Origin of the sequence: Sphingomonas sp. PAMC 26617, assembly GCF_000242835.1 — a bacterium.
In the GTDB taxonomy this organism is placed as follows: Bacteria; Pseudomonadota; Alphaproteobacteria; order Sphingomonadales; family Sphingomonadaceae; genus Sphingomonas.
In genome coordinates, this window is the sequence record NZ_JH594425.1 from 1,191,137 (window position 1) to 1,245,109 (window position 53,973).

Annotated in this window: 60 protein-coding genes and 2 tRNA genes (2 of these 62 only partly in view); 26 read left to right on the forward strand and 36 right to left on the reverse strand. The window is 66.8% G+C overall.

Translation table 11 applies throughout. The features are described from left to right. Both RH91_RS05140 and metX read right to left on the reverse strand, forming a co-directional pair. Positions 1–11, reverse strand: the start of a protein-coding gene (locus RH91_RS05140; RefSeq protein ID WP_010161515.1) for a GNAT family N-acetyltransferase. 427 nt of this gene lie to the left of the window's left edge; only the first 11 of its 438 coding nucleotides appear in the window; its start codon is at positions 9–11; its stop codon lies beyond the left edge, outside the window. After that, positions 8–1,123 (reverse strand): homoserine O-acetyltransferase MetX, encoded by a 1,116-nt coding sequence (gene metX, locus RH91_RS05145; protein WP_010161516.1) that lies wholly within the window; start codon positions 1,121–1,123, stop codon positions 8–10. The genes RH91_RS05140 and metX overlap by 4 nt, the downstream gene beginning before the upstream one ends. Positions 1,124–1,219: 96 nt before the next feature. Between metX and RH91_RS05150 the strand changes: the two genes are divergently transcribed. Continuing rightward, positions 1,220–2,128, forward strand: a complete 909-nt coding sequence (locus tag RH91_RS05150; protein ID WP_029623620.1) for a prephenate/arogenate dehydrogenase family protein — start codon at positions 1,220–1,222, stop codon at positions 2,126–2,128. Between the two features lie 15 nt (positions 2,129–2,143). On the opposite strand, the gene RH91_RS05155 is transcribed toward RH91_RS05150, so the two are convergent. From RH91_RS05155 to ftsE, 4 genes are read right to left on the reverse strand one after another with little or no spacing between them, the layout of a single operon-like run. Then, on the reverse strand, positions 2,144–2,872 hold the full coding sequence (locus RH91_RS05155; RefSeq protein ID WP_010161518.1) for a lysophospholipid acyltransferase family protein: 729 nt from the start codon (positions 2,870–2,872) through the stop codon (positions 2,144–2,146). After that, complete coding sequence (locus RH91_RS05160) at positions 2,869–3,405, reverse strand: YdcF family protein (protein ID WP_010161519.1); 537 nt, start codon at positions 3,403–3,405, stop codon at positions 2,869–2,871. Before RH91_RS05160 ends, RH91_RS05155 begins: the two co-directional genes overlap by 4 nt. Further along, the gene (locus RH91_RS05165; protein ID WP_010161520.1) at positions 3,402–4,295 is read right to left on the reverse strand and encodes a cell division protein FtsX; all 894 of its coding nucleotides are present in this window, start codon (positions 4,293–4,295) and stop codon (positions 3,402–3,404) included. Before RH91_RS05165 ends, RH91_RS05160 begins: the two co-directional genes overlap by 4 nt. Continuing rightward, positions 4,292–4,999, reverse strand: a complete 708-nt coding sequence (ftsE, locus tag RH91_RS05170; RefSeq protein WP_010161521.1) for a cell division ATP-binding protein FtsE — start codon at positions 4,997–4,999, stop codon at positions 4,292–4,294. Before ftsE ends, RH91_RS05165 begins: the two co-directional genes overlap by 4 nt. A 208-nt stretch (positions 5,000–5,207) precedes the next feature. On the opposite strand from ftsE, the gene RH91_RS05175 reads away from it, so the two are divergent. After that, positions 5,208–5,948: a zinc-ribbon domain-containing protein gene (locus RH91_RS05175; RefSeq protein ID WP_010161522.1), complete on the forward strand. Its 741-nt coding sequence runs from the start codon at positions 5,208–5,210 to the stop codon at positions 5,946–5,948. Here the strand turns inward: RH91_RS05175 and RH91_RS05180 are convergent. Beyond that, the gene (locus RH91_RS05180; protein WP_010161524.1) at positions 5,899–7,281 is read right to left on the reverse strand and encodes an MATE family efflux transporter; all 1,383 of its coding nucleotides are present in this window, start codon (positions 7,279–7,281) and stop codon (positions 5,899–5,901) included. The two genes, RH91_RS05175 and RH91_RS05180, sit on opposite strands and share 50 nt — an antisense overlap. Positions 7,282–7,404: 123 nt before the next feature. Between RH91_RS05180 and RH91_RS05185 the strand changes: the two genes are divergently transcribed. The 3 genes from RH91_RS05185 (at position 7,405) to htpG (ending at position 10,312) form a co-directional block, all read left to right on the forward strand. Then, positions 7,405–7,491 (forward strand) — tRNA-Leu (locus RH91_RS05185). A 157-nt stretch (positions 7,492–7,648) separates the two neighbouring features. Then, complete coding sequence (locus RH91_RS05190; RefSeq protein ID WP_010161525.1) at positions 7,649–8,296, forward strand: DsbA family protein; 648 nt, start codon at positions 7,649–7,651, stop codon at positions 8,294–8,296. A 117-nt stretch (positions 8,297–8,413) separates the two neighbouring features. Next, positions 8,414–10,312, forward strand: coding sequence for a molecular chaperone HtpG (gene htpG / locus RH91_RS05195; protein ID WP_010161526.1), 1,899 nt, complete (start codon positions 8,414–8,416; stop codon positions 10,310–10,312). A 52-nt stretch (positions 10,313–10,364) separates the two neighbouring features. On the opposite strand, the gene RH91_RS05200 is transcribed toward htpG, so the two are convergent. Then, complete coding sequence (locus RH91_RS05200) at positions 10,365–11,081, reverse strand: phosphatase PAP2 family protein (protein WP_010161527.1); 717 nt, start codon at positions 11,079–11,081, stop codon at positions 10,365–10,367. Positions 11,082–11,233: 152 nt separating this feature from the next. Here RH91_RS05200 and RH91_RS05205 point away from each other — a divergent pair, with 152 nt between their 5' ends. From RH91_RS05205 to RH91_RS05225, 5 genes are all read left to right on the forward strand, one after another. Further along, complete coding sequence (locus RH91_RS05205; protein ID WP_010161528.1) at positions 11,234–12,307, forward strand: type III polyketide synthase; 1,074 nt, start codon at positions 11,234–11,236, stop codon at positions 12,305–12,307. Further along, positions 12,304–12,990, forward strand: a complete 687-nt coding sequence (locus RH91_RS05210; RefSeq protein ID WP_010161529.1) for a methyltransferase domain-containing protein — start codon at positions 12,304–12,306, stop codon at positions 12,988–12,990. Before RH91_RS05205 ends, RH91_RS05210 begins: the two co-directional genes overlap by 4 nt. Continuing rightward, positions 12,969–14,099, forward strand: coding sequence for an NAD(P)/FAD-dependent oxidoreductase (locus RH91_RS05215; protein ID WP_010161530.1), 1,131 nt, complete (start codon positions 12,969–12,971; stop codon positions 14,097–14,099). Before RH91_RS05210 ends, RH91_RS05215 begins: the two co-directional genes overlap by 22 nt. Positions 14,100–14,103: 4 nt before the next feature. Next, on the forward strand, positions 14,104–14,523 hold the full coding sequence (gene msrB / locus RH91_RS05220) for a peptide-methionine (R)-S-oxide reductase MsrB (protein ID WP_010161531.1): 420 nt from the start codon (positions 14,104–14,106) through the stop codon (positions 14,521–14,523). Positions 14,524–14,609: 86 nt separating this feature from the next. Beyond that, positions 14,610–16,796 (forward strand): transglycosylase domain-containing protein, encoded by a 2,187-nt coding sequence (locus tag RH91_RS05225; RefSeq protein ID WP_029623622.1) that lies wholly within the window; start codon positions 14,610–14,612, stop codon positions 16,794–16,796. On the opposite strand, the gene RH91_RS05230 is transcribed toward RH91_RS05225, so the two are convergent. The 3 genes from RH91_RS05230 to RH91_RS05240 are packed head-to-tail and all read right to left on the reverse strand — an operon-like array spanning position 16,772 to position 18,479. Then, positions 16,772–17,446 carry a M48 family metallopeptidase gene (locus tag RH91_RS05230; protein WP_010161534.1) on the reverse strand — a complete coding sequence of 225 codons (675 nt, stop codon included), beginning with the start codon at positions 17,444–17,446 and terminating at the stop codon, positions 16,772–16,774. The genes RH91_RS05225 and RH91_RS05230 overlap by 25 nt on opposite strands. After that, positions 17,443–17,874 carry a YcgN family cysteine cluster protein gene (locus RH91_RS05235; protein WP_010161535.1) on the reverse strand — a complete coding sequence of 144 codons (432 nt, stop codon included), beginning with the start codon at positions 17,872–17,874 and terminating at the stop codon, positions 17,443–17,445. The genes RH91_RS05230 and RH91_RS05235 overlap by 4 nt, the downstream gene beginning before the upstream one ends. Further along, positions 17,871–18,479 carry an SCO family protein gene (locus tag RH91_RS05240; protein WP_010161536.1) on the reverse strand — a complete coding sequence of 203 codons (609 nt, stop codon included), beginning with the start codon at positions 18,477–18,479 and terminating at the stop codon, positions 17,871–17,873. Before RH91_RS05240 ends, RH91_RS05235 begins: the two co-directional genes overlap by 4 nt. A gap of 64 nt (positions 18,480–18,543) precedes the next feature. On the opposite strand from RH91_RS05240, the gene RH91_RS05245 reads away from it, so the two are divergent. After that, complete coding sequence (locus RH91_RS05245) at positions 18,544–19,158, forward strand: ankyrin repeat domain-containing protein (RefSeq protein ID WP_010161537.1); 615 nt, start codon at positions 18,544–18,546, stop codon at positions 19,156–19,158. 61 nt (positions 19,159–19,219) lie between these two features. On the opposite strand, the gene RH91_RS05250 is transcribed toward RH91_RS05245, so the two are convergent. From RH91_RS05250 to RH91_RS05300, 11 genes are all read right to left on the reverse strand, one after another. Continuing rightward, the gene (locus RH91_RS05250; RefSeq protein ID WP_026046342.1) at positions 19,220–19,735 is read right to left on the reverse strand and encodes an MmcB family DNA repair protein; all 516 of its coding nucleotides are present in this window, start codon (positions 19,733–19,735) and stop codon (positions 19,220–19,222) included. A gap of 53 nt (positions 19,736–19,788) precedes the next feature. Then, on the reverse strand, positions 19,789–20,412 hold the full coding sequence (locus RH91_RS05255) for a cell wall hydrolase (RefSeq protein ID WP_010161539.1): 624 nt from the start codon (positions 20,410–20,412) through the stop codon (positions 19,789–19,791). 155 nt (positions 20,413–20,567) lie between these two features. Beyond that, positions 20,568–20,909: a DUF1491 family protein gene (locus tag RH91_RS05260; RefSeq protein ID WP_029623624.1), complete on the reverse strand. Its 342-nt coding sequence runs from the start codon at positions 20,907–20,909 to the stop codon at positions 20,568–20,570. Then, positions 20,906–21,373 carry a PaaI family thioesterase gene (locus RH91_RS05265; protein ID WP_010214512.1) on the reverse strand — a complete coding sequence of 156 codons (468 nt, stop codon included), beginning with the start codon at positions 21,371–21,373 and terminating at the stop codon, positions 20,906–20,908. Before RH91_RS05265 ends, RH91_RS05260 begins: the two co-directional genes overlap by 4 nt. Then, positions 21,363–21,830 carry a PTS sugar transporter subunit IIA gene (locus tag RH91_RS05270; protein ID WP_010161542.1) on the reverse strand — a complete coding sequence of 156 codons (468 nt, stop codon included), beginning with the start codon at positions 21,828–21,830 and terminating at the stop codon, positions 21,363–21,365. The genes RH91_RS05265 and RH91_RS05270 overlap by 11 nt, the downstream gene beginning before the upstream one ends. 84 nt (positions 21,831–21,914) lie before the next feature. After that, on the reverse strand, positions 21,915–22,508 hold the full coding sequence (gene hpf / locus RH91_RS05275) for a ribosome hibernation-promoting factor, HPF/YfiA family (protein WP_010161543.1): 594 nt from the start codon (positions 22,506–22,508) through the stop codon (positions 21,915–21,917). A 95-nt stretch (positions 22,509–22,603) separates the two neighbouring features. After that, on the reverse strand, positions 22,604–23,293 hold the full coding sequence (dnaQ, locus tag RH91_RS05280; RefSeq protein ID WP_010161544.1) for a DNA polymerase III subunit epsilon: 690 nt from the start codon (positions 23,291–23,293) through the stop codon (positions 22,604–22,606). 4 nt (positions 23,294–23,297) lie between these two features. Beyond that, a complete protein-coding gene (gene coaE / locus RH91_RS05285; RefSeq protein ID WP_010161545.1) occupies positions 23,298–23,897 on the reverse strand; it encodes a dephospho-CoA kinase in 600 nt (199 codons plus the stop codon). Then, positions 23,894–24,706, reverse strand: coding sequence for a shikimate dehydrogenase family protein (locus RH91_RS05290; RefSeq protein WP_010161546.1), 813 nt, complete (start codon positions 24,704–24,706; stop codon positions 23,894–23,896). The genes coaE and RH91_RS05290 overlap by 4 nt, the downstream gene beginning before the upstream one ends. After that, entirely contained in the window at positions 24,703–25,257 is a 555-nt protein-coding gene (locus RH91_RS05295) for a nucleoside triphosphate pyrophosphatase (RefSeq protein ID WP_010161547.1), read from the reverse strand. Before RH91_RS05295 ends, RH91_RS05290 begins: the two co-directional genes overlap by 4 nt. Positions 25,258–25,295: 38 nt before the next feature. Next, positions 25,296–26,123: a pyruvate, water dikinase regulatory protein gene (locus RH91_RS05300; RefSeq protein ID WP_010161548.1), complete on the reverse strand. Its 828-nt coding sequence runs from the start codon at positions 26,121–26,123 to the stop codon at positions 25,296–25,298. Between the two features lie 294 nt (positions 26,124–26,417). On the opposite strand from RH91_RS05300, the gene hemE reads away from it, so the two are divergent. The 3 genes from hemE to rho all read left to right on the forward strand — a co-directional run bounded on the left by hemE (position 26,418) and on the right by rho (position 29,381). Further along, a complete protein-coding gene (gene hemE, locus RH91_RS05305; protein ID WP_010161549.1) occupies positions 26,418–27,491 on the forward strand; it encodes a uroporphyrinogen decarboxylase in 1,074 nt (357 codons plus the stop codon). Beyond that, positions 27,491–27,949, forward strand: coding sequence for a CopD family protein (locus RH91_RS05310; protein ID WP_029623627.1), 459 nt, complete (start codon positions 27,491–27,493; stop codon positions 27,947–27,949). The genes hemE and RH91_RS05310 overlap by 1 nt, the downstream gene beginning before the upstream one ends. Positions 27,950–28,124: 175 nt before the next feature. After that, entirely contained in the window at positions 28,125–29,381 is a 1,257-nt protein-coding gene (gene rho, locus RH91_RS05315) for a transcription termination factor Rho (RefSeq protein ID WP_010161551.1), read from the forward strand. A gap of 26 nt (positions 29,382–29,407) precedes the next feature. Here the strand turns inward: rho and RH91_RS05320 are convergent, their stop codons facing one another. Then, complete coding sequence (locus RH91_RS05320) at positions 29,408–29,887, reverse strand: methylated-DNA--[protein]-cysteine S-methyltransferase (RefSeq protein ID WP_010161552.1); 480 nt, start codon at positions 29,885–29,887, stop codon at positions 29,408–29,410. Positions 29,888–29,936: 49 nt separating this feature from the next. Here RH91_RS05320 and RH91_RS05325 point away from each other — a divergent pair, with 49 nt between their 5' ends. From RH91_RS05325 to RH91_RS05350, 6 genes are read left to right on the forward strand one after another with little or no spacing between them, the layout of a single operon-like run. After that, positions 29,937–30,161 carry a DUF6489 family protein gene (locus RH91_RS05325; RefSeq protein WP_010161553.1) on the forward strand — a complete coding sequence of 75 codons (225 nt, stop codon included), beginning with the start codon at positions 29,937–29,939 and terminating at the stop codon, positions 30,159–30,161. A 3-nt stretch (positions 30,162–30,164) separates the two neighbouring features. After that, positions 30,165–31,454 (forward strand): tRNA uridine-5-carboxymethylaminomethyl(34) synthesis GTPase MnmE, encoded by a 1,290-nt coding sequence (gene mnmE, locus RH91_RS05330; RefSeq protein WP_010161554.1) that lies wholly within the window; start codon positions 30,165–30,167, stop codon positions 31,452–31,454. A gap of 55 nt (positions 31,455–31,509) precedes the next feature. After that, a complete protein-coding gene (gene mnmG, locus RH91_RS05335; RefSeq protein WP_010161556.1) occupies positions 31,510–33,354 on the forward strand; it encodes a tRNA uridine-5-carboxymethylaminomethyl(34) synthesis enzyme MnmG in 1,845 nt (614 codons plus the stop codon). Then, a complete protein-coding gene (gene rsmG, locus RH91_RS05340; RefSeq protein WP_010161557.1) occupies positions 33,351–33,962 on the forward strand; it encodes a 16S rRNA (guanine(527)-N(7))-methyltransferase RsmG in 612 nt (203 codons plus the stop codon). Before mnmG ends, rsmG begins: the two co-directional genes overlap by 4 nt. Next, positions 33,959–34,765, forward strand: coding sequence for a ParA family protein (locus RH91_RS05345; RefSeq protein ID WP_010161558.1), 807 nt, complete (start codon positions 33,959–33,961; stop codon positions 34,763–34,765). Before rsmG ends, RH91_RS05345 begins: the two co-directional genes overlap by 4 nt. After that, positions 34,762–35,661: a ParB/RepB/Spo0J family partition protein gene (locus tag RH91_RS05350; protein WP_029623628.1), complete on the forward strand. Its 900-nt coding sequence runs from the start codon at positions 34,762–34,764 to the stop codon at positions 35,659–35,661. Before RH91_RS05345 ends, RH91_RS05350 begins: the two co-directional genes overlap by 4 nt. A gap of 36 nt (positions 35,662–35,697) precedes the next feature. On the opposite strand, the gene RH91_RS05355 is transcribed toward RH91_RS05350, so the two are convergent. From RH91_RS05355 to RH91_RS05370, 4 genes are read right to left on the reverse strand one after another with little or no spacing between them, the layout of a single operon-like run. Further along, complete coding sequence (locus RH91_RS05355) at positions 35,698–36,714, reverse strand: DNA polymerase III subunit delta (RefSeq protein ID WP_010161560.1); 1,017 nt, start codon at positions 36,712–36,714, stop codon at positions 35,698–35,700. Between the two features lie 21 nt (positions 36,715–36,735). Next, positions 36,736–37,239 carry an LPS assembly lipoprotein LptE gene (lptE, locus tag RH91_RS05360; RefSeq protein ID WP_010161561.1) on the reverse strand — a complete coding sequence of 168 codons (504 nt, stop codon included), beginning with the start codon at positions 37,237–37,239 and terminating at the stop codon, positions 36,736–36,738. Then, positions 37,236–39,788 carry a leucine--tRNA ligase gene (gene leuS, locus RH91_RS05365; protein ID WP_010161562.1) on the reverse strand — a complete coding sequence of 851 codons (2,553 nt, stop codon included), beginning with the start codon at positions 39,786–39,788 and terminating at the stop codon, positions 37,236–37,238. Before leuS ends, lptE begins: the two co-directional genes overlap by 4 nt. Before the next feature lie 13 nt (positions 39,789–39,801). Then, on the reverse strand, positions 39,802–40,251 hold the full coding sequence (locus tag RH91_RS05370) for a DUF3576 domain-containing protein (RefSeq protein WP_010161564.1): 450 nt from the start codon (positions 40,249–40,251) through the stop codon (positions 39,802–39,804). A 255-nt stretch (positions 40,252–40,506) separates the two neighbouring features. Between RH91_RS05370 and RH91_RS05375 the strand changes: the two genes are divergently transcribed. Next, complete coding sequence (locus RH91_RS05375; RefSeq protein ID WP_010161565.1) at positions 40,507–41,217, forward strand: hypothetical protein; 711 nt, start codon at positions 40,507–40,509, stop codon at positions 41,215–41,217. Between the two features lie 109 nt (positions 41,218–41,326). Here the strand turns inward: RH91_RS05375 and RH91_RS05380 are convergent, their stop codons facing one another. Then, complete coding sequence (locus RH91_RS05380; RefSeq protein WP_198283228.1) at positions 41,327–41,932, reverse strand: thiamine phosphate synthase; 606 nt, start codon at positions 41,930–41,932, stop codon at positions 41,327–41,329. 22 nt (positions 41,933–41,954) lie between these two features. On the opposite strand from RH91_RS05380, the gene RH91_RS05385 reads away from it, so the two are divergent. Together RH91_RS05385 and RH91_RS05390 are read left to right on the forward strand one after the other, a co-directional pair. Next, on the forward strand, positions 41,955–42,623 hold the full coding sequence (locus tag RH91_RS05385) for a YggS family pyridoxal phosphate-dependent enzyme (RefSeq protein WP_010161567.1): 669 nt from the start codon (positions 41,955–41,957) through the stop codon (positions 42,621–42,623). After that, complete coding sequence (locus RH91_RS05390; protein WP_010161568.1) at positions 42,620–43,282, forward strand: HAD family hydrolase; 663 nt, start codon at positions 42,620–42,622, stop codon at positions 43,280–43,282. Before RH91_RS05385 ends, RH91_RS05390 begins: the two co-directional genes overlap by 4 nt. A gap of 142 nt (positions 43,283–43,424) precedes the next feature. On the opposite strand, the gene ribA is transcribed toward RH91_RS05390, so the two are convergent. The 4 genes from ribA to RH91_RS05410 form a co-directional block, all read right to left on the reverse strand. Then, positions 43,425–44,498: a GTP cyclohydrolase II gene (gene ribA / locus RH91_RS05395; RefSeq protein WP_010161569.1), complete on the reverse strand. Its 1,074-nt coding sequence runs from the start codon at positions 44,496–44,498 to the stop codon at positions 43,425–43,427. Then, positions 44,495–45,286: an exodeoxyribonuclease III gene (locus RH91_RS05400; protein ID WP_010161570.1), complete on the reverse strand. Its 792-nt coding sequence runs from the start codon at positions 45,284–45,286 to the stop codon at positions 44,495–44,497. Before RH91_RS05400 ends, ribA begins: the two co-directional genes overlap by 4 nt. A 215-nt stretch (positions 45,287–45,501) precedes the next feature. Further along, on the reverse strand, positions 45,502–46,065 hold the full coding sequence (locus RH91_RS05405) for a LolA family protein (protein ID WP_010161571.1): 564 nt from the start codon (positions 46,063–46,065) through the stop codon (positions 45,502–45,504). Positions 46,066–46,762: 697 nt separating this feature from the next. Further along, positions 46,763–49,096, reverse strand: a complete 2,334-nt coding sequence (locus tag RH91_RS05410) for an FtsK/SpoIIIE family DNA translocase (protein ID WP_010161572.1) — start codon at positions 49,094–49,096, stop codon at positions 46,763–46,765. 116 nt (positions 49,097–49,212) lie between these two features. On the opposite strand from RH91_RS05410, the gene RH91_RS05415 reads away from it, so the two are divergent. Beyond that, positions 49,213–50,430 carry a UbiH/UbiF/VisC/COQ6 family ubiquinone biosynthesis hydroxylase gene (locus RH91_RS05415; RefSeq protein ID WP_010161573.1) on the forward strand — a complete coding sequence of 406 codons (1,218 nt, stop codon included), beginning with the start codon at positions 49,213–49,215 and terminating at the stop codon, positions 50,428–50,430. A 31-nt stretch (positions 50,431–50,461) separates the two neighbouring features. Further along, positions 50,462–50,632: a type II toxin-antitoxin system HicA family toxin gene (locus tag RH91_RS21435; protein WP_269724687.1), complete on the forward strand. Its 171-nt coding sequence runs from the start codon at positions 50,462–50,464 to the stop codon at positions 50,630–50,632. Positions 50,633–50,648: 16 nt separating this feature from the next. Here the strand turns inward: RH91_RS21435 and RH91_RS05420 are convergent, their stop codons facing one another. The 3 genes from RH91_RS05420 to RH91_RS05430 form a co-directional block, all read right to left on the reverse strand. Next, complete coding sequence (locus RH91_RS05420) at positions 50,649–51,047, reverse strand: type II toxin-antitoxin system HicB family antitoxin (protein WP_010161574.1); 399 nt, start codon at positions 51,045–51,047, stop codon at positions 50,649–50,651. A gap of 72 nt (positions 51,048–51,119) precedes the next feature. Next, the gene (locus RH91_RS05425) at positions 51,120–51,746 is read right to left on the reverse strand and encodes an LON peptidase substrate-binding domain-containing protein (protein WP_010161575.1); all 627 of its coding nucleotides are present in this window, start codon (positions 51,744–51,746) and stop codon (positions 51,120–51,122) included. Next, entirely contained in the window at positions 51,743–52,639 is an 897-nt protein-coding gene (locus tag RH91_RS05430) for a tetratricopeptide repeat protein (RefSeq protein ID WP_010161576.1), read from the reverse strand. The genes RH91_RS05425 and RH91_RS05430 overlap by 4 nt, the downstream gene beginning before the upstream one ends. A 179-nt stretch (positions 52,640–52,818) precedes the next feature. On the opposite strand from RH91_RS05430, the gene RH91_RS05435 reads away from it, so the two are divergent. Further along, positions 52,819–52,893, forward strand: a tRNA-Gly gene (locus RH91_RS05435). Positions 52,894–52,959: 66 nt separating this feature from the next. Here RH91_RS05435 and RH91_RS05440 read toward each other — a convergent pair. Then, on the reverse strand, positions 52,960–53,973 hold the 3' portion of the coding sequence (locus tag RH91_RS05440) for an SPL family radical SAM protein (protein ID WP_029623631.1). Its footprint extends 60 nt past the window's final position; only the last 1,014 of its 1,074 coding nucleotides appear in the window; its start codon lies beyond the right edge, outside the window; it ends in the stop codon at positions 52,960–52,962.

Sequence of the window (53,973 nt, forward strand, 5' to 3'; positions counted from 1 at the left end):
ATTTCGGTCATGCCCCAGCCTTCAGGAAGCCATCGACGACGCGGTTCAACTCGGGCGCCTCCAGCAGGAACGCGTCGTGCCCGAACGGGCTCGACAACTCGACGAAGCTGACCGGCGCGCCCGCTGCGTTGAGCGCATGGACGATCGCGCGCGATTCCGCGGTCGGGTACAGCCAGTCGGTATCGAAGCTGACGAGGCAGAAGCGCGCCCTGGTGGCACGGAAGGCGTTGGCGAGATGCCCGCCATGTTCCTCCGCCAGATCGAAATAATCCATCGCGCGGGTAATGTAGAGATAGGAATTGGCGTCGAACCGGTCGACGAAGCTGATCGCCTGGTGGCGTAGATAGCTTTCGATCTGGAAATCCGCATCGAACCCGAAGCTCTTGGCGTCGCGCGCCTGCAAGCGCCGCCCGAACTTGGCGGTCAGGCCAGCTTCGGACAAATAGGTGATATGCGCCGCCATCCGCGCGACCGCGAGCCCCGCGGCGGGCGGATCGGCCTCGGCATAATAGGCCCCCTCGCGCCATTTCGGGTCGGCCATCACCGCCTGCCGCCCGACTTCGTGGAACGCGATGTTCTGCGCGGTGTGCCGTGCGGTGGAGGCGATGATGACGACCGCGCGCACCCGGTCCGGGAAGGTCGCGGGCCAGCTCAGCGTCTGCATCCCGCCCATCGACCCGCCGACCACTGCCGCGAGCGTCCCGATCCCGAGATGGTCGAGCAGCATCGCCTGCGCGCGCACCATGTCGCGGATCGTGATGACCGGGAAGCTCATCCCCCACGGAACGCCCGTCGCGGGGTTGACGGTCGCGGGGCCGGACGACCCCATGCAACTGCCCAGCACGTTCGAACAGATGATGAAATGCCGCGTCGGATCGACCGGCTTGCCCGGGCCGACCATCCGCTCCCACCAGCCCGGCTTGCCGGTGACGGGGTGCCGCGAGGCGACGTGCTGGTCACCGGTCAGTGCGTGGCAGATCAGGATCGCGTTCGAGCGATCGGCGTTGAGCGTGCCATAGGTTTCGTACGCGATCTCGACCGGCGACAGCAGCGCGCCACCGTCGAGACGCAACGGCCCCGGCAACGTGACGTGGCGGGCAAGCCCAAGGCGCGTGTCGTCCATATCGGAGCGGATAAGCGCGTGGCGACGCGGGTTCAAGCACCGCGCGAAGCGGGGTGCTGCTTGCCATCGCCAAATCGATCCGCCATGCCGCGCGCCATGTTGCCTTTCGCCCGCGTCACCATCATCGGCATCGGTTTGATCGGGTCGTCGATCGCGCGCGCGGTCCGCGCGACGATGCCGACGGTGCGGCTCACCGGATATGACGCCGATCCCGACGTGCGGGCGATCGCGGAGCGGATCGACCTGTTCGACGATGTCGCGGACAGCGGCGGCGCGGCGGTGATCGACGCCGATCTCGTCATCCTGTGCGTGCCGGTCGGTGCGATGGGCACCGCCGCCGCGGAGTTCGCCGCCGACTTGCCCGCGGAGGCGATCATCAGCGACGTCGGCAGTTGCAAGGCCGAGGTCGTCCGGGCGCTCGGCGCGGCGCTCCCGGGCGCGACGGTGGTGCCCGCGCATCCCGTCGCCGGGACCGAGCGGAGCGGCCCCGAAGCCGGGTTCGCGACGCTGTTCCAAAAGCGCTGGTGCATCATCACCCCACCCGAGGGGACCGATCCGCTCGCCGTCGAACGCGTTGCCGAGTTCTGGCGGCGGCTCGGCGCGGAGATCGAGATGATGGCCCCCGATCATCACGACCGCGTGCTCGCGATCACCAGCCATCTGCCGCATCTGATCGCCTACACCATCGTCGGAACCGCATCCGACATGGAGGAAGTGACCCAGTCCGAGGTGATCAAATATTCGGCAGGCGGCTTCCGCGATTTTACGCGGATCGCGGCGTCCGATCCCACGATGTGGCGCGACGTGTTCCTCGCGAACCGCGAGGCGGTGCTCGACATGCTGCAACGCTTCTCGGAGGACCTCACCGCGCTCCAGCGCGCGATCCGCTGGGGGAAGGGGGACGAGCTGTTCGACCTGTTCTCCAAGACGCGCGACGTGCGACGTGGGATCATCGAACAGGGGCAGGACGATCCCGCGCCCGATTTCGGGCGGACGCACGAGTAACGGCCGCGCGCGGGATCAGCAGAGGGCAGGACCCACTGGCCTTACCCCCGCGCCGCCCTCCCGCTCCAGCGCGTTGATCTCCGCATGGACCCGCGCCTCGGCTTCGCCGCGGGGCAGGCCCGGCGGGATCGGCGTGCCGAAGCGGAACGTCACCGTGCCCGGCAGATGCGGACCCTGCCGCGGCCACACCAGCCCGCTGTCGATTGCGATCGGCACGACGGGGATCTTGAGCATCTGGTACAGCCCCGCGAACCCCGCCTTGAGCGGCGGCTGCTCGCCCGGGGCGACGCGCGTTCCTTCCGGAAAGATCAGGATCGAGCGCCCCGCCGCCAGCGCTACGCGCGCTTCGCGCAGCATTCGCCGGAGCGCGCCCGCCGACGCCTCGCGATCGACCACGATCACGCCGTAGCGTTTCGCCGCCCAGCCCCACACCGGTATGTCGGCGAGCTCCTGCTTCATCACGATCGCGGGATGCCGCAGCATCCGCCCGAGCTCGAGCGTCTCGTACATCGCCTGGTGCTTGGCGACGTACAGGACCGGGCTGTCATAGAACCGCTCGCCCTCGATCCGCTTGAAGATCCGCAGGAACGTTCGCGTCGTCAGGCCGTGATACTGCGTCCAGAAATGCGTGTGCGCGATCATCGCCTTAGTGCCGAACGCCGCGGAAATCACCGAGGTCAGCACGATCGGCACCGATCCGGCGTAGAAGACGATCTTGAACATCAGGTTGCGCATTGCGATCATGTAGCCTGCCCGATCAGCAGCGCCACGCGGCGCAAAATGAGTTTGTTATATTCGCCGACCAGCACCGCATAGCTCGGCGTGCCCGGAACGCCATCGCCGATCACCGTCGCATCCGACCCGAGCGCGTTGACCAGTTCGAGCCGCGCGCGCGCCAGATGCCAGTCGGAGGTCACCAGCCGCACCGAATGGTAGCCGTGCTCGCGCACCCAGTCCGCGGTTTCCTCGGCGTTGGAGCGCGTGTCGACCGCTTCGTGGCCAAGATCGATGCAGCAGGCGAACACCTGCGGGCTGACCTTATATTCGTGCGCCAGTTCACGCGGGCGGACCTGCGGCGCGACCCCGCTGATCAGCATGCGCTTCGCCGCATGCGCCTCGAGCATCTCGAGGCCGCGCGTGATCCGGCCCGACGTGCCGGTCAGCACGACGATCGCGTCCGTGCGCGTGTTCTCGAGCGGTGGGGGCCGCGTGGCGAGGAAGATCCCGAACCCGCCGATCCAGCACAAGCCCGCAAGGACGATCAACCGGAAGATCACAACACCCGCCTCAACGCCGCCAGCACCGCGACCCGCGCGGACAGCGTCGCCAGCACCGCGAAGGCGACCGGAAGGCAGGCGAGCAGCACCCAGTCGCGCATCCCGAGCGTCAGGCCCGCGATCAGATCGGACCCCAGCGCATCGAGCTGCACCCCGACCAGCACCACCGCGCCGAGCGCGACCGCCATGCCGAGGATGCCGCCGACCAGCGTGTCGAGCGCGATCCGCCGCTGGAAGAGCCGTGCGACCTGCACATCGGTCGACCCCAGCATGTGGAGCACCGCGATCGTGTCGCGGTGCGTGTCGAGCCCGGCGCGCGCGGCAAGGATCACCACCGCCGCGGTCGCCGCCGCCATCAGCAGCACCAGCGCGCCCGCCAGCCCGGTCAGCATCGCCATCACGTTGCGCACCGGAGCCATCCAGCTTTCCTGCCGGTCGATCCGCGCGCTCGGCGCGGCGGCGCGGACCGCGCGCGCGACGCTGGCCGCTGCGGAGGCGCTCGCCGCGGTCAGGTCGACGTCGATCATTGCGGGGATTGGCAGGTCGGGGTCCGCGCCGTCCGCGCCCAGCCACGGGCTCAGCATCTCGGCCAGCCGTGCGCGATCGACCGCGACCGCGCGGCGCACCTCGGGCTGGCGTCGGAGCGCCGCCAGCACCGCACGCGTCTCCCGCGTCCGCACACGTTCCGCGGGGGCGACGATCTGCACCGTCAGCCGCCCCGCGAGTTGCCGGTCGAGCACTGCCGCCGCGCCGAGCGTCGCGAGCCCAAGCGCTGCGGCAAGCACCGTCAGGAACAGCATGATCGCCATCACCCACAGCATCACCCGCGTGCCACGCCGATCATCGAGCAGCCCCCGGTCCGCCTTCGACGCCAGAATCCCGATACTCATGAAGGCCCGCCGGGGGGCGGGAAGCGCAGCGACCCGGTCGGATCGAGCAGCCGGCCCTTGTCGAGCCGCATCATCTGCGCATGCGGAATCCGCCCCATCGTCTGCAGGTCGTGCGTCGCCACGACGACGGTCGTCCCGAGCCGGTTGAGCGAGTCGAAGAGATGCAACAGCCGCTCCGCCATTTCGGGGTCGACGTTGCCGGTCGGTTCGTCCGCGACGAGGATCTCGGGCCGGCCGATCACCGCGCGCGCGATCGCGACGCGTTGCTGCTCGCCGCCCGAGAGCGTTGGCGGGCGCGCCGCGATCTTCTCCGACAGTCCGACCCAAGCGAGCATCTCGCGCACCGGATCCGCGACGTCGCGCTCGGGCACTCCCGAGACGCGCAGCGGCAGCGCGATATTGTCATAGGCCGACAGATGCGGGACCAGCCGGAAATCCTGGAACACGACGCCGATCCGCCGCCGGAACCCGGGCAGCCGCGCGCGCGGCAGCGTCACCGCATCCTCGCCGAACAGCCGGATGCTCCCGCGGGTCGGACGCTGCGACAGGTACAGCAGTTTGAGCAGCGACGTCTTCCCCGCGCCCGATGCGCCGGTCAGGAAGTAGAACGCGCCGCTCGACAGCGTGAAGCTGACGTCGCTCAGCGTCTCTTGCCCCGTGCCGTAGCGAAGCCCCACCTTTTCGAATTGAACGATATTCGCCATGCGGCGTGCGCTACTCGCTACTTGTCCATGCCCCGCCCCTGCATCGCACGATCCCTTGCACCGCGACAAGCGCGCAGGCGCAATTCCACGGCTCTTGCCACCGGGCCGGTGGACAGCGTAGATTCCCCGGACAGCGCGGACGCCCCGGTTGGTGTATCCCCCGCTGTGCTGGCTTGCCCCGTCTGCCCTTAATGTCTGAAATGCCCCGATGATCCTCGAATGTACCGAGTGCGAGACCCGTTATGTGATCCCCGATACCGCGGTCGGGCCGGAGGGGCGGACCGTGCGTTGCGCCAATTGCAAGCACAGCTGGTTCCAGGAACCTGTGCCCGTGCTGGTGCTCGACGAACAGGACGAAGCGGAGGGTGAGGCGGGTGCTGCGGACGAAGTGCCGGAACCGCCACGCGCGCCGGTCGCCGCACCGATCCGCGAAACCCCGCCGGTGATCGACGCCGGTGCCATTCCCGACACGACCCGCGCGCCGGTCGCTTTCGACGCCTTCGCCCACCAGCCGCCGTTCCGCCCGCGCCGCAACCCCGCGCGCCGCTGGACGATCGCGGCCGTGGTCGCAGGCGTGGCGATGCTCGGGGCGACCGCCGCGATCGTTTCGACGAGCACGCCGCGTACCGCGACCACGCTGTTCCGCCCGGCGGTCGAGACGCCGCTCCGGATCGTCAACCGGCCGGTCGATCGCCACGATTACAACGGCAACGAGATTTTCGCGATCAGCGGGACCGTGCTCAACCCGACCGACACGCGCCAGCCCGTCCCCGATATCCGCGCCGACCTGCGCGACGCACAGCACCGCATCGTCTACAGCTGGACGATCCGCCCTGAGGCGACCGCGCTGCCGCCCAAGGGACGGGTCGAGTTCAACAGCGCCAAGCTCGATGTGCCGGTCAACGCGAAGGATCTGGTGCTGAGCTTCTCGGGCGAGCCGAACCACTGACCCAGAGGAACCGCGCGCCGTTCAGCAGCGTCGCCGCCACCATCCCCAGCCCCGAGGCATAGACGAGCCCGAGCGGCCCGACCCCGTGCGTCACGAACAGCCAGCCCAGCCCGCCCGTTACCCCGAAGAAGGCGATGATGCCGTTGACCCCGGCGACGATCTGATCGCCGAGCGAGCGCAACGCATAGACAAAGACGAGCTGCACACCGTCGAACAGGATGAACGGCACCCATAGCGGCACCATCGCCAGCGCCGCCGCATGCACCCCCGCCGCCGCGGGAAAAGCGGCGACGATCGGCGCGCGCGCCAGCAGCATCACACCGCCGAGCGCGCCCGTGATCGCGGCGGCCAGCCCCGCTGCGATCAGCGCGCGCGCGCGCACCTGCTCTGGCATCCCTTCGCCGACCGCATTGCCGACTCGCACCCCCGCCGCCGATGCCAGCCCGACCGCGGCACCGAAGGTGACATTGTGAAGCGCGAACACGATCTGGAAGGCATGCGCGGTCACCGGGCCGAGATCGGTCGACAGCGCGATCAGGATCGAAAAGCCCGCTAGTTCCAGTCCCGAGGCGACCGCCGGCACCGCGCCGAACCGCGAGAGCTTTACCGCCCCGGGCAGCGCCGCGCGCCATTCGGCTGGCGTCATGACGTGCACCCCCCGTTCGCGCGCATCCGGGATGGTCCACGCCGCCGCCAGCATTCCCGCCGCGCCCAGCAACGACGCGATCGTCGTTGCGGCGGCAGCGCCAACCGCCCCCAGCGCGGGGGCGCCGAAATGGCCGTCCGCAAGCACCCAGGCAAGCAGCGCATTGATCGGTAGCGTCGCCAGATTGACCACCGTCACCCGCCGCGGTCGCGAAATTCCCTCGAGGAAGAAACTCGCCGCCAGGCTTACCAACTGCGCGGGGTACGCAAGCGCCATCGTCCGCACCACCGCCGCCGCCGGATCGACCAGCGCGGGCGCGACCCCGATCCCCGCGAGCAGCGGCGCGGCGAACAGCCCGAACGCGAGCGCGCCGACCAGCCCGAGCATCCCCGCCAGCACCAGCCCCTCGCGCATGCGGGCGCCCGTTGCGGGAAGATCGCGCGCGCCGTCCGCGCGGGACGTGAAGACCAGCACCCCCGACAGCCACGCCAGCCCAGCGACGATCGTGACGAAGGTGAGCGCGCGACTCGCGCCGAACGCGGCGACCTGATCGGTTCCGGTCAGCCCGACGACGACGATGTCGGTAACGCTGAGGATCGTCCAGTTGAGGCTGGTGAGCATCACCGGCCACGCCAGCGCGAGGATCTTGCGCGTCTCCGTCACGGTTTGTCGGTGCGCGTTGGTCATGCCGTGCTGCTACGGGAAGCGCACAAAATGCGAAAGGCTTGTACGTCGGCCATTGCGTCCCCCGATTAGCTTTGCTAGGGGCGCTCGCCTACCAGCTGCCGGGCTTGCCCGGTGATGTTACGTGCGGCCGTGGCGGAACTGGTAGACGCGCAACGTTGAGGTCGTTGTGGGCGAAAGCCCGTGGAAGTTCGAGTCTTCTCGGCCGCACCATTTTTTCAAGATGCAGATGTGAAATACACCCTTTCGGGGGCCCGTCGTCTTGCCATGGGCATCGTACCCCGGTCACGGTAGAAAGCGGGATGGACGACCGACCCGCCAAGCATCGCGCCGTCACGATGCCACGCCCCACACCGGGACCGCACTGATCATGCCGACACATTTCAGCAGGCGGCAGGCCGTTCAGCTCGGCGCGGTGGTTGTCGGCGGTTGGGCGATCGGCCAGGCATTGCGCCGCACAGCTCCGATCGGACGCGACATCGGCGCACGTGCTGATGCGATCCTGAATCGCGGCGTGTCGCCGGAAGCCGGCCCCGCCGATGCCACGGTTAAGCTCGCTGTGTTCAGCGACTATCGATGTCCCGCCTGTCGCGGAGCGTTTGCAGCGATGGAGGATGCTATCCGGCGCGACGGCAAGGTGCGGATCCTCTACAAGGACTGGCCGATCTTCGGGCCGCCGTCCGAACGCGCCGCCAGCGTCGCACTCGCGACTGCCGAGCAAGGAATCTACCCCGCCGTCCATCGCCGACTGATGACCGACGATCGCACGATCGACGACGCCATGCTGCGCGACATCGTCGTACAGGCGGGCGGCGACTGGACGCGCGCAACGGCCTGGCTGGCGGCGCACGCGGAGGGCGTCGCGGTACGTCTGCGCGCGAACGGTCGGGAAGCGAATGCGATCGGGCTGGCAGGAACCCCGGGCTATATGGCCGGGCCAATACTGGTGACGGGCGCGATCGACGCAACTGATTTCGGGCGACTGTTCGCCAGGGCACGGACGGCGGGACCGTCGTGAACAGCTGATCGGAAGGCCGCCGCGCCGCGCCCGAGACTTGCGACAAACCCTTGACCCCGCCCCCGCCCCAACCCAACTCCCGCGTAACGATCACCGCATAGGGGCTGCGACCACATCATGACGACCACCACCGCTCTGGAACCCACCACCCCACAGACCCACGCCTTCGAGGCCGATGTCGCCAAGCTGCTCCACATGATGGTGCACTCGGTCTATTCGGACAAAAGCGTGTTCCTGCGCGAGCTTGTCTCGAACGCGGCGGATGCGTGCGAGAAGCTGCGCTACGAGGGGATCGCCAATCCCGCGCTGCTCGGCAACGATGCGAATCCGCGGATCACGGTCACGCTGGATCCGGAGGCGCACACGCTGACGATCGAGGACAATGGCATCGGCATGAGCGCGGCTGAAATGACCGATGCGCTGGGCACGATCGCGCGGTCCGGCACCAAGAGCTTCATGGACACGCTCGCCGCAGCGCAAGGGTCCGACGATCCACAGCTGATCGGCCAGTTCGGCGTCGGTTTCTATTCGGCGTTCATGGTCGCGAGCAAGGTCGACGTCGTCTCGCATCGCGCCGGGAGCGGGGAGGCGTCGCTCTGGTCGTCGGACGGGCTCGGCAGCTACACGATCGCGCCGGTCGACCTCGCGCAGGCGCCCGCGCGCGGCACCCGCGTGACGCTCCACTTGCTCGAGGATGCGCAGGATTATGCGCAGCGCTACACCGTCGAACAGACGATCAAGGCGCAGTCGGGGCATGTCCCCGTGCCGATCTTCCTGCGCGAAAAGCCCGATGCAGAGGCGGTCGAGCTGACCGATGGCGCTGCGTTGTGGACCAAGCCCAAATCCGCGATCAGTGCGGCGGACTACACCGATTTCTACCGCAGCGTGTCGGGCCAGTTCGACGAACCCGCACTGACGCTCCACTATCGCGCGGAGGGTCGCCACGAATATTCGGTGCTCGCGTTCGTGCCGTCGTCCAAGCCGTTCGACCTGTTCGATCCCGATCGCGCCGGGCGGATCAAGCTGTACGTGAACCGCGTCTTCATCACCGATGAAGCCGAATTGCTTCCGCGCTATCTGCGCTTCGTGCGCGGACTGGTCGATTCGTCGGACGTGCCGCTCAACATGTCGCGCGAGATGATCCAGCAGAGCCCGGTGCTTGCTGCGATCAAGAAGGGCGTGACCGCAAAGGTCCTGTCCGAACTGGAGAAGCGCGCGTCGTCCGACACCGAGGCCTACCTCAAGATCTGGGACACGTTCGGTCCCGTGCTCAAGGAAGGGCTGTACGAGGATTTCGAGCGCCGCGCCGCGCTGCTCGACCTCGCGCGCTTCCATACGACGAGCTCCGACGGCGGCTGGCGCTCGCTCGCGGACTATAGCGCGAACCTGAAGGAAAATCAGACCGCTATCTATTACGTGACGGGTACCGATCTCGACCGGATCGCGACCGCGCCGCAGCTCGAGGGCTTCCGCGCGCGTGGCGTAGAGGTGCTGCTGCTGTCCGATCCGATCGACAATTTCTGGGTGACGGCGGGCGTCGATTATCAGGGCAAGCCGTTCCGCTCGGTAACGCAAGGGTCCGCCGATCTCGCGCTGGTCCCGCTGCTCGAAGGGACCACGCCCCCGTCGACCGAAGCAAGCGGCGAAGTGATTGACTTCCTGGCGTTCGTGAAGACGACACTCGCGGATGCGGTGTCGGACGTGCGGGCGTCCGATCGGCTCACCGACAGCGCGGTCTGCCTGGTCGCGACCGAGAGCGGCATGGACCGCCAGCTCGAACGGATGCTCGCGAGCGCAGGCCAGGCCCCGCCCAAGGCCAAGCCGGTACTCGAGATCAATCCGCAGCACGCGCTGATCGTCAAGCTCGCCGCGCTGGGGGAGGGGGACACGACGCTACGGGAAGATGCGGCGCATCTCCTGTTCGACGAGGCGCAAATTGCGGACGGCGAGCAACCGCTCGACCCGCGCGCGTTCGCGGCGCGCCTCGCGCGAGTCCTGACCCGCGCCGTGGCGTAAACGTCCAGCGGCCCCCTGTCCTCAGCCGGGGACGGGGGGTCGGTTGGCCGGGTCAGTCTTCCGGCCGTTCGAGCGTATGGCGTGTTTGCAGCCACCAGGCGATCGTCGCCGCCAGGAAGGCCCAGCCCGCGCCAAGGATCCAGCCGGCCAGCACATCGGTCGGCCAATGAACCCCGAGATACAGGCGCGATACCCCGATCAACAGCGTCAGCAGCATCGCGGCGAGCACGACATAGACGCGCAAGCCGCGCGACTTGACGCTGCGTGCGACGAGCGCTGCCAGCGTAAGGTAGACGATCGCCGAATCCGCCGCATGCCCGCTGGGGAAGCTCGTGTGGGAGAAGGTCGCCCAATGGGCGACGACATTGGGGCGGGGGCGGTCGAACGCCGATTTGAGCAGCTCGACCGCAAGCGTACCGATCACCGATGCGCCGATGAGGAACCCCGCCATCGCGACCTTGCGCACGATCAGCAGCGCGCCAGACACCAGCAGGACGACGATCGTCAGCGTGGTCGAGTCGCCGAGCGCAGTAAAATCCTGCATCGCGAAGCGCAGCGCGTGCAGTCCCGCACCCGGCCGATCCGTCGCGGATCGGATCCCGACGAGGATCGCACTGTCGAGCCTGTTGGTATCGCCGGCGCCGACTTCGGAGGCGATGTGGAGCACGAACAGCACGAGCGCCGCCACGATCCCGAACGCCGCAAGCAGAACCCGATCGGGTCGCTGGCGGACTGCTTGCAGTATTGCTGGGATTCCCGTCGACCGCATCTTACCACCCTGTAGCGCCGTACCTGGCACGGCCTTGACCGCATTCGCTCTGAATTCCGGCCTCGCGCGACAGGCTGGTCGGATCGGAACGGGCAGGGTAGCGTTCTGGTTGCGGCTCTGCATTTTTTGCCCGGCCGGACCGAAAGCATAGTGTGTCGATCATCCCCCATATCGTTGCCATCGGGACCGCCGTTCCTAGCCATGACATTCACGCCGCGTTTATCGCCTGGGCGCGAGCACGGCTGCCGGAGGCGCGGAGCGCGCGCGTGTTCGACCGGATGGCCAGCCGTGCGGCGATCAACCATCGCTGGTCGGTGCTGCCGGTCAGCGACGATGGGGGCTCTCCGGTCGACCCCGGTGGCTTTTACGCGCGCGATATCCTGCCCGGGACTGCGGAGCGGATGAAGCTTTATGCCGCCGCCGCCCCCGCGCTCGCGATCGAGGCGATCACGGCACTCGGCGAAAAGGTGTCGCTCGAGGGTATTACGCATCTCGTCGTCGCGAGCTGCACCGGGTTTGTCGCGCCCGGCATCGACCAGATCATCGCCGCGCGGCTTGGCCTCGCGCCGACGGTCGAACGGCTGCTGGTGGGGTTCATGGGCTGTTACGCGGCGGTTGCCGCGTTGCGCAGCGCGCGCCACATCGTCCGCTCGGCGCCCGCCGCGCGCGTTCTGGTCGTATGCGTCGAGCTGTCGACCTTGCACCTTCAGGACACCCCTGCGCTCGAGCCGCTGCTGGCGATGCTCCAGTTCGGCGACGGCGCCGCTGCTGCGCTTGTCACCGCCGACCCCGCCGGCCTCGCGCTTGGCGAACCCTTTGCCACGACATTGCCGGATTCGGCCGAGTTGATCCGCTGGGACATCACAGACCAGGGGTTCGCGATGCATCTGTCGGGCGAAGTCCCCGCGCGGATCGCCGCAGGGCTCGCCGATCCGGTCTTTGCGGCGGCCGCGACGGGGGGACGCGACCCGCAGGAGATCGACGGCTGGGCGGTCCATGCCGGCGGGCGCTCGATCCTCGATGCGGTGGAGACCGCGCTATCGCTGCCGCATGACGCGCTCGCAACCTCGCGCGGGGTGCTGGCGGATGTCGGCAACATGTCCTCGGCAACGCTGATGTTCGTGCTCGCACGGCTGCTCGACGGGCCGCCGATCCGAAACGGCGTCGCACTAGCGTTCGGCCCGGGGCTTGCCGCCGAGGGTTTCGGTTTCCGGAGCGCAGGATGACCCTCCGGCGCCGCGCCATTGCCAAGGAACTGATGGACGCGGACGACCTGTCCGCGGAGACCTATGCAGCGGTCGTCGGCGATTTGGCCAAGGTCAACGCGGTCACTATGGCCCCGCGCCCGACGCTCGATTTCCTGCGGCGCGGGACGGCGGGGACGACCCGGTTCAAACTGCTCGACGTCGGCTTTGGCGATGGCGACATGCTGCGACGGATCGCGCGCTGGGCCGACCGGCGCGGTCTGGAGGCGGAACTGGTCGGGGTCGATCTCAATCCCCGCAGCGCGCTCGCGGCCGCGGCGCATACCCCGGCAGGGATGCCGATCCGCTATGCTACCGGTGATTACGCCGATCACGCCGGGGAAGGCTGGGATTTCGTCGTCAGCAGTCTCGTCGCGCATCACATGACGCATGCGCAACTCGTCGCGTTCCTGCGGTTCATGGACCGGGAGAGCGCGCGCGGCTGGCTCGTCAACGACCTGCACCGTCACGTCGTCGCGCATCGCGGCTTTCCGGTTCTCGCCACGCTCGCGCGCTGGCACCCGATCGTGCGGCATGACGGGACACTGTCGGTCGCGCGGTCGTACCGCCCGGACGAATGGCAGCCGATCCTCGCCGAAGCTGGCGTCACGGCACGCGTGTATCGCTCCTTTCCGTACCGATTATGCGTCGAACACCTGCGCTGATCGTCGGCGGCGGCCCGGCGGGCGCGAGCGCCGCGATCGTGCTTGCGCGCGCGGGAGCACCGCACCTGCTGGTCGAGCGCAGCCGCGATACCGGCGACGCGATTTGCGGCGGCTTCCTGAGCTGGCGGACGCTCGAGTCGCTCGGACGGCTGGGAATCGCGCCCGAGGCGTTGGGACCGGCGCGGGTCCTGCGAACCCGGGTCATCCTCGGGGACCGGGTGGTCGAGGCGCCGCTTCCGAGACCCGCGCACGGCGTCTCGCGACACCTGCTCGATACGGTGATGATACGCCATGCGATCGCACACGGGGCAGCGGTCGAGCGCGGCATTACGGTGCGCAGTCTGGTCGATACCGCCGCAACGCTCGACGATGGCGCGGTGCTGGCGGGCGACACGCTGTTCCTCGCCAGCGGCAAGCATGACGTGCGCGGTGCGGCGCGCCCGGCCGATGCGCGCGGCGCGGATCCTGTGCTCGGCCTGCGCGTCCGCATCGCCAGCGCGCCCGGCCTGACCCGGCTGATCGGCGATGCGATCGAACTGTTTCCGTTCGATCGTGGCTATGTCGGAATCGTGCTGCAGGAGGATGGCAGCGCCAACATCTGCATGGCGGTCCACCGCTCCAAGATGCTCGCAGCCGGCTCGCCTGCCGCGCTGCTCGATACACTGGCGCGGGAATGTCCACGGCTTGGCGATCGGCTGGCATTCCGAAGCGGCGACGAACCGATCGATGCGATCGCCAACGTGCCGTACGGCTGGCGTGCGCGGCAGACCGAAGGCGCGGTGTTCCGGCTGGGCGACCAGGCCGGGGTCATCCCGTCGCTTGCGGGGGAGGGAATGGGAATCGCGATCGCGAGTGGCATCCGCGCGGGCCATGCCTATATCACTGGCGGTGCGGCGGCGGCACCGCGCTTCCAGCGTGATTTCGCCGCTGCCACTGCCCGGCCGATCCGGCTGGCGGGACTGGTGCGCGACGCAGCCGAACGGCCGTGGCTCGGCGCGGCCTTGCTTCCGCTGGTGGGCCACGTCCCGGGCCTGATCCAGATCATCGCAAGCGCGACCCGTATCGGCCATTCGCCGCTTGACCACGCTGCCCCCCAACAGGAAAACTAGGTCCATGGAGCACATCACCCTGTCCGAAACCGAATGGCGCAAGAAATTGAGCCCGGAATCCTATCACGTATTGCGCGAGGCGGGGACGGAGCGGGCGTTTTCCGGACGCTATAACAACAACAAGGCCGATGGCGTGTATCGCTGCGGCGGGTGTGCGCTGCCGCTGTTCGACTCCGCCGACAAATACGACTCGGGCTCGGGGTGGCCCAGCTTCACCCAGCCGATCGACGCGGAGAATGTCACAGATCACCGCGACACCAGCCACGGCATGACGCGGATCGAAGCGCGTTGCTCGCGCTGCGACGGACATCTCGGGCATGTCTTCCCCGACGGCCCGCCGCCGACCGGCCTGCGCTATTGCATGAATTCGCTGAGCCTCGAATTCAAGCCGCGCGGGACCAATGGCGACGAGGCGCGCGGCTGATCAGTCGTATCGGCGTGGCCGTGGCAGGGATTGCCGGGGCATGGCTTGTCGGATCGTCCGGCAAGTCCTAACGCTGGTAACCGCGCATGGCCCGCTTTCCCGCTTCTTCCCCCCGTTCTGCGCGCGCGCCCTTGTGGCGGCGGCGCGTCGTTCTGGCGTTTCAGGTGCTCGCGGGGCTGGTCGTGCTGGCTTGCGCGGTGCTGGCGATCACCGTCTATGTCTCGGAAGGGCAGCTTCCGAGCTATGACGAGCTGAAATCGTCCCCCAACGGCCAGATGATCCGGGTCCATGCCGCCGACGGCACGGTGATCGTCTCGCTCGGGCCGAGCTATGGCGAATGGCTCCCCTACGGCAGGATTCCGCTCGCGATGCGCGAGGCGATGGTCTCGGTCGAGGATCGCCGCTTCCGCTCGCATTTCGGCGTGGACCCGATCGGCCTCGCGCGTTCGATCCGCTTCGCGATCGACAATCGCGGCAATGGCCGGCGGTTGCAGGGCGCGTCGACCATTACGCAGCAGGTCGCGCGGACGATCTTCCTGTCGAACAAATATACTTTCGGCCGCAAGGGCCGCGAGATGCTCCTCGCGCTCGCGCTCGAACGCAAGTTCACCAAGGATCAGATCCTCGAACTGTACCTCAACAAGGTCTATTTCGGTGGCGGTGCCTACGGGATCGACGCGGCGTCACGCCGGTTCTTCGGCCATGGCGCGGATACGCTGAGCCTGTCCGAGGCGGCGATCGTCGCGGGGCTGGTGAAGGCGCCTTCGGTCTATTCGCCGACCGCCGATGCGCAGGCCGCGGTCGACCGCGCGGGCGTCGTCATCAGGCTGATGCAGGAAACCGGCGCGATCACCGCGGAACAGGCGGCCGAGGCAAACCCCAAGGACGTCAAGCTCGCCCCCGAGCCGAAGCAGAACAGCGTCCGTTATTTCACAGACTGGGCGCTCCCGCAGCTCGAGGTACTGATCGACGAGACGCAGCGCCCGCTCGAGGTATGGACTACGCTCGACCTCGGGATGCAGCGCGCCGCCGATGCCGCGATCCGCGCGAATGCCCCGTCGGGCGCGCAGGGCGCGCTCGTCGCGATCGACCGTGACGGCGCGGTGCGCGCGATGGTCGGCGGGACCGACTACGTCACCTCGATCTACAATCGCGCGACTCAGGCACAGCGCCAGCCGGGGTCTGCGTTCAAGCTGTTCGTGTATCTCGCGGCGCTCGAAGCGGGGCACAAGCCCGAGGATTCGATTGTCGACGAACCGATCACGATCGATGGCTGGAGCCCGCGCAACGACAGCCGCCACAACAGCGGCGCGGTGTCGCTGCGGACCGCCTTCGCCTATTCGCTCAACACGATCGCCGCCAAGCTCGGACAGGAAGTCGGTTTCGCGACCGTCGCGGACATGGCGAAGCGCTTCGGGATTACGACCAAGGTCAACACGCATCCGTCGATGGTGCTCGGCACGTCCGACGTCCGGCTGATCGACATGACACGGGCTTTCGCAAGCGTCGGCAATAAGGGCGTCGCGGTGACGCCGTACGGCATCACCAAGGTCACCGCGTCGGGCGAGACGATCTATGCCCAGACGGTGGATACCAGCCATGTGCTGGTGGCACCGTTCGTCGCCGCCCAGATGACCGACCTGCTCCAGACCACCGTCAACACCGGCACCGGGCGCGCCGCGCAGATCGGCCGTCCGGTCGCCGGCAAGACCGGCACGACGTCGTCGAACAAGGATGGCTGGTTCCTCGGCTTCTCGAGCGGGCTGACGACGGGCGTGTGGATGGGGCGCGACGACGCCAAGCCGATCGCGGGGCTCCATGGGGGTACCGCGCCAGCCAAGGCGTTCGCCGATTTCATGAAGGTCGCGGTCGCCAGCCGTCCGGTCGAACAGTTCGACACCAAGGTCACACTCCCAGAATATCAGCTCGAGCCCGATCAGGAATCCTATTTCGGCGAGGCGGACAACGGCCTGTTCGTCGATGCGGATGGCAATCCGGTCGAACCGGGCACTCCCCCGCAGCCAGCGCCCGAGAGCGGCCAGCAAGTCGACCCAGACGGCAATCCGATCGTCCGCCAGCCACCGCGTGCGCCCGAGACCCAGGGCGACGGCGCACAACCTGCCGAGCGTCCCGCGGACGGGGAAAAGCTCGATCAGGCGTGGCTGGACCATGTGCTTGGCCGGGACGGCCAGCGCCAGCCACCGCGCACCGTGCCACGGGACCGCGTTCAGGCGGTGCCGTCAGACCGTCAGGATCCGCGCCCGACCCAGTGAAGCGCGGCGCCGTTCGCGCGCAGCCAGGCGTGCGAGCGCGCCGGATCGTTCTCGTCGAGCAAGGCGACGACACGGTGGAATTGCGGCCCGTGGTTCATGTGGAGCCGATGCGCCACCTCATGCGCTACGGTCGAGCGGCGGACGTAGTCGGGCATCAGGATGAGCCGCCAGCTATAGCGGATCGTCCCACTCGACGCGCAACTGCCCCAACGACTTCGGGCATCGCCGACGGCGACCTTCGTGACGGTGACCCCGGCGCGCTCGGCGAACTCGGCGGTCTCCGCGCTCAGTACGCGAAGCGCCTCACGCTTCAGCCACAATTCGATCCGCCGCGACAGGCCGTCGCGCGACCCGCCACAGCGCAGGACATCCCCGTCGCGCGTGATCCGCCGGGTCGAGGTTTCGTCCCACGTGATGGTGAGGTCGCCATCGCCGAACGGAAAGCTGCGGCCCGGTTCGAACGGAACGGCCTGAGGGAGGCGCGCGCGCTGTTCCGCGATCCAGTCCGCCTTGCCCGCCGCCCAAGCGAGCGCGGTCTTCAGCGATGCACGCGGGGGGAGCACCAGCCGCACTCGCCCGGTCGCGCTATCGACCGACAGCCGCGCGCGACGCGCGCGGGCGTTGCGGACGACCTCGGGTTGCTCGGTCACAGCTCGCGGTCGACCAAATGATATTCGAGTTCGCCCGCGTCGTCCTCGGAGATCGTCCAGCCGCGAACCGACTGCCCGGCGCGGTGAACCGCCTCGCGATCGCCGCAGACGAGATAGTGCCACTCGTGCAGCGGTTCGTCCGCCGCGCGCAGGCGGTAGGCGCAGGTTGAGGGGAGCCAGTCGATCGTCCGCACATTGTCGCGGCTCAGCCGGACGCATTCGCTGACATAGGCGTGCCGGTGCTTGTAATTGGAACACAGCGCGGTCGCGCGGTCGAGCAGGCGGCAGGAGACGTTGGTCGGGAGCAGCTCGCCGGTCTCGTCATCCTCGAGCTTGTGGACGCAGCATTTGCCGCATCCGTCGCACAACGCTTCCCATTGCCCGCGGTCGAGCGTGTCGATCGGCTCTTCCCAGAATTTTCCGCTCATTTGACCCACCGTTCGAGTTCGCTCGCGACCGCCTGCGGGGTCTGGTCCTGCGGCAGCAACGCCACTGGCTTGCCCGCCGGGTCCATCAGGAACGCAAAACGCCCGTGCGCGACGAGATATCCGCCCTGCGCGTTCGGCTTCTCCGCCTGGACCGCGACCCCATACGCCTTGGCGAGCGCGAGGATTGCCGCCGGGTCGCCCGTAAGGCCGACCATCCGGGAGTGGAACGCGCTGACGAACGCCTTGAGCACGGCGGGGGTATCGCGTTTCGGGTCGACCGTGACGAAGACCGGCACGACGTTCGCCGCGCGCGTGGCGTCCTTCGCGTCGAACAGGCGCAACCCGGCGCCGATCGTCTGCATGTCGGTCGGGCACACGTCCGGGCAGAAGGTGTAGCCGAAATACATGATGCGATAGCGCCCGGCAAAGTCGCGGTCGGTGCGGGTCTTTCCATCCTGGTCGGTCAGGCGGAACGGAGCGCCAATCCGGGCGCCCTCGAGTGGCGGCCGATCATTCGGGGCGGGGCTGCTGCACGCAATGGGGAGCGCAGCCAGCAGGAACGCGGACAGCGCGCGGATGATCTGGTTCATGGCGTGTTTGGTCATGATCTGTTAGCACGCACCGCGCAAGCACTGCGCCGGTTTCGCCTTCTGTCAGGACTCTTATCCGATGACTTTCCGCTCCATCGCCAGCACGTTCGCGATCCTCGCCGCCCCGGTCGCCCTGGTCGCGACCCCGGCCGCGGCACAGCTCGGCCAGTCGGAGGGCTATAAGTTCCTCCAGGCGATCAAGGACGGGAAGGGGGACGAGGTGACCAAGTTCCTCGACAAGCCCGGGGCCACGGTGATCAACACGCGCGACGTGACCAATGGCGACGGTGCGCTCCACCTCGTGGTGCGCCGGCAGGATTCGACGTATCTCAATTATCTGCTCGCGCGGGGGGCCGATCCCAACCTGAAGAACAATCGCGGCGAGACCCCGATCCTGATCGCGGCCAATCTGGGGTCGACCGATATCATCGAGAACCTCGTCAAGCATGGCGCGAACGTCAATCTCGGCAATGCCAGCGGCGAGACGGCGCTGATCCGCGCGGTCCAGCGTCGCGATGCCACGATGGTGCGCAGCCTGCTCGACCTGGGCGCCGATCCGGACCAGAAGGATCTGCTGCAGGGCTCGTCCGCGCGGGATTATGCGCATCAGGATGCGCGCACGCCGGCAATCGCTGCGCTGATCGATGCGGCGAAGAAGAAGGAGCGCAAGGCGGTGTCCGGGCCGAAGCTGTAGCGTTCGACCATGATCTCGTTTGTCACCCCGGCCCCTTTCCGGGGCTGACGAACGGTACCGATTACCCCGTAAACGCCAGCCCGTTGGCATCCGGATCGGTCAACGCGATCATCCGCCGCGCCGCCCGCCGCGCAAAGGCGAGCGTAACGCGCTTGCGCGTTGCAGCCGACAACGGATCGGTATGCGCCTCCCGCAGGATCGCGGCATCGTAGCGATCGGCGACGATCACCCCGGTCCGTTCGGGCAGAAAACCTTCGCGGTCGAGCGGGCTGGCGTCGAACCCAGCCGGCACTGCCCAGTAATAGCGGTCGCAACAGCCGAGATATTCGGTCCATTTCGAATCGCCGAGCAGATCGGCGCGCGAGACCTTGATCTCAACGATGACGATCTGACCCCGGGCGTCGATCGCCATCAGGTCGGCGCGACGATTGCCGTCGAGCGGAACCTCGCTCAGCGCGACCAGATCGTGCCGTAGCAGCATCCGGATCGTGCCGCGCGCCACGTCGGCGGCGCATAAAGGGGAGCCCGGCGCATCGATACAGGATTGCGGGGGAGAGTCGGGCGCATCGTCTAACATGCGCCGATCCTAGAACATTTCACGAACGCGTCAAACCCGACGCGACGGATTGCTCAGCGATAGAAGACGTGGTTGCCGATCGCGGCGACCTGCTGGCGGTGCCAGCCCGGTGCGGCGCGCTTCGCGTGGAAATACATCGCGTCGGAGGCTGGGCTGTCCCAGCTGTCGGCAAGCGCGACGCGGGCGACCGCGATGGCGGTGCGATACTGGCGGTTCGAAGGGACCGACGGGACATGTCCGCCACGAACGAACGAGAACTGGCCGGGCTGGGTCACGACCGAGCAGACCGACTTGGGGAAATGCCCCGACTTTGAGCGGTTGAGGATCACCTCGGCGACCGCCAACTGGCCACTAAGCGGTTCGCCCTTGGCCTCGAAGTAGATCGCGCCGGCCATGCATTGAAGCTCGTCGCCCATGTCGTCCGGGACCGACTGTGCGGCAACCGCCGCATCGAGGGTTCCGTATGCGACTTCGTCGCCGTCCTGCAGTTCGTCGTTCGCCATCGGCTCCTTGATATCCGCTTCCTGGACGACGCCGGCTTCGGGAACCGAAGCAACGACCGGGGCGTTAATTGCCCGATCGAGCTGCTGAGCGAAGCCCGGCGTGCCCGCGCCGATGATGGCGGCTGCGGTGAGGATCATCGTCGCACAGGTGGCGACGCGGTTAGCAAACGACATTCAAACTACAAAAGTGCGGTTGGTGCGCGGACATAAACGACCGTTAGGTCGTTTACCCGGACATCCCCCCGACTGCGTAACCCCACCGGATCGCACCCGGCATGGCACAACGCCCATGACTGTTGCATTGGCTATCCATGGGCCGGGTCAGATGGTCAACTCGCCAGGATTGTTTCTGCGGCGAATCGTTCCGGCGACGCGATGTCCAGTTCGATCACCCACAAATCCGGATCCCGGTCGCGCCTTCGCCGCCAATACGACTCGCGTTCGGCGACGTTGGCAGAGTCGGCTGGACCGGTTGCGACCAGGGCCGGTTTGCCCAATTGGTCGAGAGCGCGCTCCATTATGCTGGAGTGCCCAATATTATCGTTAAGAATCAATAAAATAGCACCGGAATTTGGTTCGCCTCGGGCGCGCACCATGCCCATGCCACCCGCGTCGTTCGCGCGCTTGAGCAGCGCCGAAACGAGCAGCCCGCTAGGCAGCAATGCCGTCACGACGCGCGATAGCCGGGCAGGGTCGCAAGCGGGATCTGCGAGCGCATGAAAGTGCCGGTACCCCGCGCCGCCTCGTCACCTGCCGCGTCGATCAACCGCGCTTCGGCGACGAACACCCGGCGATGGCCGGACACCCAGCGTCCCTCGGCAACTACCGGTCCTTCGCGCAGCGGCTTTGTCAGCAGGAGGTTAAAGGCGGTGGTGAGGAGGAATCGGTCCGTCACCAGACTGTTGGCGGCGTAGAAGGCGGCGTCGTCGAGCATCTTGAAATAGCTCGTGCCATGCGCCGCACCGCCGGCGTGATAGACCTTGGGATCAACCCGGAAATGGATCCGCGCGACTCCGGCTTCGGGAATTTCCAGCGTGGATTCGAACAATTGGTTGATCGGTGCTGCTGCATAGAGCGTTTCGAGGGCACGGAAATGCGCCGCCTCGCCCGATGGACTTACGGGTTCAGGCGGCATCACGCGCTTCATCCGCCATCAGCAGGGCGACGAGCGCATCGCGCGATCCGGCACCGCGCAGCTTGTCGACGAACGACGCATCGCGCAGCATCCGCGAGACGCGTGCGAGCGTCTTGAGGTGTTCCGCCCCGGCATCGGGCGGGGACAGCAGCATGAAGACGATATCGACCGGGAGATCGTCGACTGCCGCGAAATCGATCGGGTTGGCGAGCCGAGCGAACACGCCGCAGACCTTTGAAAGCCCAGGAAGTCGGCCGTGTGGCGTCGCTACACCACGCCCGAATCCGGTCGACCCGAGTTTCTCGCGCGTAGCGAGCGTCTCGGTAGCCGCAGCGGCGTCCACGCCATAGACCTTGGCCGCCACGCTGCCGAGGTGCTGGAACAGCATCTTGCGCGTCCCCGCGGTTTCGCGTTCGAGCACAGCATCGGCGCTCAGAAGATCGTGCAAGTCAGTCATCGCAATCCTTGGGCCCGCGACAGGCACGGGTGCTTGCGCGGGCCCATAGCGCCGATCAGGGATCAGCGAAAGCGGAGCGAAACATTATGAAACGCGCTGCGGCTCCACCCAACCGATCGTGCCATCCCCGCGGCGGTACACCATGTTGTAGGTGCCCGAGCCCGAATTGCGGAACAACAGCGCCGTCGTATTGCGCAAATCGAGCATCATCACTGCGTCCGAAACGGTCGCATCGGGAATGTCGACACGGGTTTCCGCGACGATCAGCGGGAAATCCTCGACCTCTTCCTCGGCGGTATTTTCCTGGAACAGCGTATAGCCCGCATCACCCGACGCCAGTTCGGCGGCCGCGGTGGAGGCCGCACTGGTCGCGGCGGCGCTACGATCCTTGAGGCGGCGCATGTAGCGGCGCAGCTGCTTCTCGATCTTGGTCGCGGCGGTATCGAACGCGGCGTGCGCTTCGGAAGCGTCGCCGCTCGCCTTCAGGATCAGGCCCTGCATGACGTGGCAGACGATGTCGCAGGTGAAGCGGTTGTCGTGCGGTCCCTTGCCGAAGGTCACCTGCGCCGAGATCGTCCGCGCGAAATATTTGGTCGCGATGCCCTGGAGGCGCTCGTCGACATGGGTCCTGAGCGCGTCGCCCGTTTCGACCTGATGGCCTGAAACCCGAATATCCATGAGCATTCTCCATAGTAGCGCCGGACCCCGTTGTTCGGGTCTTCCAGCTGGTAGATGACGTCTGCCGGACGCCTCGACCCCCCAATCGGTAGAAGTCAGTTGACCGCCTCGCCTCCCCACAAAGGATTGACGACCGACTTCATGAACGCTGCGTGCCGGACGAGATCCGCGTCCGGCACGGTAAAGACACGCGCGGGGCGGACCCGCGCGGGCGCGACGGGCGCAGAGGCGACCGCCACTTCGATGGTTTCGCTGATCAACCCGAGCCCGATCTGCCGGCCGCCGGTCAGCTCGACATAGACCTGCGCGAGCAGTTGCGCGTCGAGCAACGCGCCGTGGAGCGTGCGATGGCTGCGGTCGATCCCGTAGCGGCTGCACAGCGCATCGAGATTGTGCTTCGCGCCGGGGTGCCGCGTCCGCGCCATCGCGACCGTATCGATCATCCTTCCAAGATGGATCGGGGTGCGGCTGCACCGAACCAGCTCGCCGTTGAGGAAGCCGAAATCGAAACTGGCGTTGTGTGCGACGAGCGGACTGTCTTCGAGAAACTCGAGCAGGGCTTCGGCACCATGATGGAACAGCGGCTTGTCCGCGAGGAACGCGTCGCTCAGCCCGTGGACGCGTTGCGCCTCGGGCGGCATCGGGCGTTCGGGGTGGAAATAGGCGTGGAAGGTGCGGCCGGTCTCGACCCGGTTGATCATCTCGACACACCCGATCTCGACCATGCGGTCGCCATCGGAAAAACTGAAGCCCGTGGTCTCGGTGTCGAAGACGATCTCTCTCATAGACTCAGGATAGTGGGGTTTTGTGCGCTGCGAGGCAAGCGATGATCCGGCGCACCGCGTCGCGCGTCTCATCCAGCGAACCGCCTGTCGGAACGACATAATGTGCGCGCGCGACCTTCTCCGCATCGGGGAGTTGGCGCTCGAGGATCGCGTCGAATTTCGCCTCGGTCATGCCCGGGCGTTCCAGAACACGTGCGCGCTGGACCGATTCGGGCGCGGAAACGACGACGATCGTATCGACTCGCGACTCGCCGCCGGTTTCGAACAGCAGCGGGATATCGAACACGACGATCGGCGCATCTGCATGCTCGGCAAGGAAGGCGGCGCGCTCCTCGCCGACCGCCGGGTGAACGATCGCTTCGAGCCGCTTCAGCGCGGCCGTATCCCCGAGCACCATCGGCCCGAGTTTCGCGCGATCGACTCCTCCCGGCCCGGTCGATCCGGGAAACGCCGCCTCGATCGCGCCGACCAGCCGCCCGCCCGCGCCCTGCAACCGGTGCACCGCAGCGTCAGCATCGAACACCGGCACGCCTTCGTCGGCGAACATCGCAGCGACCGTCGACTTGCCCATGCCGATCGAGCCGGTCAGGCCGATCGTGATCATGCGGTGAGCAGGTCGCGCAGCTTGAGGTCATGGTCTTCGTCGCGCGGGGGGGCCGCACCGAAGAACAGTTCGAACGCGAGTGCGGCCTGGCCGATCAGCATGTCGAGCCCGTCGATCGTGTCGAGGTCGCGCGCGCGTGCCGCCACGAGCAGCGGGGTTTCGAGCGGCGCATAGACGACGTCATAGACGATCGCATCCTCCGGCAGCGGATCGAGATCGAGGTCGAGCGGGGGCTGGCCCGCCATACCGAGCGAGCTTGCGTTGACGACGAGTGCGGCGGGGGGGAGCGTCGCGGTCAGCGGCAACGCCTGGCCCTTCAGCCCGAACGACGACAGCAGCGCGGCGGCCTTGAGCACGTTGCGGTTGAGCACCGTCACCGGCCCAACCCCGAGCTTCGCCAGCGCGAACAGCACCGCGCGCGCCGCGCCGCCCGCACCGATCACCACCACCGGCGCGCCGGTTAGATCGACCCCGCCCAGCGGGGCGTAGAAGCCCGCCGCGTCGGTGTTGGTGCACAGGAACGCGCCGTCCTCGCCGCGGAACACCGTGTTCGCCGCGCCGATCGTGCCCTTTACGCCGCCCGGATCGGCAATGTGATCGAACACCGCCTGCTTGTGCGGCAGCGTGACATTGCACCCGCGCCAGTCGGGGTCGGCGGTCCGTTTCGCAAAATAGCCCGCGAGGTCGTCGGGCGCGACGTGGCAGGTGCGATAGTCGCCCTCGAGCTTGAGCGCGTTGAGCCAGAAGCCGTGGATGATCGGCGATTTGGAGTGCGCGATCGGGTCACCGATCACTTCTGCATAGATCATATCGGCATCACTCCGCGGAGACGTAGATAATCGAGCACCTGCAACAGCGGCAGCCCGAGAACGGTGAATTGGCTTCCCTCGATCCGCGTGAACAGCTGCGCACCGGGGCCTTCGATCCGGTAACAGCCGACGCAGCCGGAAATCTCGGGCCATTCCTGGTCAAGATAGCTTTCGATGAAGTCGTCCGACAGCGGCCGGACGTGCATCTTCGCGCGATCCACCACCCGCCACACCGGGCGACCGCCCTCGGCGATCACCGCCGCGCTGATCAAATTGTGGCGTTTGCCTGACAGGCGGCGCAGATGGTCCGCGGCCTGATCGCGCGAGGTCGGTTTGTCGAGCAGCGTGCCGTCCTCGATCGCAACGACCGAGTCACAGCCGAGGACGAGCGCCAGGCTGTCGCGCGACGACACCTTAAGCGCCTTGAGCTCCGCGAGCGCATCCGCGAGATCGCGCGGCGCAAGGCCATCGCCGAGCAACGCGGCCTTGGCGCTGTCCTCATCGACATGCGCCGACACCGCTTCGAACGGAATCCCCGCCGCGGTCAGCATCGCGCGCCGAGATGCGCTCTGCGAGGCAAGCACCAGCCTCACAGATCCCCCCGCGGCACGATCCCGCGTTCCCCGACCAACGCGATGATCGCGGCGGCGGTTTCCTCGATCGACCGCCGGGTGACGTCGATCACCGGCCAGCCATTGTCCGCGAACATCCGTCGCGCATAGGCGACTTCACGGGTCACTGCTTCATGGTCGACATAAGCGGTTTCGGTCTTCTGGTTAAGCGACAGCAGCCGGTTGCGACGGACCTGAATCAGCCGGTCCGCGCTGGTCGTCAGCCCGACGACGATCGGATTCTTGAGCGTGTAGAGATTGAGCGGGGGCGGGCTTTCGATCACGATCGGGATGTTCGCGGTCTTGAACCCGCGGTTCGCCAGATAAATCGAGGTCGGCGTCTTGGACGACCGCGACACGCCCGCGAGCACGATGTCGGCCTCTTCCCAGTCTTCCGACAAAATCCCGTCGTCATGCGCGATGGTGAACTGGATCGCGTCGACCCGCGCGAAATAGGCGGCATCGAGCACGTGCTGCCGCCCCGGCCGCGCCTTGGCAGCCTGCCCGAGCAACCCCGACAGCGCCCCCGTCACCCCATCGAGCGGCGCGACCGCGGGCAGGCCGAGCGCGCGGCAGCGCGTCTCGAGCGTCTTGCGCGTCTCGCTGTTGACCAAAGTGAACAGCACGAGCCCCGGATTTTGCGAAATCTCCTGCAGGATCCGCTCGAGATGCGCCTCGGTGCGCACCATTGGCCAGAAATGCCGGATCGTTTCGACATCGTCATATTGCGCGAGCGCCGCCTTGGCGATGTTCTCGAGCGTCTCGCCGGTCGAATCCGACAGCAGGTGGAGATGAAGCCGCATCAACCGCGCCCCCGGGAAAGGCCTGTGGATAACATGCGGATAAGCGCTAGCGTAACTTCGCCGCCGCGCAAAGCGGCCCGGATCGGTGGACAAGCCCAGCGTTATCCACAATCGCGTGCACAGCGCCCGAAGTTATCCACAGGCTGTGAGTCATGGGGACAGAATCGCAGGACGTCTCGCTGAATCGGCCGCGGGAGTCGGCGCGCGCTGTTGGCAATTCGGGGACAATTGCATAAGCCCCGGCTTCCACCGGCCAACAACCGCTATTACCATTCAAGAATCTAGACTCTTATAGAAGTGGGGACGGCGATCCTGCCTGCATCGACTCAATCCGGACCGCTGTATCAGGCGCCTTTCAAACCGCTGCTCGCGACGCTGAAAGGCACGCGCCAGGACGTTCCGCCGATCTGGCTGATGCGCCAGGCCGGGCGCTATCTCCCGGAATACCGGGCGTTGCGCGCCGAAAAGGGCGGGTTCCTCGCTTTGGTCAACGACAGCGCAGCCGCCGCCGAAGTCACGATCCAGCCGATCCGCCGCTTCGGATTCGACGGCGCGATCCTCTTTTCCGACATCCTGATGGTACCCGCGGCGCTCGGGCAGGGACTCACCTTCGGCGTCGGCGAAGGGCCCGCGCTGACTCCCCCGCTGGTCGATCACGCGCTGTCGTCGCTTGAACAGGCCCCTGAGCGGCTGGAACCGGTCTATGAGACGGTCCGGCAGGTCGCGGGGATGCTGGGGGACGAGACCACCTTCCTCGGCTTTGCTGGCAGCCCCTGGACGGTTTCGACCTATATGGTTGCCGGCAAGGGCAGCCGCGACCAGAGCGAGACGCGCCGGTTCGCGTACGGGGACCCCGCGGCATTTGGCGAGATCATCGACGCAATCGTGACCTCGACCGTCGACTATCTCTCGAAACAGATCGAGGCGGGCGTCGAAGCGGTGCAATTGTTCGACAGCTGGTCCGGCAGCCTCAGCCCCGCGCAGTTCGAACACTGGGTGATCGCGCCCAATGCTGCGATCGTCTCCGCGCTTCACACGCGGCACCCGGGCGTACCGGTGATTGGCTTTCCGAAGGGGGCCGGTGAAAAATTGCCGAGCTACGCACGCGAAACCGGAGTCGATGCGGTCGGCGTCGACGAGACGATCAACCCCGAATGGGCGGCGGCGAACCTCCCCGAGGGGATGCCGGTCCAGGGCAACCTCGATCCGCTCGCGCTGATTGCGGGCGGTCGTGATCTCGAAGCGGCGGCGGCGCGGATCCTCACGGCATTCGAAGGCCGCCCGCACGTCTTCAACCTCGGCCACGGCATCCTGCAGGACACGCCGATCGCGCATGTCGAGCAGTTGCTCGCCTTCGTACGGAACGCATGATGGCTGGAATGCTCGGCAACACCTATCTCTGGGTCAAGGCAGCGCATCTGATCTTCGTGATCTTCTGGATGGCGGGGCTGTTCATGCTGCCGCGCTATCTCGTCTATCATCAGGAAGCGCTGGCGGGCGCGGGCGGCGACGCCGGGCTGTGGGTCGAGCGCGAGGCCAAGATCCGCAACATCATCCTGACCCCGGCAATGATCGTCGTGTGGGTGCTCGGGCTAGTGCTCGCGGCCAATGCCGGGCTGTTCTCGGGCGTGGTGGGGCTCGGCTGGCTGCATCTCAAGCTGCTGCTGGTGGTGATCCTGACCGGCTATCATGGCTGGGCGGTCGGCTATGCGCGCAAGCTCGCGGCGGGCAAGCCGACGCTGACCGGGCGCCAGCTGCGGATGATCAACGAGATCCCCGCGGTGCTGGTGACCTCCATCGTGATCCTGGCGATCGTCCAGCCGTTCTGACTCCAGCGCGGATGCGTCACGGCTTGACGCGTCCGCCACCCGGTCGTATCTGGCGAGGATATCGTAGTGAGATGGCCCCGCGCCGTTCGGCTTCAATATCCTTCCTCAAGCATCGTCGCGTACCCTTCGCCGACTGAAGCTCCTCCTCCGCATCTTCATGCTCCGGACGCCCGAAATGCATCTCAAAGATCTCAAGAACAAGAAGCCGGCCGAGCTGGTCGCGATGGCCGAGGCGCTCGGGATCGAGAGCGCGTCGACGCTGCGCAAGCAGGACCTGATGTTCGCGATCCTCAAGGTCCAGGCCGAGCAGGGCGAGCAGATCATGGGGCTCGGCACGATCGAGGTGCTCCCCGACGGCTTCGGCTTCCTGCGCAGCCCCGAGGCGAACTATCTCGCGGGCCCCGACGACATCTACATTTCGCCCAACCAGGTCCGCAAGTTCGGCCTGCGCACCGGCGATACCGTCGAAGGCGAGATCCGCGGGCCGAAGGATGGCGAACGCTATTTCGCGCTGGTGCGCCTCACCGCGGTCAATTTCGACGATCCCGATGCAGTCCGCCACCGCGTCAATTTCGACAATCTGACGCCGCTGTATCCGGAAGAGAAGCTCACGCTCGATCCGTCCGACCCGACCGTCAAGGACAAGTCGGCGCGCGTGATCGACATCATCTCGCCGCAGGGCAAGGGCCAGCGCACGCTGATCGTCGCGCCGCCGCGTGTCGGCAAGACGGTGATGCTCCAGAACATCGCCAAGGCGATCACCGACAACCACCCCGAGGTGTTCCTGATCGTCCTGCTGATCGACGAGCGGCCCGAGGAAGTCACCGACATGCAGCGCTCGGTCAAGGGCGAGGTGGTCAGTTCGACCTTCGACGAACCCGCGACGCGCCACGTCCAGGTCGCCGAAATGGTGATCGAAAAGGCCAAGCGCCTGGTCGAGCACAAGAAGGACGTGGTGATCCTGCTCGACTCGATCACGCGTCTCGGCCGTGCCTACAACACCGTCGTGCCGTCGTCGGGCAAGGTGCTGACCGGCGGTGTCGATGCGAACGCGCTCCAGCGCCCGAAGCGCTTCTTCGGTGCCGCGCGCAACATCGAAGAGGGCGGTTCGCTCTCGATCATCGCGACCGCGCTGATCGATACCGGCAGCCGCATGGACGAAGTGATCTTCGAGGAATTCAAGGGCACGGGTAACTCCGAAATCGTGCTCGACCGCAAGGTCGCGGATAAGCGCATCTTCCCCGCGCTCGACGTCGGCAAGTCCGGCACGCGCAAGGAAGAGTTGCTGGTCGACCAGAGCAAGCTCTCGAAGATGTGGGTGCTTCGCCGCATCCTCATGCAGATGGGGACGATCGACTCGATGGAGTTCCTGCTCGACAAGATGAAGAATTCGAAGACCAACGAAGACTTCTTCGAAAGCATGAACCAGTAATCCCGCAGTAACGGAGCGCGGGCGGGTTACAGCAGCGTGCGCCGCCCTCGCGCCTCGAAGTCGAGCAGCCATGCCTTGGTCCGGCTGCCCGCTCCCGCCGAATAGGCGCCGAGCGTGCCGTCTGCATTGAGCACGCGGTGACACGGGACGAGGATCGGGAAGGGGTTGCGCGCGCACACCTGCCCGATCGCGCGCGCGCTCGAGCCGGCTGCCATTGCTAGCGCCCCGTAACTCATCGTCTCGCCATAATCGATCGCGCACATCGCATCGCGGAGCGCTTGGCCGCGCACGGTTGCTGCGGGGGCAAGTGGGACTTCGAACGCGGTGCGCTCGCCCGCGAACCACGCCTGTAATTGCTCCACCGCCGCACGGACCGCAGCGGAGGCGCCAGGCATATGCGGCCAATCCTCGTCACCGATCTCGATCGCGTCGATCTGCGTATCACCACCCCGCAGGGTCACGGACCCAACAGGCGTTGCGATCCGGGCCATATCGCGCGCATACATGGGCACATCATGCAGCGCGGCGCTCGCCCGCTCAAGGGGAGAAGCCGCGGTGAAGATCAACGTCGAAGTCGATTGTACGCCCGAGGAAGCACGCCGCTTCATGGGCCTCCCCGACATGGCGCCGGTCCATGAAAAATATCTGTCGATGCTGACCGGATCGATGGACGGCGCGGCTGCGCCCGAAATGATCGAGACGATGATGCGGAGCTGGGCGCCGATGGGGGATGCCGGAATGGCGATGTGGCGGCAGATGTTCGACCGCGCGACCAAATAGACGATGTCGGACCGCGATACGATCTACGCGACCTCGAGCGGCGCGCCGCCCGCCGCGATCGCGATCATCCGGGTCAGCGGGGCAGGGGCGATCGCCGTGGCGACGTCGCTCGCGAATACGGTGCCGGCACCGCGGCGCGCATCGCTGCGGGCGTTGCGGCACCCCGACACTTTGGCGTTGCTGGACCGTGCGATCGTATTGCTCTTTCCGGGTCCGGATACGGCCACCGGGGAGGATCTGGTCGAGTTCCATGTGCATGGCGGTCGGGCGGTCGTTGCCGCAGTCGAAGGCGCGATTGGCTGTCTGCCGGGGACACGGCGCGCCGATGCTGGCGAATTCACGCGCCGCGCATTGGCCAATGGCCGGATCGACCTGACCGAGGCGGAAGGTCTCGGTGATCTGCTCGCGGCGCAGACCGAGACGCAGCGACGCGCGGCTTTGCGGATCGCGGAAGGGGGGCTTCGCGCGGAGATCGACCGCTGGACCGACGCGCTGATCGCGGTCGCGGCGGAGATTGAGGCGGCACTCGACTTTTCGGACGAGGACGATGTCGCCGACGCATCGGTCGCAGAGACGACGGCAAACATAGCGAACATCGCCTACGCGATCGATCGCCTGCTTTTGGCACCCCCGGTCGAGCGGCTCCATGACGGGATCCGGGTCGTCATCGCAGGGCCGCCCAACAGCGGAAAGTCGACGCTGATCAACGCGCTTACCGGGCGCGAGATCGCGATCGTCTCCGCGATTTCGGGAACGACGCGCGATCGGATCGAGGCGGCGGTGGTTCGGCGGGGGGTCGCCTATCTGCTCACCGATACCGCCGGGCTAACCGAAACCCCGGGCGACGAGATCGAACAGATCGGCATCGCGCGGGCGCAGGCGGCGATCCTTGGTGCGGATATCGTGGTGTGGCTCGACGATGGCGCACCACCTAATGACGGCTATCTGGCGATCCATCCCCGTGCGGATGACCCCGAGCGTATGGTGGTTCCCGATGGCCGTATCCCGGTCGCGGCGCGGATCGGTGTCGGCGTCGACCTGGTATGGGCGGCGATCGAACGACGCGCGTTGACGTTGCTGCCGCAGGAGGATGGCCTTGCGGTCAACGCACGGCAACGCGACCTCTTGCTGCAATGCAGCGCGGATTTGCATCATGCTGCTGCACAGTCCGATCTGCTCCTTGTTGCCGAGAACCTTCGCGGTGCGCTTCTGAGCCTCAATGCCGTTGCGGGGCGGAGCGGGATCGAGAACGTCCTCGACTCGATCTTCGCGCGTTTTTGCATCGGAAAGTGATGTTCCACGTGGAACGTTTTGACAGCACGGCCCGCGCGACCTAGCGAATGACACCATGGAACAGTTCGATGTTATCGTCGTTGGCGGCGGTCACGCGGGAACCGAAGCGGCTGCCGCTGCGGCGCGGCGTGGCGCGCGGACGGCGCTGATCAGCTTTGATCCGCAGAAGATCGGCGCGATGTCGTGCAACCCTGCGATTGGGGGGCTCGGCAAAGGTCACCTCGTTCGCGAAGTCGACGCGTTTGACGGCCTCATCGCGCGCGCGACCGACCAGGCAGGCATTCACTACCGGATGCTCAATCGCAGCAAGGGGGCAGCGGTTCAAGGGCCGCGCGTACAGGCGGATCGTCGGCGTTATGCTGCGGCAATCCAGGCCATGCTGTCAGCCGAGCCTTCCCTTACGATCGTAACAGGCGAAGTTGCCGCGCTGATACTCGAACGCGCCAACACGGTTTCTGGTGTCGTTCTTGCCGACGGCAGGCAATTGCGATCGGCAGCGGTCATCCTTGCGACGGGGACATTCCTTGGCGCGCGGATGTTCTGCGGCGAAGAGCGGAGCGTCGGCGGGCGGTTGGGCGAGGCCGCGGCCTCGCTGCTGGCAACGCAATTGTATGCAGCGAAGCTGCCGATGGCGCGGCTCAAGACCGGAACGCCGCCTCGGCTTGATGGGCGGACGATCGACTGGGCCGCGCTCGCACAACAGCCAAGCGATGACGACCCCTGGACGATGTCCCCCGCATCCGAGGGGCGGGTGCTTCCGCAAGTCCATTGCGCGATCACGCGCACGACCGCGGAAACGCATGACGCGATCCGGGCAGGGCTCGATCGCTCGCCGCTGTTCGGCGGTGACATTGCGGGGCAGGGACCGCGTTACTGCCCATCGATCGAGGACAAGATCCATCGGTTCGGGGATCGCGACGGACATCAGATCTTCCTCGAACCCGAGGGCCTCGACGATCATGTGATCTATCCCAACGGGATTTCGACATCGCTCCCGGTTGATATCCAGCAGGCGATGATCGCGTCGATTCCGGGGCTCGAGCAGACCCGGATCCTCGCGCCCGGTTATGCGGTCGAATATGATCATATCGATCCGCGGGCGCTGGCACCGACGCTTGAGGTGCGCGCGATGCCGGGGTTGTTCTGCTGCGGCCAGATCAACGGTACGACCGGATATGAGGAAGCCGCGGGGCAGGGGCTGATCGCGGGGATCAACGCCGCGGCTCGTGCGCAGGGCAGTGCAACACTGGTGCTCGACCGGGCGTCGAGCTATCTCGGCGTGATGATCGACGATCTGGTGTTGCAGGGGATCACCGAGCCGTATCGCATGCTTACGGCACGCGCGGAGTTCCGCTTGCGGTTGCGTGCGGACAATGCCGAGACCCGGCTGTCGCCGATCGCCGAACAGCTCGGGTGTCTCAGCACCGCCCGGCGGAACCGACTTGAGAAACGGTCTGAGATGCTCGCGCATGTCGCTGAGGCGCTGGAGCGGCCGGTTTCGTCGGCAATACTGCGGGAACGCGGTGCGCCGGTCGAGCAAGCGCCGGTCCTGCGGAGTGGTGCGGAATGGCTTCGCGTTGCCGGTGTCACGCTCGATATGGTCGCGCCTGATCTAGCGGCCACAGTAACGCCCGATGTCCGGAGCGAGGGTGCGGAAGATGCGCGCTACGCCCCTTATGTTGCGCGACAGGATGAGGAGGTCCGCGCGCTTCGCGCGAATGATACGATCCTCATTCCGGACGCGACCGACTTTGCCGGCATCGCCGGACTGTCGACCGAGATGATCGAGCGACTGAATGCCGCCCGGCCGACGACGCTGGGCGGGGCAGGGCGGATCCGCGGTATTACGCCCGCCGCGCTGACGGCGATCCTGTTGCGCGTTCGCCGGCGCGCGGCATGACCGAAGACGAAGCAAAAGGCTGGATCGCGGACCGCTATGGCGCGGCTGCGGTCGATCGGCTTTCCATCCTCGTTGCGCATGTTGCGGCTGAGGCGGTGCGTCAGAACTTGATCGCGCCCTCCACGATGGAGACGATCTGGAACCGTCATATCGTCGACTCCGCGCAGTTGCTCGATCATGCACCACGGACCGGGCTTTGGCTCGACATTGGGAGCGGGGCGGGGTTTCCCGGGATGGTGCTCGCTATGTTGGGCGAGCATACCGTTTGCTTGGTGGAACCACGGCGACGCCGCGCTACCTTCCTGTCCGAGCTTGCAGACGCGGTGGGGGTTCACGCCGGCGTCGATGTTCGGTGTTCGCGCGTGGAGACGGTAACGCTTCAGGCGGATATCATCACCGCCCGTGCGGTCGCGTCGCTCGACAATCTTTTCGCCTGGAGCGCGCATGTTGCCACCCCGGAGACGCGCTGGATCCTGCCCAAGGGCAAGTCCGCGCTGGAAGAGGTGGCCAGTGCGAAGAAGGCGTGGCATGGTGTGTTTCACGTGGAACATAGCATCACCGACCCCGCGTCGATGATCATACTCGCATCAGGGGTGACACGGCGATGAACGTCATTGCGATCGCGAATCAAAAAGGCGGCGTGGGGAAGACCACGACGGCCATCAATCTTGGGACCGCGCTTGCGGCGACCGGGCTGCGCGTCCTCTTGCTCGACCTCGATCCGCAAGGAAACGCGTCGACGGGCCTTGGAATCAGCCGCGCCGACCGGACGCATTCGACGTACGACATCCTGCTTGGAGAAATTACGATCGAAGCGGCTGCGGTACCGACGGTCGTTCCGCTGCTCGATATCGTTCCCGCAACGGTCGATTTGTCGGGGGCCGAGATTGAATTGGTCGAATATGAGGAGCGCACTCACCGTCTGTCGCGGGCGCTGGCGCGGTCGGATCACCGTTGGGATGTCGTGCTGATCGATTGCCCGCCGTCGCTCGGGTTGCTGACCCTCAATGCGATGGTCGCGTCCAATTCGCTGCTCGTCCCTCTGCAGTGCGAATTCTTCGCGCTCGAGGGACTCAGCCAGCTGCTCAATACGGTCGAGCGGATCCGTGAACGGTTCAACCCCGGACTGTCGATCATGGGGGTTGCGCTGACGATGTACGATCGCCGCAACCGCCTTACCGAGCAGGTCGCGAACGACGTCCGCGCGGTGCTTGGTCGGGTGGTGTTCGATACGGTGATCCCGCGCAACGTGCGCCTGTCCGAAGCGCCGAGCCATGGTCTTCCCGCGCTGATCTATGACCATCGGTGCCTTGGGTCCGAAGCCTATATCGCGCTCGCCCGCGAATTGATTGCGCGTTTGCCCGGCGCGCCAAAGCCGATCCTTGAACCCCAGCCAGCCAGGGCCGCATGACCGACGCCACCACCCCCGCTACCCGTCCCAAGCCCCGCTCCGGCCTCGGGCGTGGCCTGAACGCCCTTATGGGCGATCTGGCACGCGAGGAGCCCGTGGGCGGGTCACAGGCGGGGGCGTCGCCGGGAATTCGGTCGTTGCCGGTCGGATCGCTGACCCCCCATCCAGGCCAGCCGCGTCGGCATTTCGACGAGGCCGCGCTCGAGGAGCTCGCGCAGTCTATCGCGTTGCGGGGGCTGATCCAGCCGATCGTCGTTCGGCCTCATGGCACGGGTTATCAGATCGTCGCAGGCGAGCGCCGCTGGCGCGCGGCGCAGCGCGCGCGTTTGCATGAAGTCCCGGTGATCGTCCGCGATTTCGACGACACACAGACGATGGAAGTCGCGCTGGTCGAGAACATCCAGCGGCAGGATCTCAACGCGATCGAAGAGGCCGAGGCGTATCAGCGGCTGATCGAGGACTTCGGGCACACGCAGGAAGCGCTCGGCAAGCTCGTCCACAAGTCGCGCAGCCACGTTGCGAACCTGTTGCGACTGCTCGAACTCCCCAAGCAGGTGCAGGAGCGCGTGCTCCACGGCGCGCTGTCGATGGGGCATGCCCGCGCGCTGATCGGCGCGCCCGATGTCGAGGCGCTGGCGGACAAGATCGTCGATCGCGGGCTTTCGGTGCGCGATACCGAGAAGCTGGTACGCGCGACCAAGCCGATCCAGCGTTCGCCGAGCGACGGGGCAGGGCGCGACCCCGATCTCGCGGCGCTCGAGCATCAATTGGGCGACCTGCTCGGGCTTGGTGTGCGCGTCCAGTACGGGCCGAAGGGCGGCACGCTGACGCTGAGCTATTCGACGCTCGACCAGCTCGACATGGTGTGCCAGCGGCTGACGGGCGAGCGCATCTAGGCGCACCCCACCGGTCGGGAGCCGTGAGAGCGTCGTCTAGCTGTTCTGCCGCGCCGCGATCCGCGCGACCGCGACGATTGCCTGGTCTGCCAGGACATTGCCGGCATTGTTCGGCGCCATCGTCGCGCGTTCCGCACGGCGGACACGATCGATCGCCGCGCTGAGCGCGGGGGCAGACCAGATCCGCAAGGCGCGCGTCGTGGCGGCGCGTTCGCGGAAGAAAACGCGTTCGATCAGCGTGTTGGCGTTGGCACCCGCATCGATTTCAGCGCGCATTTCCGAAATCGCCATCAGCCGTCGCACCAATTGGCGCAGCAGCGGGATCGGCGAGCTTCCTGCAACGTCCAGCCGCGCGAGTTCGTCGGCAAGTCGGTCGGGGCCGCCATCGATCGCGGCTTCGATTGCGCGCGACATTTCGGAATCGCCAAGGTCCGCACCGATCGCGTCGAGCGTCGCATCGTCGAGTTCGCGCGGGCGTTCGGGAGCGGCGTCGAGGTACAGCGCGATCTTCTCGAGCTCGCGGGTCATCACTGCGCGGTCACCGGCGGCCGCGACCGCGATCCGCCCGGCGGTCGACCCGGTCGTGCGCAGCCCCTGTTCGCGCGCGATGCTGGTCGCGAGCTTGTCCGCCTCGCCCGCATCGGGGACGTAGAAGGCGCAGACCATCGCGCGCGGGTCCGCAGTGGCGAGCTTGACCAGCGTGGACGACGCCTTGGCGCTGGGGGAGATCACCACGACCGGGTTGCCGCCACGTTCGGCCGCCAGCAGCATCGTGCAGGCGGCGACGCTTTCCTCGCCCGCACCCGCAACCCGGATATGCCGCGCGGTGCCGAACAGCGACAGCGACGCGGCTTCGTCCGCGAGCAGCCCGGGGCTCGATTTGAGCTGCGACGGTTCGAGATCGACCCGTTCCGCCTCGGGTCCAAGCGCGCGCGCAAGCCGCGTGGCGACATCGCGCGCGCCCGCTTCGTCGGGGCCGTAGAGCAGGTACAGGCGGACGTCGGGGCTGACCGCGTCGATCGCGCGGGTGATCTGGTTGAGGTTGGCCTTCACGGGTGCGGCTTCCGGGCCGCGTCAGCGCGCCGCGCGGTCAGCGTGGTCGACATAGGTTGCGACCCGCGTGAGGATCTGGTCCGCGACGATCTGCGACAACCGCTCGAGCGCGCTGTTTTCCGCGGCGATCGTCGCATATTCGGAGCCGACCGAGTCGATCCCCGCGTCGGACCCTGCGGCGGCGTCGAGCAGCACCGATCCGTTGCTCAGATCGACAAGCTGATAACGCGCGCGCAGTGTGCGGCGTTCGCGCGAGATACTGTCGTCGCGGCGGATTCCGAGACCGATGATCTTGTCGTCGAGCTTGACCTCGAGCCGATAGCGGACCGTCGTGCCCTGGCCGCTGTGGAAGCGGTCACGCAACGCATTGCCCATCAGCCAGCCCGCCTTGCCCTCGATCGCGCCCACATCGACCGCAGCAAGCGTGGTCGCGACGGTGCCGGTGCTCCCACCCGAATAGAGCGGACGCAGGCCACAGCCCGACAGCGCGAGCGCGGCAACCGCGAGCGGCAGGAGGCGCTTCATGCGACGAGGTTCACGAGACGGTCGGGCACGACGATCACCTTTCGCGGCGTTTTGCCTTCGAGCGCGCGGACGATCTTGTCCGAGGCGAGCGCGGCGGCTTCGATCACGTCGCGGGCGGTTCCCTTGGGCATCACCAGCGTGTCGCGCAGCTTGCCGTTGATCTGCACCGCGATCGTGACTTCGTCCTCGACCAGCAGCGCCGGATTGACCTCTGGCCAGGGCGCGTCGGCGATCAGGCCGTCGTTCCCCGCAGCGGCCCAGGCTTCTTCCGCGATATGCGGCGCCATCGGGGCGACGAGCCGCATCAGCGTCGCGATCGCGGTGTCGCGCGACACAGACGGTGCGGCGCGTTCGATCGCATTGACGAGCTCGAACAGCTTGGCGACCGCCTTGTTGAACGCGAGCGCCTCGATATCGACCGCTATGCCGGCGATCGTCTGGTGGAGCTTGCGGTCGAGCGGGGCGTCGACAGTGCCGGACTGGCCGCTCTTGTCGCCATCGAACAGCCGCCAGACGCGCTGGATGAAGCGCCACGAACCTTCGATCCCGCTTTCGCTCCACGGCAGGTCGCGCTCGGGCGGGGAATCGGACAGCATGAACCAACGCGTCGCGTCGGCGCCGTACTGGTCGACGATGCCGGTCGGGTCGACGGTGTTCTTCTTCGACTTCGACATCTTCTCGATGCGGCCGACCGTGACCGCCTCGCCGGTCGCGCGCTCGACATAGCCGTCGCCACGCTTGTCGATGTCGTCGAGCGACAGCCACAAAGGCTTGGTGATCGTGTCGGTCCCGTCGGTGCCGATCTCGGTCACCTGGCGGCTATAGGTCTCGTGCGTGACCATCCCTTGGGTGAACAGCCCCGCGAACGGCTCCGCCACGTCGAGCATCCCGATATGCCGCAGCGCGCGCGTCCAGAAGCGGGCGTAGAGCAGGTGGAGGATCGCATGTTCCACCCCGCCGATATATTGCGCGACCGGCAGCCATTGCTCGGCGACCGCGCGGTCGAACGGCTTGTCCTTGGGCTGGCTCGCGAAGCGGATGAAATACCAGGAGGAATCGACGAACGTGTCGAGCGTGTCGGTCTCGCGCCGCGCCGCACCGCCGCAGGACGGGCAGGGGACGTTCTTCCATGTCGGATGGCGGTCGAGCGGGTTGCCGGGGATGTCGAAGCTGACGTCCTCGGGCAGCACGACCGGGAGCTGGTCCGCGGGGACCGGCACCGCGCCGCACGCGTCGCAGTGGATGATCGGGATCGGCGTGCCCCAATAGCGCTGACGGCTGACGCCCCAGTCGCGCAGGCGGAACACGGTCGATCCGGTGCCCCAGCCGCCATCCTCGGCGCGGGTGATGACGGTGCGCTTGGCGTCCTCAATGTCCATGCCGTCGAGGAAGTGCGAGTTCACCAGCGTGCCGGGGCCGGTATACGCGGTGTTCCCGGTGAACAGCGGATCGGTGACGTCGCCATCCGACACGACGCGGCGGACCGGCAGATCGTATTTGCGCGCGAAATCGAGATCGCGCTGGTCGTGCGCGGGGACGCCGAACACCGCGCCTGTGCCATATTCCATCAGCACGAAGTTGGCGATGTAGACGGGCAGTTGCAGGTCGGGATCGAACGGATGCTGCGCGGTGAGCCCGGTATCGAAGCCGAGCTTCTCCTGCGTGTCCATCTCGGCCGCAGTGGTGCCGCCGCGCTTGCACAAGGCAATGAAATCAGCGGCTTCGGGGCTATTCTCGGCGAGCGCCTGCGCGATCGGATGGTCCGCCGCGACCGCGACGAAGCTTGACCCGAACATCGTGTCGGGGCGGGTGGTGAACACCTCGACCGAACCGCCATCGGATAGGCTGAACCGGAACTGCAACCCGCGGCTGCGCCCGATCCAGTTTTCCTGCATCAGCTTGACCTTGTCGGGCCAATGCTCGAGCGCGCCCAGGCCTTCAAGCAGCTCATCCGCGAAATCGGTGATCTTCAAGAACCACTGCGACAGCTTGCGCCGCTCGACCAAAGCGCCCGAGCGCCAGCCGCGCCCGTCGATCACCTGTTCGTTGGCGAGCACGGTCATATCGACCGGATCCCAGTTGACCGAGCTTTCCTTGCGATAGACCAAGCCATGGCGGAACAGCTCGAGGAACAGCGCCTGCTCGTGCCCGTAATACTCAGGCTCGCACGTCGCCAGCTCGCGTGTCCAGTCGAGCGCGAAGCCCAACCGCTTCAGCTGCGCCTTCATCGTCGCGATATTATCGCGGGTCCAGCCGCCCGGATGGACGCCCTTTTCCATCGCCGCATTCTCGGCGGGCATGCCGAACGCGTCCCAGCCCATCGGATGGAGGACTTCCATCCCCTGCATCCGGCGGAACCGCGCAAGCACGTCGCCCATCGTATAGTTGCGGACGTGCCCCATGTGGATCTTCCCCGACGGATAGGGGAACATCTCGAGCACGTAGGAACGGGGCTTGGGGCTGTCGTCGCGCGCGGCGAAGGTGCGGCGGTCGTCCCACACCTTCTGCCAGGCCGCGTCCGCCTTCAGCGCGTTGAAGCGTGACGCCATCGGTTGGATATTCCTACTGGGTTACGGCAGCGCGGCGCAGATCGCGGGCACGCGTGAGGATGATGTCTTCGAGCTTCTGCACGGTCGCCGCCTGCACCGGCGCCGCGACCCACTGGCCGTTCTGGTTGACCTGCCGCAGCGACGCCACGCGCAGGCCGTCCGCGCGCAGATCCTGGTCGAGGATCGTCACGGTCACCTTGACGCGCTCGGTCGGTGCGGCGGGGTTGATATACCAGTCGGTGACGATCACGCCGCCGTTGGAATCGGTCTGGAGCAACGGCATGAAGCTCAGCGTATCGAGGCTCGCGCGCCACAGATAGGCGTTGACGCCGATCGTCGTGACCTTCGATGCCGCGAGGTCCGCGCTCTGCGGGCGACCGCCCTTATGGCCGCATGCGCCGAGCGTCAGCGGGGCGATGAGCGCGAGCGAAAGCAGAATCGCGGTGCGGGGGCGGCGGATCATCGGCTGTTCCTGAACAAATCGGAGTGTCGGGGGTTCGGCGATATCTATAGAATGTCCCGCGTTTGCCGCAAGCACGACCGTCGGTAACGAAAGTGCAAGAACGCAGGTGGTAGAGAGTGTGGCCCGGACGACACTGTCCGGGAAAAATGAGTCGGAATGGTGGCGGTACCGGATTGAATCATGGTAGTCGCCTCGCAACATGATAGTGCCACGAAGGTACACGTGAAGGGGTCTGAAGTGTCGCTTGCTCGCTGGATGTCCGGGATTGCCGTGGGGTCGCTTGTCGCCCTCGGCATCGCCGTGGCTCCGGCGCTTGGCGCGAGCGATGCCCCCGCACCGCGGATCATCCCGCGGCACAGTGCGCAGATGGTGCGTGGCCTCGGGTCGTTCACGCCCGCGTCGGCCGATCCGCGGCTCGCGGCGATGTTCGCGCGCGGTGGTCTCGATACCAGCGGCTTCCGTTTCACGCCCTCCGACACCCGCCGTGAAGGCAGCCGTGCGGTGACGGTCGCGGTGCAGGCGCGCAGCGTCCGCGGTGTGATCGCGCGGGCGGATCGTGCGTCGCCGATCCCGGTCGCAACCGTTGCGCTGACGCCGATCGCGTATAACCTCGGGGTTGCCGTGGGTTGGAAGCGGCTTGCGGTCTCGGGCGATGTCGCACAGGTCGATCTCGCCGGAATGCCCGGCAGCCGCCAGTCGGCGGACATCGGCGTGAGCTATACCGGCAAGCGGTTCAGCGGCCGGGTCAATGCGGTCGCCGACCGGCCGTTGCCCAACGGCCCCAAGCTGATCGAGGATGCGCCTGCCTATGCGCTTGATGTCGGTGGGTCTTATTCGCTGACCCGTCGTCTCGATGTGACCGCGGGCGTCCGCTACAAGACCGAACGCGACCGCTTGACGCAACAGCCGACCGAGGACCGCCGCGACAGCCAGGCAGTCTATATCGGGACCGCGTTCCGCTTCTGAGAGTGGCGTAGGCTGCGGTCTGCCGCCTTCCTGACGTGTTGAAGACGTCTGCACACCCCTGTTCGTGTTGATGCGGAGGCAGAAACCCAGGGCCAACCAACACGACGTCTTAGGTCTCGCGCGACTCTGGGGTTCCCGCCTTCGCGGCAACGGCGTGCCCACATCCGTAGCCAGGGCGACGTTCGCCGGGGTTTTGCGCGTGTCGGGACGACGGGAGCAAACCGTCGATTGCGGCCCAACCTGCAAACCCCAGCGCGCGCACCCGTCTGAACCGCGCGGCATTCATTCCTCCAAGCGCGATCGCCGGCAACCCGACCGCCCGCGCGATCCGCGCCGCGCGCACCGGCCCCAGCGCGGGCGCGCCCGGGTGAGTCCGCGTCGGATAGACCGGGGAGACGAACACGACCTCCGCCCCCGCGCGCCGCGCCGCAAGCCCTTCGCGCACCGAATGTGCGCGGCCGATCCGCACCGGCTGGTTCCGCGCGCACGCTTCGTCGACCAGCACCAGACCCCGCCGTCGCGCGAGGGTCGCGATCCGGTGCTTGAGCACCGCGCGCTCGGCGGGGGCGGCGGCATGGTGGCGGAACACTACCCCGCTCCCGCGCGGCAATCGCACGAGGGAATCCCACAAAAGCTCCCCGATCCGCTCATCTGTCATCAGCCAGAGCACCGGAAACGCGCGGCGATGGGACAGGCTGGGGTGACGAACGGCCATTCGACCGCCTATAGCGCGCGGCATGGCCACCGACGACCCCACCACACGGCTTGCCGCCGTTTCCACCAGCATCGCGCATGCCGCCGAGCTTGCCGGCCGCAAACCCGAGTCCGTCACGCTGATCGCGGTTTCCAAGACCAAGCCGCCCGAGGAGATCCTCCCGCTTCTCGACGCGGGCCAGCGCGTGTTCGGCGAGAATCGCGTGCAGGAAGCGCAGGGCAAATGGCCTGCGCTCCGTGCAGCATTCCCGGACGCGCAGGTGCATCTCGTCGGGCAATTGCAATCGAACAAGGCCGAGGATGCGGTCGCGTTGTTCGACGCGATCCATTCGGTCGACCGGCTGTCGCTGGTCACTGCGCTGGGACGTGCGATCGAAAAGCTCGGCAAGCGGCCCGCGTGTTTCCTCCAGGTCAATATCGGGGATGAGGACCAGAAGGGCGGGTGCGCAATTGCCGATCTTCCCGGGCTGATCACCGCCGCGCGCGATGCGGGCCTGCCGCTCGCCGGATTGATGGCGGTGCCCCCGGTCGAGACCGAGGCCGCTCCGTATTTTGCGTTGCTCGCCAAGCTGGCGCGCGACCATGGGCTCGACGGCCTCTCGATGGGGATGTCGGGCGATTATGAAACCGCGGTGATGCTGGGCGCGACGCATGTCCGCGTCGGTACCGCCCTTTTCGGAGCGCGCAAATGAAGTTCGATGGCCTGATTTTCGATTTCGACGGTGTGCTGATCGAGAGCGAAGCGGTCGGCAACCGCCAGATCGCGGAGTATCTGACCGGAATCGGGCATCCGACGACGCCCGAGGACAGCTACGCCAATTTCATGGGGCTGTCGGGGCAGCATTTCATCGGTGCGCTCGAGCAATGGATCGACCGGCCGCTCCCTGAGGATTTCTACACGATGCGCGCAGCCGAGGATGCGCGCGCGCTTCGCGAGGGCGTCGGCGCCGTCGAGGGCGCGGTACGGTTCATCCAGGGGTTGCCGTTCGATCTTCCCAAGGCGATCGCCTCGTCGAGCTCGACCGAATGGATCAAACGGCATCTCGCGCATATCGGGCTCGAGGACGCGTTCGGCGACCATATCTATTCGGGCAAGGAGCATGTGACCAACGGCAAGCCCGCACCGGACCTGTATCTGCATGCGGCCAAGGCGATCGGGGTCGATATCACGCGTTGCGCGATCCTCGAGGATTCTCCGGTGGGCGCTACGGGGGCGGTGGCGTCTGGCGGGCATGTCATCGGATTTGTCGGCGGTTCGCACTGCGGGCCGGACCATGCGGACCGACTGCGCGCGATCGGGGTGCATGATATCGCAAAGAATTTTGGCGAGGTCCTGCTGTTGCTGGAGTAAGGCGACCCACTACTCCACGCTACTCCACTCCCACCCCACCGTTCGTTTCGAGCGTAGTCGAGAAACCTGCGCTGTGCCGGGTTTCTCGACTACGCTCGAAACGAACGGAAAGAGGGGGGCATCCCCAATCCTAGGCGAAACCCTAGAACTGGTGCCCCGTCCGATCGCGCTTTGTCGCGAGATAGCGTTCGTTATGCGGGTTCGCCGGCAGGATGTGCGGCACGCGTTCCGACACCGCGATTCCCGCCGCCTCGAGTTGCGCGACCTTCTGCGGGTTGTTGGTCAGCAACCGTACGCGCGTCTGCCCGAGCAGTTCGAGCATCCGCGCCGCCACCGCGAAATTGCGCGAATCGACCGCGAAGCCGAGCCGCGTGTTCGCATCCACCGTATCGAACCCCTGGTCCTGCAACGCATAGGCGCGCAGCTTGTTGATCAGCCCGATCCCGCGGCCTTCCTGGCGCAGGTATAGCAGGATTCCCCAGCCGCTCTCGCGGATCGCGCGGATCGCGCCGTCGAGCTGCGGGCCGCAATCGCACTTCAGGCTGCCGAGCACGTCGCCCGTCAGGCACTCGCTGTGGAGCCGGACCAGCGGCGCCCGCCCATCGGGGGTGCCGATCAGCAGCGCGACGTGTTCGCCGGGCATTTCGGGGGTGCGAAACGCGACGATCTCGGCGTCCTCGGCGTCTGCGACGGGGAGATGCGCGCGTGTCGCGATCGCAAGTCGCGCGGCATCTTCATGCGCGACGATATCGGCAGGGGTGAGCACCAGCGCCGCCTGCTCGCCGGGGATCGCGAAGAAGGCGGGGAGCATCCCGCCGATCCGCGCGAGCGTCAGCGCGGCGGTGGCGGCATCGTTCGCGGGGAGCGCGATCGCGCGGAACGGGCCTTTGAAAGGGGTGTCGAGATCGAACTGCGGATCCGAAAGCGCGGTCGCCATCGCGAAATCGAGCCACGGCGCGCGTTCGACCAGCACGGGGGACTCGGGCTCCGCCGCCTCGCGCTGGTTGGCGAGCTTGAGCGTCGCCGCGCGCCCCGCCGAGAGCAGCACGGGCGCGTGCCTCGCAGGATCGAACGCCGCGAGCCGCACCGGGTCCGCGGTCTCGATCGGCAGCAGCGCGAGCGTGCCGTCGCTGCCCGCAATCGCGATCGGCCAGCCGCGGCGCAGCGCGTCGATCGCGAGCGCGGTCTTGTGCGCGTCCCCGGTCGTGTGGGTCACAAGGAGAATTCGGTCATGATCGGCACATGGTCGGAGGGTTTCAGCCAGCTGCGGCATTCCTCATACACATGGTGCCGAACCGCCGTGGCCGCAACGTCCGCGGTCGCCCACATATGGTCGAGCCGCCGCCCGCGATCGTTGACCGTCCAGTCGGCCGAGCGATAGCTCCACCAGGTGTGGAGCCGCGCGGGGGCGGGGTGGAAGTGCCGCCCGAGATCGACCCAGCTGTTCGACGCCTTGAGCCGGTCGAGCGTGTCGACCTCGATCGGGGTGTGGCTGACGACGCCGAGCAATTGCTTGTGGCCCCAGACGTCCGAGGGGAGCGGTGCGATGTTGAAATCGCCCACCAGCAGCGTGGGGCCGTCGAGCGTGGTCGACCAGTCGATCATCCGGTCGAGAAAATCGAGCTTCTGCCCGAACTTGGGGTTCACCTCGCGGTCAGGTACGTCGCCGCCGGCGGGGACGTAGACGTTCTCGATCCGCATGCCGTTTTCGAGCCGGACGCCGACATGCCGCGCTTCCTTGTTCGCCTGCCAGTCGAAGCGGTCGTCCTCGGCAAGCGGGACGCGCGACAGGATCGCGACGCCGTGGTGCATCCGCTGGCCGTGGAGCACGATATGCTTGTAGCCAAGCGCACGGAACGCGGCGAGCGGGAAGTCGCCGTCGATCACCTTGGTTTCCTGCAGGCACAGGATATCGGGGTCGGCCTCGCGCAGGAAACGCTCGACGATCTCGATGCGGAACCGCACCGAATTGATATTCCACGAAACGATCTTCAGGGTCGTCATCCGGAGTGTGTAGCCGCGCCGACCCGGCAACGCCAGTCGGCGGTAGGCGCATACAGAAAGGCCCCCGCTCCGGGGGCATGGAGCGAGGGCCGACCTAGCGTTCGTCACGCAGGCGGGAAGTGGTGCGTCCGGGCAACAGGGGGAAAAATCCCGGTCCACCCCACATCCGCAGGACCGCGTCTAGCCCCACGAACCTGTCGCCAATATGAATGGCCTCACTTTTTCCCGGTGTTTCGCGTCGGATCGTTCCAGCGAAACGCGTTGTCGGCGACGGGGGCGTTGAACTTCTGGTTGGACAGCTTGACCGTCGTCCGGTTGTTCTGCGAATCGAGCGTGACCCAGCCCTGCAGCATCAGCCCGTTGGGCGCGGCGGCATTGCGTTTGAAGACCAGGTTGATCCGGCCGTATTCGGGATGCTTGGGGTCGGCGGCATCGACCGAGACGAGCTCGGGATTGCCGGTCGGGACGACGGTCGCGATCGCGCTCATGTCGCGCGACGGATCGAGCAGGATCCCGAGCGGCGACCCGCCGATTGGCCAGCGTTGCTTTTGGCCGACCGAATAATCCAGGAACCACAGCGACTTGCCATCGGCGACGATCAGGATCGGCACGCCCTTTTCATATTGAAAGCGGATCTTGCCGGGCTGCTTGAGCGTCAGCGTGCCGGTCAGCACCTTGCCCGCGCGATCCGCCTGCGCGAAGTCGGCGGTCATCGATTTAACCGCCTGGAGGTGCTTCTGCACCAGCGTCAGGTCGGCGGACGGCGCTGCCACCGCCATCGCAGGGGCGGCGAGGAAGGGGACGAGAAGGGCATAGCGAAGGGACACGAAGGATTCTCCTGACACGGGGGCTGGGGGCTCCCCGGTTTTAACGGCTGTGCTTCCCCGGCGAAGGCCAGGGCCCAGTAGAGCTGGCCAAGGTAACGCGCGCAGCACCCGCTTCTATCCGCTCGCTCCTGGGCCCCGGCCTTCGCCGGGGAAGCGCACCGTTGCAATGTGGTGCCCTGATAAAGCCACCTACGCTTGAATGCGCCGTGAACCAGACCGTTTCCCGCGTCCGCCCCGTGTTCCTGCGGCGGCGGGAACCTGGAGGGCGCGGAGAAGTCTTCTGACGCGGGGGGCGAGGCTCCCCGGTTTCAAAGAGTACGCCTCGAGTACGCTTCCCCGGCGAAGGCCGGGGCCCAGTAGCGCAGGCCAAGGTAACAAGCACAGCTCCCGCCTCTATCCGCCCGCTCCTGGGCCCCGGCCTGCGCCGGGGAAGCGCACCACTACGACGCAGCCGCTAAAGCCAGCGCCCGCTTGAGGCCACTGTTAAACAACCACCCGTCTCCCTGAACTTGTTTCAGGGTCCACCGCGGCCCAAGTCCGGTCCGTGCCCATTGCACGGTGGATGCTGAAACAAGTTCAGCATGACGGCGGTTAAGATAGGCACGGGCAAGTATCACCCCACCACGCCGTCAATCCGGAAAACCACCCCTCAGACCGGATGCCCATCCCGGTCGCGCAACACCTCGCGCCGTCCGACATGGTCGGGCCGGCTGACAACGCCGTCCTTTTCCATCCGTTCGATCAGCCGTGCGGCGTTGTTGTACCCCACGCGCAACTGGCGTTGCACCCAGGAGGTCGATGCCTTCTGGCTCTCGCACACCAATTGCACCGCGGCGCGATATTGCTGGTCTTCCTTGCTGTCCTCGCCGGTCGGCGCGCCGTCGAGCGCGAAGCTTTCCTCGGGCTCCTCGGTGACCGACTGGATGTAATCGGGCTGCCCCTGCGCGCGCCAGTGATCGGCGACCGCGCGGACTTCGTCGTCCGACACGAACGGACCGTGGACTCGGACGATGCCCTTGCCGCCGGGCATATAGAGCATGTCGCCCTTGCCGAGCAGCTGCTCCGCGCCCTGTTCGCCGAGGATGGTGCGCGAATCGATCTTGGAGGTGACGTGGAAGCTGATTCGCGTCGGCAGGTTCGCCTTGATCACGCCGGTGATGACGTCGACCGACGGGCGCTGCGTCGCCATGATCAGGTGGATCCCCGCCGCGCGCGCCTTTTGCGCGAGCCGCTGGATCAGGAATTCGACTTCCTTGCCCGCGGTCATCATCAGGTCGGCCAACTCGTCGACGATCACGACGATCTGCGGCAGCACCTGATAATCGAGCGTTTCTTCCTCGTAGATCGGCTGGCCCGTCTCGGAATAGCCGCACTGGACCTTGCGCCCGAGCGGCTGGCCCTTGGCCTTCGCGGTCTTCACCTTCTCGTTGAAGCTGGCGAGGCTGCGCACCCCCATCGACGACATCTGGCGATAGCGATCCTCCATCTGCTCGACCGCCCATTTGAGCGCGCGGACCGCCTTGGCGGGATCGGTCACGACCGGCGAGAGCAGATGCGGAATGTCATCATACATGCTCAATTCGAGCATCTTGGGATCGATCATGATCATTTTGCACTGGTCGGGCTTCAACCGGTACAGCAGCGACAGGATCATGCAGTTGAGCCCGACCGACTTGCCCGAGCCGGTGGTGCCCGCGACGAGCAGATGCGGCATCGGCGCGAGATCCGCGATGACGGGATCGCCCGCGATGTTCTTGCCTAGCACCAGCGGGAGCGAGGCGGACTGATCTTCGAAGGTTTGCGACCCGATCAGTTCGTGCAGGCCCACCATCTCGCGGCGCACGTTCGGCAGCTCGATCCCGATCACGGTGCGCCCGGGAATCGTCGCGACGCGCGCCGACACCGCGGACATGTTGCGCGCGATATCGTCGGCGAGCTGGATCACGCGGCTCGCCTTGATTCCGCTGGCGGGTTCGAGCTCGTACATCGTGACGACCGGGCCAGGCCGCACGTTGATGATCGATCCCTTGACGTGGAAATCGTCGAGCACGGTCTCGAGCAATCGCGCATTGCGTTCGAGCGCGGCCTTGTCGATCTGCCCGCCCGGCGCAGGCGGGGTCGGGATCAGCAGGTCGAGCGGCGGAAGCTGCGTGTTGTCGCCGAGGTCGAGCGAGGTCTGCTGCGTGCGGACGCGCGGGGGGGATTGCGCGATCTGGCGGTCCGAGATCACCGGGCCGGGGCGCGGATCGGGTGCCGCAACCGCGCGCGGCATCGAGACCTTGCGCGCGGGCTTGGCGTCGTCTTCGGCGTCCTCCATGCCGTCATCTTCGTCGAACCCGGCGATTGCCGCGCGCTCGCGCCGTGCGTCGCTCAACCGCCTGGCGATTTGCGGGATCCGCAGCGTGCGCTCGGCCATGTCGATCGTGAAGCTGTACGCCCACAGCACCAGCGCGGCGATCCCGAACGCCGTCGCGATCCCGCGCGTCGTCCACAGGATCGCGACGGGATCGCCGATCAGCCCGATCGCGAGCCGCAGCAGATTGGACAAGGCAAGCCCGAACACGCCGCCATACCCCGCCGGCAACCACGCGACCGCCGCGCCCGACACCAGCCCGAACGTCGTTCCGGCAAGCAGAGTCCCGCCCGTCGACGCGAGCAGCATCCGGCGCCAGCGCCCGACCGGCACGTCGCGCCATAGCCGCAGCGCGATCAGCAGCAGCGTCGGCAGCAGCAGCACCACCGCCGGGCCGAAGACCCAGAACGCCGCATCCGCGACGAGCGCGCCGGGACGCCCGAGCCAATTGTGCGCCGGACCCGCCGAGGCGGTGTTGAGCGACGGATCGCTCGCATGATAGCTTGCGATGACGATCACCATCAGCACGACGAGCGTAAGCAGCGTGAACGCGCCGAGCAGCGCGCCGCTGCGCACGGCGCCTGCCTTGACCGTCTCACGCCAGAGCGGTGGCTGCGCTTGGCTCGCCATGATGCAATGTCTTCCCGATGTTCGCTGTCTGTGCCCTTGGATTCATCGCTCGCCCACGCGGTCGCGTCAAGTTTTCCGCGATTGGCAGCGTCGCGCGAGAGGCTTACAGACCAGGCATGGATACAGCAGACGTCATCATTCTCGGCGGTGGACTCGTCGGCAGCGCGCTCGCGGTGGCGCTCGATGCGCACAACATGTCGGCGATCGTCATCGACATTGCGGACCCCGAGGTCATCCTCGCAGCAGGGTTCGACGGGCGCGCCTCGGCGATTGCGGGGGCACCGTGGCGGATGCTCGGCGCGATCGGCGTGGCCGAGAAACTCGCGCCGATCGCCTGCCCGATCAAGGGGATCCGGGTGAGCGACGGGCTCGAACCCGGCGCGCTCGATTTCGAACCCGATTCGAGCGAGGAGGCGCTTGGCCACATGGTCGAGAACCGGCGGCTACGCGCTGCGCTGTTCGAGGCGGCGTCGAGCGCGAAGAACGTCGACGTGCGGATGAAAACGCGCGCGGTATCGATCGATCGCGCAGCCTCCGGCGTCACCGTGACGCTCGATTCGGGCGCGGTGATTCGCGCGCCGCTGCTGATCGCGGCGGAAGGGCGCAATTCGCCGACGCGCGAGGCGGCGGGGCTCAACGTCGCGCGCTGGACGTATGACAATGCGGCGATCGTGACGTCGCTCCACCACGAGCATAGCCACGAGAACATCGCGTTCGAGATCTTCTATCCCGACGGTCCGTTCGCGATCCTGCCGCTCAACGACGACGCGCAGGGGCATCGCTCATGCATCGTCTGGTCGGTCACGCGCGATCAGGCGCCGGGGATGATGAAGCTGTCCGACCGTGGCTGGCTCGCCGAGGCGGACAAGCGAATCGGCGGGTTCCTCGGCAAGCTCGGGCCGTTGGGCGCGCGGTCGAGCTATCCGCTCGGCTTCCATCATGCGGCGAAGATCGTGTCGGACCGGCTCGCGCTGGTCGGCGATGCGGCGCACGGGATTCACCCGATCGCGGGGCAGGGGGTCAACGTCGGCTTCCGCGATGTGGCGACGCTGGTCGAGGTGCTGGTCGAGGGCAAGCGCAGCGGGCTTGATTTGGGCGATCCCGCGCTGCTCGCGCGCTACGACCGGTGGCGGAGCCTCGACACGCTGATGGTCTCGGTCGCGACCGACGGGCTGACGCGGCTGTTCGGCGTGAAGGGCAAGACCGCCAATGCGGTGCGGCGATTCGGCCTGTCCGCGGTGCAGAAGATGCCCCCGCTCAAGCGCCGCTTCATCGCCGAGGCGCGCGGCGAGAGCGGGGATGTGCCGAAGCTGCTGCAGGGGATAATGGTTTAAGGGGGGCGGTCGCATCAGGAGCAGGGATGTCATCGCGCGGCTCAAGCTGGATGGCTGGGCGCCGGTCCGTCAGGAGGGCAGCCACATCCAGCTCCGGCATCCGACCCGGCCGGGGACCGTCACCGTACCGCATCCCAAATCCGACCTCGCGATCGGCACGCTGAAGAGCATCGAAAACCAGAGCGGGGTGAAGTTGCGGTAGCGTGGTGCTGCGGCGATCAGCGCCCGGTGACTCGCCGCGCTGCCAGTTCGTGGCGCGCTGCCTCCGCCAGAAAGCCGGATCGATTGGTCGCAACGCGGTCGATCGCCGCCAACAGGCCCTCGTCCAGCGTGATATTTAGCCGCACCGATCGACCCGGACGGTCCGATCGGACCAATATCCGCGCGACTTCCTCGACTTCCGGGTCCCGCTCGAGCGTATCCAGCGGTGTCGGGTCGGCGACCGGATCGCCATGCTCCGCCGATACCAGCAGATGCCCAGACAGCGCCTCTTCTGCCGCAAGCGCCGCCTGCTGGATCGTGGCACCGGCTGACGTGCATCCCGGCAGGTCGGGGAAGAAGACGCTGAAGCCCTCCTGGGCGCGTTCCACGATGGCGGGGTAAACAACGATAGCCATCGAAACAGCTCCTCTCACTATCGATGTGTATCTATACACACCGCGAGCTGCAGGCAAGCCACCGTGGTTCGCTTATTGCAGCGTCACCGAATCCTCGCCGTCGTGCCGCCCGAAGAATTGCATCAGCTGGATGATCAGCTCGGCGCGTTCCTCGATCCGCTCCGCTTCGAGCAGGGCTTGCTTGGCCGCGACGTCGAACGGCGCGATCTGAGCGATGCCGTTGACCAAAGCCTCGTCGTCGAGCCGCGTCACTGCATCCCAGTCGACCGCATATCCTTGCGAATCGGCAAACGCCCGCGATTCGCTCTCCAGCGCCGCGCGCCGCGAGAGCGACAGTACCTCGGGCGATTCGGGGGAGGCGATCAGTTCCGCCTCGACCTGGCGGAACGCGGTCGGGACATCGAGCTCGCGGACGATGCGGAACAGCGACAGCCCCTCGAGGATCAGATTGTAGCGCCCGTCCTCGCTCGCCTCGAATTCGGCGATCTTGCCGATGCAGCCGATGTCGAACAGCAGCGGCTTGTCGGGCCGGGCGGGCACGTTGGGACGCGGCTGGACCATCCCGATCCGGCGATCGCGCGCCATCGCGTCCGAGATCATCGCGCGGTAGCGCGGCTCGAAGATGTGGAGAGGCAGATGCATCCCCGGGAACAGCAACGCGCCCGGCAGCGGGAAGATCGAGAGGCGGGAGATCGTCATCCGAACAGGATCGCGGAAAGCTTGCGACGCTGCGCCGCCACCCACGGGTCCTCGAGCCCGACCACCTCGAACAGCTTGAGCAACTGCGTGCGGGCGGCGCCTTCGTTCCAGGCGCGATCCTCGGCGATCATCGCGAGCAACGTGGTCGCGGCCGCATCGCGGTCGTTCGCCGCCATCTGGCCGTTGGCGAGCGCGAACCGCTTGTCGAAATCGCCAGGGTTGGCGGCAACCTCGGCGGCGAGCCCGGCAAGGTCGTCGACCGGAGTCGCATCCTGCGCCAGCGCCAGCGCGGCACGGGCGCGTTCGATCTCGGGATGCTTGGCGGTGTCCTCGGGCATCGCGGCGAGATGCTCCTGCGCCGCGTCGAGCTCACCCGCCGCCACCAGCGCGCGGACGAAGCCCGCGTTGACCGCGGGATGATCGGGCGCGATTTCGGCGATCTGGCGGAAGATGGCGGCGGCGCGGTCCGCATCGCCCTCGGTGAGCGCTTCCTCGCCCATCGCGATCAACGGCTCGATCTCGGCCTCGCCCTGCGCGGCTTCGGTCTCGATCGGCAATTGCTTGAGCAACTGGTCGAGCATCGTCTTCAACGCCGATTCGGTCCGCGCGGGGGTCAGGTCGGCGACGAGCTGCCCCTGGTACATCGCATAGACGGTCGGAATCGACTTGATCTGGAATTGCGCGGCGATGAACTGGTTCTTGTCGGTATCGACCTTGGCCAGCACCACGCCCTTGTCGGCATAGGCGGCCGCGACCTTTTCCAGCACCGGGGTCAGCGCCTTGCACGGGCCGCACCATTCCGCCCAGAAGTCGATGATCACCAATTTGGTCATCGATGGTTCGACCACGTCGCGGCGGAATGCCTCCACCGCGTCACGTTCGACTGCGCTCATTCCCAGGGTCGCCAAGAGATGCTCCAATTCGTTCGGGTCGTAGCGCCTTATGTGGGGGCGAGGGCCGACAAGCCAACCCTTTTCGCGATTGTGCGAAAAGACGCTTGCCGACCTGCCAACCCGGTGTTAGAGGCCCCCCCCTACCCGCCGGGCTCCACAGTCCGGCACACAGCGCCAGAGCGGGCGTAGCTCAGGGGTAGAGCACAACCTTGCCAAGGTTGGGGTCGAGGGTTCGAATCCCTTCGCCCGCTCCAGCGACTTCCTACATCGATATCATTCCCCTCGGGGATCCGCTGTACGGACGATCGCCGATTCGCGCGTCATGTCCAGTACAGCACGCGTGCCAGCGGCAAGCGCCGCGCGATCTCGCGGGTGAACCACGCGCGCAGCCGTTTCATCGTCGTGGCGTCATACACCTGTTTCTCGGTGCCGAACTTGGTGCGCTTGGTGACGCGGTCGGCGTCGGTCATGTCGAGCGCGGATCCGGGGTACCAGCTGTCGAGCACTGCCTTCGAGCCGCTGGTGAAACGGTGCGTGATCAGCTCGACGGTCAAGTCCGGAACTTCGGCAAGCAACGCCGCGGCGTCCGCGAGCAGCGTATCGTACGCCGCCTCCCATCCGTCCGCCGCGATGATCGGCGCAATCGTCAAACCGACCGGATAGCCCGCGTCCGCCATCCGCCGCAGCGCATGAAGCCGCGCCGCGACCGGCGCGGTGCCGCCTTCGAAGCGGGCGTAGCGCGCCGAATTGATCGACGCGCGCATGCGGGTGCGGCCCTGGTGATCGAGCCCGAGCAGCGGCTCGACGTCCGCGAACTTGGTGGTGAAGCGAAGCTGGGTCGCGGCATCCGACGCGCCGAACCATGCAATCATGCGCGACAGCGACCCCGTCAGCGGCTCGATGCCCAGCGGATCGGTGTAGCAGCTCGCCTCGAACGTGGTTCCCTCATGCGCACGGGCGGCGGAGCGCGAGGTGATCGTCCCCTGGTCCATATAGCGCGGCAGGACGCCGAGGATCTCGTCGAGATTGGCATAGACCCGCGTGATCGGCGGGCCCTTGAGCGAGCCCGCGAGATAACAATAGCTGCAATGCGCGGGGCATCCCGCCGCCAGATCGACCCGCCAGTCCGCGCTCGGCGCGATCGGTTCGAGCCTGAGCTTCGACGGCGGCGCGACGACGACCGCGAGCGTCGCCTTCGCGTCCGCATAGGCGGCGCGCGGATCGTCGGGCTGGTCCCACACGACCCGATCGTTGGGCAGGTCGACCACGGCGACGCCCTGCGCCGCGGCACGCGTGGCGATGTCGCGACCGTGCGCCCAGTCGCGCGCCGAGCG

Excerpts from the sequence above, each read along its gene's own strand:
- RH91_RS05255 (WP_010161539.1), bottom strand. The coding sequence starts at position 20,412 with ATGTCGTTTGCTAACCGCGTCGCCACCTGTGCGACGATGATCCTCACC.
- RH91_RS05345 (WP_010161558.1), top strand. The coding sequence starts at position 33,959 with ATGAACGTCATTGCGATCGCGAATCAAAAAGGCGGCGTGGGGAAGACC.
- RH91_RS05370 (WP_010161564.1), bottom strand. The coding sequence starts at position 40,251 with ATGATCCGCCGCCCCCGCACCGCGATTCTGCTTTCGCTCGCGCTCATC.
- RH91_RS05420 (WP_010161574.1), bottom strand. The coding sequence starts at position 51,047 with ATGGCTATCGTTGTTTACCCCGCCATCGTGGAACGCGCCCAGGAGGGC.
- RH91_RS05250 (WP_026046342.1), bottom strand. The coding sequence starts at position 19,735 with ATGTTAGACGATGCGCCCGACTCTCCCCCGCAATCCTGTATCGATGCG.
- rho (WP_010161551.1), top strand. The coding sequence starts at position 28,125 with ATGCATCTCAAAGATCTCAAGAACAAGAAGCCGGCCGAGCTGGTCGCG.
- lptE (WP_010161561.1), bottom strand. The coding sequence starts at position 37,239 with ATGAAGCGCCTCCTGCCGCTCGCGGTTGCCGCGCTCGCGCTGTCGGGC.
- RH91_RS05405 (WP_010161571.1), bottom strand. The coding sequence starts at position 46,065 with ATGGCGGTGGCAGCGCCGTCCGCCGACCTGACGCTGGTGCAGAAGCAC.
- RH91_RS05425 (WP_010161575.1), bottom strand. The coding sequence starts at position 51,746 with ATGACGATCTCCCGCCTCTCGATCTTCCCGCTGCCGGGCGCGTTGCTG.
- mnmG (WP_010161556.1), top strand. The coding sequence starts at position 31,510 with ATGGAACAGTTCGATGTTATCGTCGTTGGCGGCGGTCACGCGGGAACC.
- RH91_RS05190 (WP_010161525.1), top strand. The coding sequence starts at position 7,649 with ATGCCGACACATTTCAGCAGGCGGCAGGCCGTTCAGCTCGGCGCGGTG.
- RH91_RS05320 (WP_010161552.1), bottom strand. The coding sequence starts at position 29,887 with ATGTATGCGCGCGATATGGCCCGGATCGCAACGCCTGTTGGGTCCGTG.
- RH91_RS05390 (WP_010161568.1), top strand. The coding sequence starts at position 42,620 with ATGAAGTTCGATGGCCTGATTTTCGATTTCGACGGTGTGCTGATCGAG.
- coaE (WP_010161545.1), bottom strand. The coding sequence starts at position 23,897 with ATGATCACGATCGGCCTGACCGGCTCGATCGGCATGGGCAAGTCGACG.
- RH91_RS05310 (WP_029623627.1), top strand. The coding sequence starts at position 27,491 with ATGGCTGGAATGCTCGGCAACACCTATCTCTGGGTCAAGGCAGCGCAT.
- dnaQ (WP_010161544.1), bottom strand. The coding sequence starts at position 23,293 with ATGAGAGAGATCGTCTTCGACACCGAGACCACGGGCTTCAGTTTTTCC.
- ftsE (WP_010161521.1), bottom strand. The coding sequence starts at position 4,999 with ATGGCGAATATCGTTCAATTCGAAAAGGTGGGGCTTCGCTACGGCACG.
- RH91_RS05240 (WP_010161536.1), bottom strand. The coding sequence starts at position 18,479 with ATGACCAAACACGCCATGAACCAGATCATCCGCGCGCTGTCCGCGTTC.
- htpG (WP_010161526.1), top strand. The coding sequence starts at position 8,414 with ATGACGACCACCACCGCTCTGGAACCCACCACCCCACAGACCCACGCC.
- leuS (WP_010161562.1), bottom strand. The coding sequence starts at position 39,788 with ATGGCGTCACGCTTCAACGCGCTGAAGGCGGACGCGGCCTGGCAGAAG.
- RH91_RS05290 (WP_010161546.1), bottom strand. The coding sequence starts at position 24,706 with ATGATCTATGCAGAAGTGATCGGTGACCCGATCGCGCACTCCAAATCG.
- RH91_RS05215 (WP_010161530.1), top strand. The coding sequence starts at position 12,969 with ATGCGTCGAACACCTGCGCTGATCGTCGGCGGCGGCCCGGCGGGCGCG.
- mnmE (WP_010161554.1), top strand. The coding sequence starts at position 30,165 with ATGTCGGACCGCGATACGATCTACGCGACCTCGAGCGGCGCGCCGCCC.
- msrB (WP_010161531.1), top strand. The coding sequence starts at position 14,104 with ATGGAGCACATCACCCTGTCCGAAACCGAATGGCGCAAGAAATTGAGC.
- RH91_RS05225 (WP_029623622.1), top strand. The coding sequence starts at position 14,610 with ATGGCCCGCTTTCCCGCTTCTTCCCCCCGTTCTGCGCGCGCGCCCTTG.
- RH91_RS05200 (WP_010161527.1), bottom strand. The coding sequence starts at position 11,081 with ATGCGGTCGACGGGAATCCCAGCAATACTGCAAGCAGTCCGCCAGCGA.
- RH91_RS05410 (WP_010161572.1), bottom strand. The coding sequence starts at position 49,096 with ATGGCGAGCCAAGCGCAGCCACCGCTCTGGCGTGAGACGGTCAAGGCA.
- hpf (WP_010161543.1), bottom strand. The coding sequence starts at position 22,508 with ATGGATATTCGGGTTTCAGGCCATCAGGTCGAAACGGGCGACGCGCTC.
- RH91_RS05295 (WP_010161547.1), bottom strand. The coding sequence starts at position 25,257 with ATGCTGACCGCGGCGGGGATTCCGTTCGAAGCGGTGTCGGCGCATGTC.
- RH91_RS05175 (WP_010161522.1), top strand. The coding sequence starts at position 5,208 with ATGATCCTCGAATGTACCGAGTGCGAGACCCGTTATGTGATCCCCGAT.
- RH91_RS05400 (WP_010161570.1), bottom strand. The coding sequence starts at position 45,286 with ATGACGACCCTGAAGATCGTTTCGTGGAATATCAATTCGGTGCGGTTC.
- RH91_RS05415 (WP_010161573.1), top strand. The coding sequence starts at position 49,213 with ATGGATACAGCAGACGTCATCATTCTCGGCGGTGGACTCGTCGGCAGC.
- RH91_RS05210 (WP_010161529.1), top strand. The coding sequence starts at position 12,304 with ATGACCCTCCGGCGCCGCGCCATTGCCAAGGAACTGATGGACGCGGAC.
- RH91_RS05385 (WP_010161567.1), top strand. The coding sequence starts at position 41,955 with ATGGCCACCGACGACCCCACCACACGGCTTGCCGCCGTTTCCACCAGC.
- RH91_RS05235 (WP_010161535.1), bottom strand. The coding sequence starts at position 17,874 with ATGAGCGGAAAATTCTGGGAAGAGCCGATCGACACGCTCGACCGCGGG.
- RH91_RS05375 (WP_010161565.1), top strand. The coding sequence starts at position 40,507 with ATGTCCGGGATTGCCGTGGGGTCGCTTGTCGCCCTCGGCATCGCCGTG.
- RH91_RS05430 (WP_010161576.1), bottom strand. The coding sequence starts at position 52,639 with ATGAGCGCAGTCGAACGTGACGCGGTGGAGGCATTCCGCCGCGACGTG.
- RH91_RS05265 (WP_010214512.1), bottom strand. The coding sequence starts at position 21,373 with ATGCCGCCTGAACCCGTAAGTCCATCGGGCGAGGCGGCGCATTTCCGT.
- RH91_RS05165 (WP_010161520.1), bottom strand. The coding sequence starts at position 4,295 with ATGAGTATCGGGATTCTGGCGTCGAAGGCGGACCGGGGGCTGCTCGAT.
- RH91_RS05180 (WP_010161524.1), bottom strand. The coding sequence starts at position 7,281 with ATGACCAACGCGCACCGACAAACCGTGACGGAGACGCGCAAGATCCTC.
- RH91_RS05380 (WP_198283228.1), bottom strand. The coding sequence starts at position 41,932 with ATGGCCGTTCGTCACCCCAGCCTGTCCCATCGCCGCGCGTTTCCGGTG.
- RH91_RS05350 (WP_029623628.1), top strand. The coding sequence starts at position 34,762 with ATGACCGACGCCACCACCCCCGCTACCCGTCCCAAGCCCCGCTCCGGC.
- rsmG (WP_010161557.1), top strand. The coding sequence starts at position 33,351 with ATGACCGAAGACGAAGCAAAAGGCTGGATCGCGGACCGCTATGGCGCG.
- RH91_RS05150 (WP_029623620.1), top strand. The coding sequence starts at position 1,220 with ATGTTGCCTTTCGCCCGCGTCACCATCATCGGCATCGGTTTGATCGGG.
- RH91_RS05270 (WP_010161542.1), bottom strand. The coding sequence starts at position 21,830 with ATGACTGACTTGCACGATCTTCTGAGCGCCGATGCTGTGCTCGAACGC.
- RH91_RS05155 (WP_010161518.1), bottom strand. The coding sequence starts at position 2,872 with ATGATCGCAATGCGCAACCTGATGTTCAAGATCGTCTTCTACGCCGGA.
- RH91_RS05245 (WP_010161537.1), top strand. The coding sequence starts at position 18,544 with ATGACTTTCCGCTCCATCGCCAGCACGTTCGCGATCCTCGCCGCCCCG.
- metX (WP_010161516.1), bottom strand. The coding sequence starts at position 1,123 with ATGGACGACACGCGCCTTGGGCTTGCCCGCCACGTCACGTTGCCGGGG.